The sequence below is a fragment of the Streptomyces justiciae genome (assembly GCF_015163075.1).
Taxonomy (GTDB): Bacteria; Actinomycetota; Actinomycetes; order Streptomycetales; family Streptomycetaceae; genus Streptomyces; species Streptomyces justiciae.
On record NZ_JADDXU010000019.1, the window covers coordinates 1 to 57,010 of the forward strand.

Genomic DNA, 57,010 nt, shown 5'->3' on the forward strand with positions numbered 1-57,010 from the left:
GGGGGGGGGGGGGGGGGGGGGGGGGGGGGGGGGGGGGGGGGGGGGGCGGGGGGGGGGCGGAGTTCGCGGTGGACGGGGGGCATGCGGCGTGAGGTAGGGCTTTTCTCGCCCCCGCCGCCCTTACCCGTTCCCATCCCCAGGGGCTGCCGCCCCTTCGCCCCCGCCCAGGGGGCGCTGCCCCCTGGACCCCCGCTCCTCAAACGCCGGAGGGGCTGACTAACCAGCCCGTCCGGCGTTTGAGGACGAGGCCCCTTCAGGGCCGAAGCGGGGGTCTGGGGGCGGCAGCCCCCAGGGATGGGACGGGTAGGGGCGGCGGGGGCGAGGAAAAGCCGGCTCAGCCCCCGAGCTCCTGGTGGCGGGCCACCAGCGTCGCCGCTCCCGCCTCCGTCAGCGAACCGAACAGCCGCAGCCGCGAGATCCCGCCGTCCGGGAAGATGTCCACGCGCGCGTGGGTGCCCACCGCCGGCGTCGGGAGGACGAAGCGGTGGTTGGTGTCGGGCTGGAGGCGGGTGCGCGGGAGGATCTCCTGCCAGGTGCCCGTCTCGCCGTCCTGCACCGACACCGACGCCCAGCCCGCGCTGTTGCCCTTCAGATACGCCGTGTCGATCTCGATCGCGCGGATCTGGGACTGGGCCACCAGCCGGTACCGGATCCAGTCGTTGCCCTGGTCGCGGCGGCGCCGCGTCTCCCAGCCGTCGTCCATCTTGCGGGAGCGCCCCGGCTGGATGGTGTTGGAGGCCGGCGAGTAGAAGAGGTTGGAGGCGTCCTCGGCCCGGCCGCCGTTCTCCAGGGCGACCACGTCGAAGGTGCCGAGGACAGACAGCCACTCGGGGTCGGGGACGACCTCGCCGTACACGCGCAGGCGCGCGATGCCGCCGTCGGGGTGCTGGTTGACGCGCAGGTGCGTGAAGCGCTGCTCGACCGCGACCTCGAAGCCGTTGGCCGCGTGGCCGCCGACCGGCGTGCGCGGGACCAGCGTCGTCCACTTCACGTCGTCGCCGAGGAGTTCCTCGGGGGACGGGGAGCCCGCGACCGACGTGCCCTCGACCGACACCGCCTGCGGGTAGTTGCCGCGGAAGTGGGCCGTGTCGACGACGATCCCGCGGATCACGCCGGGCGCGCCCAGGCGTACCAGCGCCCAGTCGTGGTCCTCGGCGGTCGGCCACGGGCGCTCGGCGGACGCGCCACGACGGCGCCGCGTCTCCCAGCCGTCCATGATCTTGCCCTTGTGCCCGAAGTGCTCGGGGTCGAACTCGGCGCGCTCGGGCAGGAGCAGGTTCTCGCGCTGGGCGAAGAACTCGTCGTTGGCGGCGATGACTCCGGCGCCGAGCTGCCGGGCGGCGAGGTCGGCGTACTGGGTGAAGGGGAAGTCGGCGGTGCGGTAGTCGGCGTACGGGTCACCGCCGCCGTACGGGTTCGCGTCGCCGGTGAAACGAGCCAAAGGAGATTCAGGCTGCGCCGTCACGGGATATGTGCCTTTCTGGAGTCGGCCGCTGCGGGTGCGGAAGTCTTGATCAGTTGGCGCGGGTGAGGAGTTGGCCCTTCGGGTCCGTGAACTCGCTGTCCGCGACGATGCGTTCGCCGCGCAGCCAGGTCGACTTCACGACGCCGTACAGGGTCTTGCCCGCGTACGCCGTCACGCGGTTGCGGTGCTGGAGTTCCGCCGGGTCGACGGTGAACGTCTCGTCGGGTGCGAGGACCGCGAAGTCGGCGTCGCGGCCGGCCTCGATGGCGCCCTTCTGGTCCAGTCCGACCAACTCCGAGGTGCGCGTGGACATCCAGCGGACTACGTCGTCGAGGGAGTGGCCGCGCCTCCGCGCCTCCGTCCACACCGCCGCCAGGCTGAGCTGGAGGCCCGAGATGCCGCCCCACGCCGTCGCGAAGTCGTCGGTCTTCAGGTCGGCCGTGGACGGGGAGTGGTCGGTGACCACGCAGTCGATGGTGCCGTCGGCCAGCGCCTGCCAGAGCAGGTCCTGGTTGGCGGACTCGCGGATGGGCGGGCAGCACTTGAACTCACTGGCGCCGTCCGGGACTTCCTCGGCGGTGAGGGTCAGGTAGTGGGGGCAGGTCTCGACCGTGATGCGGACGCCTTCGGCCTTGGCTGCGGCGACGATCGGGAGGGCGTCGCTCGACGACAGGTGCAGGACGTGCACGCGCGCGTCCAACCGCTTGGCCTGGGCGATGAGTTGGGCGATCGCCGTGTCCTCGGCGTCGCGCGGGCGGGAGGCCAGGAAGTCGGCGTACTTGGGGCCGCCCTGCTGGGGGGCCGCCTCCAGGTGGTGCGGGTCCTCGGCGTGCACGATCAGCAGGCCGCCGAAGGAGGCGATCTCGGCCAGGGACTGGGCGAGCCGGTCCTGGTCCAGGTGCGGGAACTCGTCCACGCCGGACGGGGACAGGAACGCCTTGAAGCCGAAGACCCCGGCCTCGTGCAGCGGGCGCAGGTCCTTGACGTTGTCGGGCAGGGCGCCGCCCCAGAAGCCGACGTCGATGTGGGCCTTGTCGGCGGCGACGTCCTGCTTCGTACGGAGGTTGTCGACCGTGGTGGTCGGCGGGAGGGAGTTGAGGGGCATGTCGACGAGGGTCGTGATGCCGCCGGCCGCCGCCGCGCGCGTGGCGGTCCAGAAGCCCTCCCACTCGGTGCGGCCGGGGTCGTTGACGTGCACGTGGGTGTCGACCAGGCCGGGCAGCACGACGTGGTCGCCGACGTCCTCCAGGCGGGCGCCGGAGGGGACTTCGGCGTCGTACGGGAGTACGGCCGTGATCTTGCCGGCGGTGACCGCGACCGAGGCGGCGCGCGTCCCTTCCGGAGTGATGACGCGCGTCGAGCGCAGCACCAGTTCAGCGTCGGACACCCGGACCCCTCTCTGTCACCAGTTAACTTCCGCGTAACGGAATTCAACTTTCTGTTGAAGGAGTCTTCACTCCCGTTCTCACGCCGTCAAGGGCACACTTCCCTTCGACGGCTCTCACGCCCACACTCTGGACGTTTCCATAAAGCGGAATTAGAATTCCGACAGGCAGAACGTAGCTACGCACAACAAGGGAGTCAACCGACTGCCGGGTAGGCTTCTGCCCTTCCTGCCAGGTCCCGAAAGGAACGCGCCGTGCCGACGTCCAGCGCCAGCACCACCGACTCCGCCAAGTCCGCCGGTGGCGGGGTCCAGTCCCTCGAGCGCGCCTTCGATCTGCTGGAGCGGATGGCGGACGCGGGCGGCGAGGTCGGCCTCAGCGAGCTCTCCGCGACCAGCGGGCTGCCGCTGCCCACCATCCACCGCCTCATGCGCACGCTCGTGGCCTGCGGATACGTCCGCCAGCAGCCCAACCGCCGCTATGCCCTCGGTCCCCGCCTGATCCGCCTCGGCGAGTCCGCCTCCCGGCTGCTCGGCACGTGGGCCCGCCCCTACCTCGCCCGCCTTGTCGAGGTGACCGGCGAGACGGCGAACATGGCGCTGCTCGACGGCGACGAGATCGTCTACGTCGCCCAGGTGCCGTCCAAGCACTCGATGCGCATGTTCACCGAGGTCGGCCGCCGCGTCCTGCCGCACTCCACCGGCGTCGGCAAGGCCCTCCTCGCCGACGTCCCGGACGCCGAGGTGCGCGCGCTGCTCTCCCGCACCGGCATGCCGGCCGCGACGGAGAAGACGATCACCACGCCGGACGGCTTCCTCGCGGCGCTGGCCGACGTACGGCAGCTCGGGTACGCGGTCGACGACAACGAGCAGGAGATCGGCGTCCGCTGCCTCGCGGTGTCGGTGCCCAACTCCCCGACCGCCGCGGCCATTTCCATCTCCGGCCCGGCAGGCCGCGTCACCGAGTCGGCCACGGACAAGATCGTGCCGGTGCTCCAGCAGGTCGCGACAGAACTCTCGGAGGCACTGGCCAGCCAGAGCCCGGCGTGACATCCGTCGAGGACCGCCTGACGGCACTGATGACGGCGCCGCTGGAGAGCCTCGTCGATCCCGGGCATCAGGTGCGGCCTACGGCGGTACGAGGGTGGCGGCTGCCGGAACCGGACCTGCTCGCGCTCGCCGAGTACGGGCTGCCGGACGACGTCGTCATGACCCCGTCGTTCCAGACCGCCGCCGAACCGACGCTCGTACCGAACCTGGCGGGGCCGCGCGAGCGCGAACTGGCCACCCCGGACGACCGGTTCTACGACCTGGGGCTGTGGGGCAGCCACGACCTGACGCCACGGATGGGTGCGGTACGGGGCGACGGCCGGGTCCTGGCCATCCGGTCGGCGCCGCTCACCGCGGCCGATCTCGCGCCGGCGCTGCGCGAGTACCACGCGGATCTCTATCACCCGGCCGTCGACTTCATCAGCTCGTCGGTCGCGCAGTTCGTCGACCTCAGCTGGCGCTGGCGGGCCGCCGTCCCGCTCTTCGTCGAGCTCACGGAACCGCCCCTGGGCTGCTCTCAGGCGGAGTTCGACGCCTATCTCGACCGCTGCGACGACTGCGAGCGGATCGTGCTCCGGGGCTTCGAGCGCATCGACCCGGCAGCAGTGCGGGCCGACGCCCCGCACACCCTCTGGGGAGAGCTGGTCGCCGACCGGGGCTGCTGAAGGACACCGGGCGAGTCGTCAGCCCCGCCCCGGCTCCCCGAACAGATCCACCGCGTCCCGCACCTCCGACAACCCCCGCGACAGTGCGCTGACCGAGCCGATCGCCCCCGCGATCAGCAGCAGTGAGCGGCGCAGGCGGGGGATCTCCGGTGTTCCGTCGATCGTCATCGCGGCCAGTGCCGCCAGTTCGTCCTCGGCGATCGCGCGGTCGGGGAACTCGGCCGGGTGCGCGGCGAGTTCGCGGCGCAGTCGGGACACCGCGGTCCGCAGTCCCGCCACTCTCGGATCGTCCTCGTCGCTGCCGGTCACTGGCCTCTGTCCCAAGCTCCGCAACACAGCTCTCCCCCCCGGCGCACCCCGTTGTGCGCCCTACCTCGTGATCCCGCCCGAAACAGCCCCGTGGCGCTGGTCGGGCGCCGGGGGACGCGGGTCAGTAAACGCCACCCCGGGCGCGCCGCGCCACCGCACGGACCGAAATTCAGCCCTTCGAAACCAGCCACTCCCCTGGGCGTCAGGTATGCAGGACGCATGACGGAGAACGAGGACCAGGTGGCCGGGCTGCTGCTGGCCGCAGGTGGCGGGCGGCGGCTCGGCGGGCGACCCAAGGCGCTGCTGGATCATCGCGGCAGGCCACTGGTGGAACACGCGGTGGGAGTCCTGCGCGCGGCGGGCTGCACGCGCGTGCACGTGGTGCTGGGGGCCGCCGCCGACGTCGTACGGCAGAAGGCCGATCTGGAGGGGTGCGTGCTCGTCGACAACCCCGACTGGGCCGGCGGCATGGGGTCCTCGCTTCGAGCCGGTCTCGAGTCGCTCTCCGGCACGGGCGCGCGGGCGGCGCTGGTGTCCCTCGTGGACCAGCCCGGCATCGGAGCGGAGGCGTTCGCGCGGGTGCGCGGCGCGTACACCGACGAGACGGCGCTCGTCTCGGCCGCCTACGACGGCGTACGCGGGCATCCCGTGCTGTTCGGGTCCGCGCACTGGGCGGGGATCGCCGCGACTGCCACCGGGGACCGAGGGGCACGCGCGTATCTGAAGGAACACGCCGCCGAGGTCTCGCTCGTGGAGTGCGGTGACGTCGCCCGGCCCTACGACATCGACACCGTCGCGGACCTGCACCACCTTGAGTGAGCGGGGTGGCACTGAGCGCCACCTTTCCTCGACTCAGAGAATCTCGACATCAACAAACCATTGAACTTCCACGATGAGGAAACTAGTATCCACAGATCAGAAGCGCCCTACCGCTCCAAGGGCGTTCCTCGCCGTACCCGGTTCGACTGGCACCCGGTGCCACGCTCGCTGAAGGAAGTGACAGCTCATGTCCGCACCAGCGCCGTCCCCGCTGGCCATCGTCGACGCCGAGCCCCTGCCCCGGCAGGAGGAGGTCCTCACCGACGCGGCCCTCGCCTTCGTGGCCGAGCTGCACCGCCGGTTCACGCCCCGGCGTGATGAACTCCTCGCCCGCCGTGCCGAGCGCCGCGCCGAGATCGCCCGCACCTCCACGCTCGACTTCCTCCCGGAGACGGCCGCCATCCGCGCGGACGACTCCTGGAAGGTCGCCCCCTCCCCCGCGGCCCTGAACGACCGCCGCGTCGAGATCACCGGCCCCACCGACCGCAAGATGACCATCAACGCCCTCAACTCGGGCGCCAAGGTCTGGCTCGCGGACTTCGAGGACGCCTCGGCGCCCACCTGGGAGAACGTGGTCCTCGGCCAGGTCAACCTCGCCGACGCCTACACCCGCAACATCGACTTCACCGACGAGAAGTCCGGCAAGTCGTACGCCCTGCGCCCGAACGAGGAGCTCGCGACGGTCGTCATGCGCCCGCGCGGCTGGCACCTCAACGAGCGCCACCTCGTCGACGCCGACGGTTCTCAAGTCCCCGGCGCCTTCGTCGACTTCGGCCTCTACTTCTTCCACCACGCGCAGCGGCTGCTCGACCTCGGCAAGGGCCCGTACTTCTACCTCCCGAAGACCGAGTCCCACCTCGAAGCCCGGCTTTGGAACGACGTGTTCGTCTTCGCACAGGACTACGTCGGCATCCCGCAGGGCACCATCCGTGCCACCGTCCTGATCGAGACGATCACGGCGGCGTACGAGATGGAGGAGATCCTCTACGAACTCCGCGACCACGCCTCCGGGTTGAACGCCGGCCGCTGGGACTACCTGTTCTCCATCGTCAAGAACTTCCGTGACGGCGGCGCCAAGTTCGTCCTCCCGGACCGCAACCTGGTCACGATGACGGCCCCGTTCATGCGCGCGTACACCGAGCTCCTCGTCCGCACCTGCCACAAGCGCGGCGCGCACGCGATCGGCGGCATGGCGGCGTTCATCCCGTCCCGCCGGGACGCCGAGGTCAACAAGGTGGCCTTCGAGAAGGTCCGCGCCGACAAGGACCGCGAGGCCGGCGACGGCTTCGACGGCTCCTGGGTCGCCCACCCCGACCTGGTCCCGATCGCCATGGAGTCCTTCGACAAGGTCCTCGGCGACAAGCCGAACCAGAAGGACCGCCTGCGCGAGGACGTCCACGTCGAGGCCGCCGACCTGATCGCGATCGACTCGCTGGACGCCAAGCCGTCGTACAACGGACTGGTCAACGCCGTTCAGGTGGGCATCCGTTACATCGAGGCCTGGCTGCGCGGGCTCGGCGCGGTCGCCATCTTCAACCTCATGGAGGACGCGGCCACCGCCGAGATCTCCCGCTCCCAGATCTGGCAGTGGATCAACGCGGGTGTCGAGTTCGAGAACGGCGAGAGGGCCACCCCGGAGCTGGCCCGCAAGGTCGCCGCCGAGGAACTCGCCAACATCCGCGGCGACTTGGGCGAGGAGGCCTTCGCGGCCGGCCACTGGCAGCAGGCCCACGACCTGCTGCTCGAAGTGTCGCTGGACGACGACTACGCGGACTTCCTCACCCTGCCCGCGTACGAGCAGCTCAAGGGCTGACCTACTCCCGCACCGCCTTGTCCGAGTGGCCCAGGGACTTTCCCGGGGCCACTCGGTCGCGTACGGCCTGCTTCACGGCCGTCGGCTCCGGGAAACCCTGTTCGCGCCGGTCCCAGACCACCTCGCCGTCGACCCGGACGACGAAGACGCCGCCGGTGCCGGGCTTGAGGGACAGCTCGCCCAGCTCCTGCTCGAAGGTGGTGAGCAGCTCCTGCGCCAGCCAGGCCGCGCGGGGCAGCCAACGGCACTGGGTGCAGTACTCGATCTGTACGACGGGTGCGTGCGGGCTCATCCGAGGTGCACCGACCAATCCTGTTCCGCCGCGGGCTTGCCGTGCAGGTCGGGGACCTGCTTGAGCCACGCGGGACGTCCTCGCTGGTTCTTCGCCGCCCGGAGGGCCTCCTCGGCGGCGAGTTCCTCCCGGGTGGGGAAGTCGGTGGGCAGCCAGGCCTCGGAGGCCCGCACGCGCGCGTGGAGATAGCCGACGTACGCCTCGCGGGCCTCGTCGGGTGTCGCGAAGTCGGTCAGCCAGGCGTCGGGAACCTCGGCGACGATCCCGTGCAGCAACTCCCGTGTGATCTTGGGCGCCAGTTCGGCGTCGGCGGCCCGGACGTCGGGGGCGGAGTGGCCGAGGGCGTGGTGGCGGAAGTCGTAGCGCTTGGCGGGGTCGGAGCCGTCCCAGCGGTGGTGGAAGACGAGTGCGGCGCCGTGGTCGATCAGCCACAGGCGCGGCGGCGCGACGCCGAGCGTGGGCCACACCATGAGGTTCGAGCTGTGCACCGTACGGTCCACGTTGACGGTGAGCGCGTCGAGCCAGACGATCCGGCCCGCCTCCAGCGAGTCGACCGGGAAGTGCTGGGCGACCTCGGGGGTGAAGTCCCGCGCGCCCGGCAGATAGTCCATGCCGAGGTTGAGGCCCGCGCTGGCGCTGTGCAGTTCGCGCACCTCCTGGTGGGGCTCGCTGTCCGCGATCGCCGGGTCGAAGTGGACCAGGACCAGTTCGGGGAAGCGCAGTCCGAGCGCGCGGGCCAGCTCGCCGACGATCACCTCGGCGACCAGCGCCTTGCGGCCCTGCGCGGAGGCGGTGAACTTCACGACGTACGTCCCCAGGTCGTCGGCCTCGACGACTCCGGGCACAGAGCCGCCGGACCGCAGCGGGGTCACGTATCGAACAGCAGTCACTTCGCGCAGCACACCCGCCAGGGTATGTCAGCGCTCACGGTGCCAGGGGGTTGGGCAGCGGCAGGTAGCGGGCGTCCGCGCCGTCCGCCTCCGTCCAGCGCAGCAGCAGGTTGGTCTTGCCGGGGAGGGTGGGCGAGGCGAGGAGCGCGGTGATCTCCGGGAGGCCGTGGCGGGCCAGTTCACGGCGCAGGGCGGGCCAGGGGTCGAGGCCCGGATGCCGCTCGGCGAGGACGGCCGCGACCTCGCACAGGTGGTTCACGACGAGCGTGTACACCAGCCGCTCCCACCCGGCCGCCCGGTCCACGTCCGCCAGCAGCTTCACGCCCTCCGCGTCCCGGAACAGCGCCTGCACGGGCGTTCCGTCGGCGTCCACGGCGACCAGTGTGTTCTGGAGGTGTGCTTCGAGTACGACGCCGTGGTCGGCGAAGGCCGCGAGGGCGGGCGGTACGACGGCTCGCAGATACGCCTCCCACCAGGCCGTACCGCCGGACGGGGCGCCCTCGAAGCCTTCCACCAGCCCGGCGGCGAGCAGCGGGGTCGCGCCGGGGCGGAGGTGCCCCTGGAAGCCGTCGCGGACCAGGACCGCCAGTTCCTCGAAGGCGAAGTCGGCGGTGCGGTAGCCGCGGTCGGAGAGCCAGGCGGCGGGGCCGTCGGCGAAGGCTTTCCCGGCCGCCTGGTCGGTCCGCCGGAGTTTCACCAGGTCGTGGCGCCACAGGCGGCGGATGTCGTTGGTGATGCGCACGTCCAGGCTGAACTTCAGGAAGAGGTCGCGCTCAGGGGCGTACAGGGTGCGGATCGCGGCCGTGGGCCAGGCGTCGAATCCGGTCGTGCCGAGCCGGATCAGCCGGCCGTCCGCGAAGGCGTCGGTGAGGTTCACCAGGTCGAGCTGCCAGGGGTGGGCGGGCAGCAGACGGTAGCCGGGCGGGGCCTCGCCGAGGGCGTCCAGGGCGGCGGTGTCGCCCTCCTCGACGACCGTGTCCTCGCGCACGCCGAGCAGCGTCAGCGGGAAGCGGGCGTGCGCCTCGGGCGCGTAGGGCAGCCAGCCGGCGGCCGGACCGCCGCCGCGGGCCTTCGGGGCGGGGTGGTAGGGGTGGCCGGTGAGCAGGGACTGCTCGGAGCGCAGATACGGGTCGGTGGGCGGCGTCGCACGCGCGCGTGCCGTGAGCAGGGCGGCCACCGCGTCCCGGCTGTCGATCATCTCGGCCGGCAGCTCGTGGTTGGACAGACCGGTGTGGCGGGTCAGCTCCTCGGCGACGAGCTTGACGAGTTCGGTGTGGCCGATGCGGCGCCAGTGGCCGCCGATGTGCACCTCGGGTTCCGCGGGCCGCCGCTCGCCCCGCACCCGCAGCAGCCGGCCGCTGGGCAGCCGGTGCGTGCGCGGCTCGCCGGTGCCCGGGAGCGCCTCGGCGACCTCCCGCAGCAGGCAGTTGAGCAGCGGCGCGGCAGCATAGGCGTCGGCGGCGGCCGGGGGGATGAGGTCCACGCGTTTCACTCGTTCTCTACGTGCGGGCGGAGACGATCAGTATCTCTGTCGCCGGCCGCCCGCCGTGCCACCTATGTGTACCCGAGGAGCCCACCCGTGCACCGTTCCCCCACCGCCGAGGCCGAGGTCGCCCAGGAGCTGGCCGAGGCGCGCCCCGACCTGGTGTCGCGGTACGCGGCCGAGCTGCCGGGCGCCCGGGCCGCCGTACTGACCCGGCTGTGGCGGGCGCTGGCGTACGAGCCGCTGCCCTGGATCACCGGCCGGGACGGTCTCACTCTGCGCCTGCGGGACGGACGCCGGCTCGAGGGCCCGCCGGCCGACCCGTACGCGACCGCCGCGTACGTCTCCGTCGTACGGCTCGACGGCACGGCGTACGACGATCCCGCGCGGCTCATGACCGATCTCGGCGTGCCGCACGGCACCGGTCTGGCGGCCGAACTCGGTCACAGCGTGGCGTCGTTGGCGCTGTCGCGGGCGGGGCAGCCGGCGAACCCCCCGAACGAGTGGCCCGTTGCCGACTGGGAGTGGGAGCAGCGGGTCGTGGACGGGCATCCGTTCCATCCCAACTGCCGTTCCCGGCCCGGCTTCTCGGTGCCGGAGCAACTGGCGTACGGGCCCGAGCACCGGCCGCTGGTCGGCTTGCGGCTGATGCCGGTGCGGGCGGACGAGTGCCTGGTGACCGGGGACTGGCCGGCCGGGATGCGGGACGGGGCACGGCTGTTGATCCCGGTGCATCCGTGGCAGGCGGCCCATGTGCTGAAGCGGGCGGGCGACGAGGGTCCGGCCGCGCATCCGCTGATGTCCCTGCGCACGCTGGCCCTGACCGGCGAAGGCCCGCATGTGAAGACCGCGTTGAGCGCCCGGCTGACGTCGTCGGTGCGGGACATCTCGGTGTACTCGATCGGCATGTCGGCGACCCTGTCCGCCTTCGCGGAGTCGCTGGCGGCCCGCACGGACGGCCTGCTGCACGTCACCCGCACCCTGGGCGCGGCCACCGCCGACTCCCCCGACCTGGCCGCCGTACTGCGCGAGTCGCCGCAGGTGTACGCCGGGAGTGGCGAGCGCGTCGTGCCGGTGGCCGCGCTCGCCGGCACCGGCCTGCCCGCGCGGCCTTCGTGGCTCGCGGAGTTCACACGGCTGGCGCTCACGGTCGGGCTGCGGCTGCTGGACCTCGGGGTGGCCCTGGAGGCGCACGGCCAGAACCTCCTGGTCGTGCTGTCGGCGACGGGCACCCCCCTGCGGCTCGTCTACCGCGACCTGGCCGACATCCGGGTCAGCCCGGCACGGCTGGCTCGACACGGTGTCCCCGTACCGCAGTTGAGCGGCCGGGTCGTCACCGATGACGAAACGGCCCTGCGGCGCAAGCTGTTCGGGGCGCTGGTGGCGGGTGCGCTGGCGGGGACGGCTGGCTCGGGCGCGGCGTTGGGCCGGGCGCTGGAGACGGTCGTACGAGATCTTCCGGACACCCCCGCCCTCGTGGCGCTCCGTGAGAACCCGCTGCCCACCAAGGCATTGACGCTGATGCGGCTGTCGCCGGGGACGCCCGGGGACCAGTGGGCGGAGCTGCCGAACCCGGCTCGTTTTGGAGGCTGACACCTCCGGTCAATAGGATCCGCCGATGATCACAAGACAACGGCTGGCGGCAGGAGTGTGCGTCCTGTTCGCCGCCCTGACGGCCGGGATCGCCGTCCCGGTCGCGGCGGTCGCCGGTGAGCCCACGGGCGGGACCGCGCCCCAGGTCGACCTCGTCCTCGACGTGAGCGGCTCCATGCGGACGGCGGACATCGACGGCGGCACCCGCATGGCGGCGGCGAAGCAGGCCTTCAACGAGGTGCTGGACGCGACCCCGGAGGAGGTCCAGCTCGGCATCCGGACCCTGGGTGCCAACTACCCCGGCGACAACCAGAAGACGGGCTGCAAGGACACCGCGCAGCTCTATCCGGTGAGCACGCTGGACCGCACCGAGGCCAAGACGCAGGTGGCGACCCTCTCGCCCACCGGCTGGACGCCGATCGGCCCGGCGCTGCTGAAGGCCGCCGACGACTTCACCGACAGCGCCTCATCCAAGCGGATCGTGCTGATCAGCGACGGCGAGGACACCTGCGCCCCGCTCGACCCGTGCGAGGTGGCCCGGGAGATCGCGGCCAAGGGCATCGGCCTGACCATCGACACCCTCGGTCTGGTCCCGAACACCAAGATGCGGCAGCAGCTGAGCTGCATCGCCGAGGCGACCGGCGGTACCTACACCTCGGTCGAGCACAGCGAGGAACTCACCGACAAGGTCAACCAGTTGGTGGACCGCGCGGCCGACCCGGTGGTGACGCCGGTGGCGACCGAAGGTGCCGCGCAGTGTGCGAAGGCGCCCACGCTGAAGTCCGGACTCTTCACCGACCGCGAGGAGTTCGGGCAGCAGCGCTGGTACCGGGTGGACGTCGAGCCCGGCCAGGAGCTGCGGGCCTCGGTGAGCGTGGCGGCCGACCGGTCCGTCAACCCCTCCTACGGGGTGCTGCTGCGGGCGGTGACCGTGCACGGCCGGGAGATCGTGCGCGGCGAGGCGTCGGGCAACGGCCGTACGGACGTGATCTCGACGGGTCTGCGCTACCCGAAGGCGGACAGCGACGAGGACGATCCGGCCGCCGAGACCGTGTGTCTCCAGGTCACCCACTCCTTCTCGGCGGCGTCCGGGGTGAAGACCACGCCGGGGATGCCGCTGGAGCTGACCGTGGACGTCGTGGACGCGCCGTCGTCGTCGAGCGACGTGGCCTCGTTCGGTCTCGGGCGCGGCTGGTGGCTGCTGGGCGCGCTGATCCTCACCGGCTTCCTCGCCGGTCTCGTCTGGGGCTGGCTGTCGCGCTGGCGGCTCGCGGTCTGGAGGACCAACTGATGCGGATCACACGAGTGTTGGGTGCGGCGCTGCTGACGCTGGGGATCGCCGCCGGCCCCGCCGCGGCCGACTCCTCGCCGTCCCCGTCGGCCTCGGCGGACGGTGACGCTCCCACGTCGGCCGGTACGTCCTTCCGTACGGCGACCGAGTTCGAGCAGGGCCAGCAGGCCACGGCGAGCGGCTCCACCGGCGACTACCTGTACTGGTCGTTCCCGGCGGACGCCGGTCAGCGCCCCACCGTCGAGGCGACGGTGAAGCTGCCGGAGACGCATGCGGCGCAGACCTGGCAGGTCGACGTGTATGACGGGCTGCGGCGCCGCCAGGCCTGCCAGTACGGGGCGCAGAGCCGCACCGCGGCGGCCGGGGCGACCTCCGTGGAGCTGGCCTGCGTCCTGCGCACGGTGCGCGCCTGGTCGGAGCCGTGGGCGAACGACCCGCTGCCGGGCACGTACTACGTCCGGCTGACGGCCGTCGGCCTCACGACGGCCGACCTCGGCCAGCCGGTCGACGCCACGGTCGAGGTGAACTCCAAGGACATCGGCGGTGCGGCGGCGGTGGACGGTTCGCTGGCGAAGCCGCTGGTGCCGGGGATCGCGATGAAGTCGGAGGCCTCCTCGGAGGACGACTCGTCCACCTCGGCCGTACTGTCCAGCATCGAGCCGGAGGACGGCTGGGCCGGCGGCTGGTGGTCCGACCGCTGGGTGTGGACGGCGGTGGGCGGCGTGCTGGCCGCGCTCGCGGGCGTCGGCGGGTACTCGCTGACGCGCGGGGCGGGACGGCCGTCGCGGGTGCCGCCCGGCGCCTGACACCTCGTCAAAGGGCCCGCCGCGTAAGGTGGCGGGCCCTTTTCTCATGCGTTCCTGAGCCCCTTGGCGAGCGTTCCCTCCCCCGCCACCTCGATACGGCCGTCCCGCACCGCGTCGGCCACGCTCAACTCCCCGCGCGCGATGGCCGTACAGGTGTCGACGTCCATGGAAAGCCGGGCGTCGGGCTCGCCGGGTGCGCGTCCGTGGCCGTAGACCGGCCCGTCCTCGGCGCCGACGTACAGATGGAAGTCCCCTTCCTCCAGCCGGACTTCGACGACGCCCTCCCCGTCTCCCTTCTCCCGCAGGGCCCGCAGCATCGGCAGCGCGAACCAGTGCGCCCGCACGGCGTCGGTGGGCCGCCGCTCCCCGAGCTCCGCCTCGCCCCACGCGCCCAGCGCCTGGATGACGGGCAGCAACTCCCTGCCACGGCCGGTGAGTTCGTAGACGTACGCCGCACCGGGCGGCGGCAGCCTGCGCCGGGTGGCGAGGCCGTCCCGCTCCATGTCCTTCAGCCGGGAGGCGAGTACGTCCGTGCTGACGCCCGGCAGGTCCGCGTGCAGGTCCGTGTAGCGGCGCGGGCCGGTGAGCAGCTCACGGACGATCAGCAGGGTCCAGCGGTCACCCACGGCGTCCAGCGCGCGGGCGGCGGAGCAGTACTGGTCGTAGCTTCGGCGAGGTGACATGCGACGCAGTCTAGACAAGTCGTTGGACTTTCCAAGCTGCTACTTGGTAAAACCAAGCAACACACGAAACCGGAGAGGCAGCAGAGCATGGAGTTCCGGCAGTCCAGCAAGCTCAGCGACGTCTGTTACGAGATCCGCGGCCCGGTGATCGAGCACGCCAACGCGCTGGAGGAGGCGGGGCACAGCGTGCTGCGCCTGAACACGGGCAACCCGGCACTCTTCGGTTTCGAGGCGCCCGAGGAGATCGTCCAGGACATGATCCGGATGCTCCCGCAGGCCCACGGCTACACGGACTCCAAGGGCATCCTCTCCGCCCGCCGCGCCGTCGCCCAGCGCTACCAGACGCTCGGCCTGGAGGTCGACGTCGACGACGTCTTCCTCGGCAACGGTGTCTCCGAGCTGATCTCGATGGCCGTGCAGGCGCTGATCGAGGACGGCGACGAGGTCCTCATCCCCGCCCCCGACTTCCCGCTGTGGACGGCGGTGACAACGCTCGCGGGCGGCAAGGCCGTTCACTACATCTGCGACGAACAGGCCGACTGGAACCCGGACCTGGCCGACATGGAGTCGAGGATCACGGACCGGACGAAGGCCGTCGTGATCATCAACCCCAACAACCCGACCGGCGCCGTCTACCCGAAGGAGATCGTCGAGGGCATCCTCGACCTCGCCCGCCGGCACGGCCTGATGGTCTTCGCCGACGAGATCTACGACCAGATCCTGTACGACGACGCCGTGCACCACTCGGCCGCCGCGCTCGCCCCGGACCTGGTCGTCCTGACGTTCTGCGGGCTGTCGAAGACGTACCGCGTGGCCGGCTTCCGCTCGGGCTGGCTGGTGGTGACGGGACCGAAGCAGCACGCCAAGGACTACCTGGAGGGCCTGACCATGCTGGCCTCCATGCGGCTGTGCGCCAACGCCCCCGCCCAGTACGCCATCCAGGCCGCGCTCGGCGGCCGCCAGTCCATCCGCGAGCTGACCCTGCCGGGCGGCAGGCTGCACGAACAGCGCAACGTGGCCTGGGAGAAGCTCAACGAGATCCCCGGGGTGTCGTGCGTGAAGCCCAAGGGCTCGCTGTACGCCTTCCCGCGCCTGGACCCCAAGGTCTACAAGATCCACGACGACGAGAAGTTCGTCCTGGACCTCCTCCTTCGCGAGAAGATCCAGGTCGTTCAGGGCACCGGCTTCAACTGGCCGACCCCCGACCACTTCCGCATCCTGACCCTCCCCTACGCGGACGACCTGGAGGCGGCGATCGGCCGGATCGGCCGGTTCCTGAGCGGGTACCGGCAGTAGCCACACCGGCGGCGCGGTACGGCCCGCTCTCCTAGCCTGGAGCCATGGGTGATCTCTTTCTCGTCCGGCACGGTGAGACCGCGTGGTCGCGGTCCGGGCGGCACACCGGGTGGACGGACGTTCCGCTGACCGAGCACGGGCGGGAGGAGGCGCGGCGGCTGGTGCCGCTGATCCGGTCCCATCGGATCGGCGCCGCGTTCGTCAGCCCGTTGCAGCGCGCGCGGGAGACGGCCGAGCTGATCGGGGTGCCGGACGCGCAGGTGGACGTCGATCTGCGGGAGTGGGACTACGGCGGCTACGAGGGCATCACCACCGTCGAGATCCAGCGCACCCGGCCCGGCTGGTTCCTGTTCACGGACGGGGTCGCGCCCGGTCCGCCGGACCATCCCGGGGAGACGCCTGAGCAGGTGGGAGAGCGGGCCGACCGGGTCCTGGCCAAGGTCGACGCGGCCCTCGCCAACACCGAGGGGGTGGTGCTGCTGGTCGCGCACGGGCACTTCCTGCGGGTGCTGACGGCCCGGCGGCTGGGGCTGCCCGCCGCGCAGGGGGCGCTGTTCCAGCTGGCGACGGGGACGGTGTGCCGGCTGGGGACGGAGCACGGGCGGCCGGTGATCGCCGGGTGGAATGTCAGACCTCCGGCTTAGTCTCGTAAGAGCCCAGACTCGAAAGAGCCCAAGCTCGAAAGAGTCCGAGGGGGGCTTCGGGAGCCGAAGGGGGAACGTCGTGACTCGTCCGCCCACCGCCGCGCAGCGCCGCGTCATCGACGCCGCCGATCCCGTCACCGGGCGGCTGAAGGGTACGGAGGCGCAGCTCGCGGCGCTGGTCAGGCACGGGCTGGCGTTCCGGCACGCGCGCCCGCCGCACGATCACTTCCTCACGCCGGCCGGGCATCGTCTGCGGGAGGCCGAGCCCGTGGCGCCCGCGCCGGAGACGCCCTCGGCGTCGGGGGTGTTCGCCGCCCGCATCGGCGGTGAGGAGGATCCGCCGGCCGCGGGTCCCGCCCGGGTGCGGGAGGTGCACAGTGCCTGGCAGGGGCTGCTGGAGCTGCGCCGGATGACGAATCCGGACGGGTCGACGGACCGTCCGTGCGGCTGGGAGCGGGCGCATCTGGTGCAGGCCGCAGCGCTCGCCCTGGAGGCGGCGGGGCACGTTCCCGCAGAGGCCGACGGCGAGCAGGGCTACCGGGTGCGGGCGACCCCGCAGCCCGAGGCCGTCGCCGTGCGCGAGCCCGACGCCGCCGCGCTGAAGGCCTGCTCGGTCACGCTGGAGGCGGCGGGCTGGCAGGTCGGCGAGTACACCGAGCCGCGGACCAGAGACCGCTATCTGCTGGCCTCGCCGAGACGCGTGTAAGGCGCACGTGTCAGGATCGGGCCATCAACTGCCGTGGCACGAGAGGTGATTGACGTGACCGAGCCGTTCGCCGTTCCGGTGACCGTCCGCGGGTACGAGACGGATGTGCAGGGCCATCTGAACCAGAGCGTCTACATCAACTACGCGGAGCACGCCCGCTGGTCGCTGCTGCGGGCGGCCGGGATCACCCAGGCCGGCCTCATCGGCAGCGGTGTGGGACCGGTGGCCCTGGAGACCACGATCCGTTATCGGCGGGAGCTGCTGGCGGGTGACGAGGTGGAGGTGAGCTGCGGCTTCGAGTGGGGCGAGGGGAAGACCTTCCGCATACAGCAGACCATCCGCAAGAAGGACGGCACCGTGGCGGCCGAGATCACGGCCGTCGGCGGGCTGATGGACCTCAAGGAGCGCAGGCTGGTCACGGACCCGCGGAAGTACTTCAAGGAACTGGCGGCGGATCCGGCCCTGTTCGGACTGTGAGCCGCCCTCGGCCCGCGGGTCACACGTCGACCAGCTCCGGCTGGTGCTCGGTGTCGTAGGCCGCGCGCGACTCGGCGATGTAGACCCTGTTGCGCTCGGCCCAGTCGGTCAGGCGTTGCAGGGTCTCGTGCAGCTCCGTGGCGACCGGCGTGAGGGCGTACTCGACCTTCGGCGGGACCGTCGGGTGGACCGTGCGCGTGACAAGGCCGTCGCGTTCCAGGTTGCGCAGGGTCAGGGTGAGCATGCGGCGGCTGATGCCCTCGATGCTGCGCTCCAACTCGGTGAACCGGATGGGCCCCTGGGCGGCGGCGACCAGGATCTGGACGCTCCATTTCCCGGCGACCCTGTCAAGAACTTCCCGGACCGGGCACGCGTGCGCGTTCACTGCCTCGACGGTTACACCGGTGTTCCTCTGGGACATCGAACTGCCTCCTTACACCTCTCCTCATGGTCACTCAGGATGCACTCAGTTACAAGTCGTGCACCTAAGGAGAGCGAAGGTCATGTCGACCACGATCGAGTCACCGACGAAGGCGGGGCTGCCGCCCCGAACGTACTCCCGCTGGGCGTCCCTCGTCGTCCTGTGCGCGGGCACGCTGATGACGATCCTGGACGGCAACAACGTCACGGTCGCCATGCCGGCCATCCAGAGCGACCTGGGCTTCTCGGCGCCGGGTCTGGCCTGGGTCGTGAACGCCTATCTGATCGCCTTCGGCGGGCTGTTGCTGCTCGCCGGGCGGCTCGGTGACCTGGTCGGCCGCAAGCGGATGTTCACGGCGGGGCTGGTCGTGTTCACCGCGGCCTCGGTGCTGTGCGGGCTGGCGACCGGGCAGGGCGTGCTGATCGCGGCGCGTGCGGTGCAGGGCGTGGGCGGGGCGATGACCTCGGCCGTGGTGCTGGGCATGCTGGTCGCGTTGTTCCCCGAACCGCGTGAACAGGCCCGTGCCATCGCGGTGTTCAGCGCGGTCGGCGCGGCGGGCGGGGCGCTCGGCACGTTCCTCGGCGGGGCGCTGACCGAGGCGCTGAACTGGCACTGGATCTTCCTGATCAACCTGCCGATCGGGATCGTGGCGTGGCTCGCGGCCGTGCGGGTGCTGGCGGCGGACGCCGGGGAAGGGCTCGGCAAGGGCGCCGACTACCCGGGCGCGGCGCTCGTCACCGGGGCCCTCATGCTCACGGTCTACGTCATCGTCGGCGCCGGCGACCGGGAGCTGACCGCCACCTTGCTCCTGGCGGCCCTCGCCCTCGCGCTCTTCACGGCGTTCACTCTCCGCCAGGCCCGGGCCGCCCGCCCCCTGCTGCGGCTGCGCCTGTTCCGCTCCCGGCTGCTGAGCGGCGCGAACGCCGTGCAGATCCTGATGATCGCGACGATGTACGGCTTCCAGTTCATCGGCGCGCTCTATCTCCAACGCGTCCTTGGCTACGGCGAGTTGCTCACCGGCACCGCGTTCCTGCCGGCGCCGATCGCGATCGGCCTGCTGATGCTCGGCCTCTCGGCCCGGACGATCGGCCGCTTCGGCGCCTACCGAGTGCTGCTCGCCGGGCTCGCCCTCATCGTCACCGGCATGGCCCTGCTGGGCCGCGCCCCGGCCGACGGCTCCTATGTCACCGACGTACTCCCGCCCCTGCTCCTGCTCTCCACCGGGTTCGCCGCCGCGATGCCCGCGTTGACCGGGCTGGCCATGTCGGGGGCACGGGAGGAGGACGCGGGGCTGGCGTCGGGCCTCTTCAACACCACGCAGGTGGTGGGAGGTTCACTCGGCCTGGCGGTGCTGTCGGTACTGGCGGCGAGCCGAACGGAGGGACTGCTCGACGCCGGCCGTACGACGCTGGTGACGGCGACCGCGGAGGGATACCAGCTGGCGTTCCGGGTGGGCACGGGGGTCGCGGTGGCGGCGCTGGCCCTGACGGCGATCGCCTTGCGGCCGCGGGGTGAGTGAGGGGCGGCGGGACACAGTGAAGGCTTGGCACGCCGGCAGGTGAAAGCGCGACGCGGGGCGGGGTGAAAGTGCGGCGCGGAGACAGGCGAAGGTGCGGCGCGGAGACAGGCGAAGGTGCGGCGCGGAGACAGGTGAAGGCGCGGCGCGACGACAGGTGAAGGCGCGGCGCGAAGACAGGCGAAGGTGCGGCGCGGCGGATGCTCAGAAGACCCGCCCCGCCACACCCCCAGCCCCCCGCCCCACCACGGCCGCCGCCTCCTCCTGGGGCCTCGGAGTCCGCCCGCAGGACAGCAACACACCGCCCAGCGCCTCCACGGCCCGTACGACGTCCGCCCCCACCCCGCCACGCGCCCCCGATGCTCACCCACGTCGCCACGCCCCCCCACGCGCCCCCGACCCACGCGGCGCCTCACCCCCCGGCGAACACCCCCTTGTGATCCTCGGCCCACTCCCGATACGACCGCGCCGGCCGCCCCAGCGCCTCCCGTACGTCGTCCGTGACGGTCGTGTTGCCGCCCCCGCGGGCGAATTCCAGGCCGCCGAGGACTCCCTCCACCGCCTGTTCGCTCAGGCCGGACGCCGACAGTTGGTCCCTCAGCTGGTCCCGCGACGGGGTGATCGTCTCCACCGGGCGGCCGAGCACCTCGGCGAGCGCCGCGGCCTGGTCGTCGACGGTGATCGCCGCCGGGCCGGTCAAGGTGTACGTCCGTCCCGCGTGCCGGGCGTCGGTCAGGGCCGCCACCGCCACCTCGGCCACGTCACGCGGGTCGACGACCCCCTGTCGCCCCTCCCCCGTCATGTTCGGCACGGGTTGGCCCGCCGCGAGGGCCTGCGCCCAGCCCAAGGTGTTCGAGGCGAAGGACGAAGGGCGGAGGATCGTCCACTCCACGTCGGAGGAGGACCGCAGGGCCTGTTCGCCGGGCAGGTGCCATGTGCCGAAGCGGCCGAACTCGGGCTCGCCGGTGCCGATGGCGGAGAGTTTCACGATCCGCCGCACCCCCGCCGCCCGCGTCAGCTCGATCAGCCGCACGTCCCGCCCGCCGTCCTCAGGCCCGAGCACCCCCACCAGGAACACGGCGTCGACCCCCGCCAACGCCGCCTCCAGGGAGGGTTGGTCGAGGAAGTCCCCGCGCACCACCTCCACGCCGTCGGGCATCACCGCCCGCCCGGGGTCGCGGGTCAGGGCGCGGACCTTCTCGCCGCGTGCCACGAGCTGTCGTACGACTTCACTGCCGATGGTGCCGGTCGCACCCGTCACTAGGATCATGGCCTCCACGCTGGCGGACGGCCCCACGGCAACTCTTGGAAATTCCGGCACGGTTGGCCGACCCGCTCGGCCGTCTCGCCCGCTTACGGTGGAGCAGTGATGACGACCGCCCCGGCAGCACCCGCCCCGCCCCTCTCCGTGCCCGACGCCCTGCGCCCCTGGGTCGCCGAGATCGCCACGGTGACCGGCGGCGAGTCGGTCGCGCATGCCCCCGACACCGCCACGAAGCTGGTCGTGCGGGTCGGCGAGGACGGTCGGCGCGACGCCCTGGTCGTCGGACCGCGGACGCGCGCCTCGTACCACCGGGCCGGGGCCGAGCGCCTCGCGTCCTGCGTGCAGCTGCATCTCGCGCCGGGGACGGCACGTCCGCTGCTCGGGGTGGCGGCGGCCGACCTCGTCGGCCGGGTGATGCCGCTGCGGGAGCTGCCCACGCGTACGGCGCGGCAACTGTCGTACGACACCGCCGACTTGGAGACGGACGAGCTGATCGACCGGCTGACGCACACCCTCGGCCGGCTCCCGCTCCCGGACTCGCGGGGCAAGCTGCTGCGGGCGGCCGTCGACGCCCTGTCGATGCGCGGCGGCCGGCCGCCGGCGCAGGTGCAGGACGTGGCGCGGGAACTCGCCGTCAGTGAGCGGCAGTTGCGGAACCTCTTCGCGGAGGGCGTCGGCCTCTCCCCCAAGCACTACGCACGCATCGACCGCGTCCGCGCGGTGCTGGCGCAGGCGCCGACCGCGAAGTGGGCCGACCTCGCCGCCACCACCGGCTACTACGACCAGGCGCACATGACATCCGACTTCCGCACCCTGATGGGCGTGCCACCCCGCTCCTTCTTCACCGGCCGCCTCCCCGAGGCCCGCCCCTGCCAGGCCCCCGACCGGCTCTGAGCGCGGTCCGCGGACTCACAGTGACCTGCTAATGACATCTCACGGCTTTCCCAAGTCGGCGCGCGACTCTCGACTGCCCTTCCCCGCGCCTGCCTTGGAGCCGACACCGTGCCCCTGCTGTCCCGAAAAGCCGCCCGTCGCACCCTGCTCGCCGCCTTCGGGACGGCCGTGCTGAGCACCCGGTGGCCGTCCGCCGAGGCCGCGGCCACCACCGGGCTCGACGACCCGGAGAAGAAGGACATCGCCATGCGGCTGGTGTCGAGCGCGGAGAACTCCTCGCTCGACTGGCAGGCGCAGTACAAGTACGTCGAGGACATCGGGGACGGCCGCGGCTACACGGGCGGGATCATCGGCTTCTGCTCGGGTACGAGCGACATGCTGGCGCTGGTCGAGCTGTACACCGAGCGGGACCCGGACAATCCGCTGGCCGGCTATCTGGCCGCCCTGCGCGCGGTGAACGGCACCGACTCCCACGAGGGGCTCGACCCGGGTTTCCCGGCCGCTTGGCGCACGGCGGCCAGGACCAGGGCCTTCCGCAAGGCGCAGCGGGACGAGCGGGACCGGGTCTACTTCGACCCGGCGGTCGCGCGCGCCAAGAAGGACGGGCTCGGCACGCTCGGCCAGTTCGTCTACTACGACGCGATGGTCATGCACGGCCCCGGCACGGACGCCGTCAGCTTCGGCGGCATCCGCAAGCGGGCCCTGCGGAACGCCGAGCCCCCGGCCGACGGCGGCGACGAGACGACGTATCTGCACGCCTTCCTCGACGCGCGGGTGTGGGCGATGAAGCAGGAGGCCGCCCACAGCGACGTGAGCCGGGTCGAGACCGCCCAGCGGGTCTTCCTGAAGAAGGGCAATCTCGACCTGGACACGCCGCTCAAGTGGAAGGTGTACGGGGACAGTTACACCATCGCCTAGGTAACGCTTTCAGTGCGCTGCGGCGATCTCCTCGCCCGCTTCCATCGGGTGCGTCACGTCCTGCGCGTCGCGCTGCCGGCCCAGGTGGTTGAAGACCAGGTTGAGCGCCACGGCCGCCACGCAGCCCGTCGAGATCCCCGAGTCGAGCACGATCTTCGCCGTCTCGGGGAACGCGTGGTAGAACTCCGGCGCCGTGATGGGGATGATCCCGACGGCCAGCGAGACGGCGACGATCAGGACGTTGTTGTCCTTGTCCAGGCCGGCCCGCACCAGGGTCTGGATGCCGCTCGCCGCGACCGATCCGAAGAGGACCACCCCGGCGCCGCCGAGCACCGGGCGCGGTACGACGGCGATGAGTGAGGCGGCCATCGGGCACAGGCCCATCAGGACCAGGAAGGCGCCGCCGGTGGCGACGACGTACCGGCTGCGGATCCTCGTCATCGCGACCAGGCCGATGTTCTGGGCGAAGGCGCTGCACATGAAGCCGTTGAAGAGGGGGCTGATCGCGGAGCCGAGGGTGTCGGCGCGCAGGCCCGCCGCGATGGTCCGCTCGTCCGCCGGGCGTTCCACGATCTCGCCCAACGCCAGCATGTCCGCGGTCGATTCGGTCATGGAGACCACCATCACCACGATCATCGACACGATCGCGGCGACCTGGAACTGCGGGGCGCCGAAGTGGAACGGCGTCGGGAAGCCGACCACGTCCGCGTCCGCGACCGGCCCGAAGTCGGTGACGCCGAAGGGGATCGCGACCAGCGTGCCGATGACCAGGCCGAGGAGCACGGCGATCTGCTTGACGAAGCCGCGGGTGAACCGGCGCAGCAGCAGCACGATCACGAGTGTCGTGGCCGCGAGGCCGAGGTAGGTCCTCGAACCGTAGTCGTCCGCCGCGGGGTTGGGCCCTTGCGCCCAGCCGAAGGCGACCGGCAGCAGGGAGACACCGATGAGCGTGATCACGGTGCCGGTGACGACCGGCGGGAAGAAGCGCACCGCCTTGCTGAAGAAGGGGGCGGCGAGGAAGCCGAGCAGGCCGGCGACGATGACCGCGCCGAAGATGATCGGCAGCGCGTCGGACTTGTCGTCGGTGGAGGCGACGATCGCCGTCATCGGGGCCACGCCCGCGAAGGTGACGCCGTTGACGAAGGGCAGCCGGGCGCCGATCTTCCAGACGCCGAGCGTCTGGAGGAAGGTGGCGAGGCCCGCGGTGAAGAGGCAGGCGCCGGTCAGGAAGGTCAGTTCGGTGCCGGAGAGGCCGACGGCCGCCCCGACTATCAGGGGCGGGGCCACGACTCCCGCGTACATGGCGGCCACGTGTTGCAGGCCCGTGGTGGCCATTTTCAGCGCGGGGAGTTTTTCGTCGACGGGGTGGGTCTCGTCGGCTCGTTGGGCGGTCACGGCGGTTCCTCCGGGTCAGCTAACACGTCGGCTCTGACGTGGGTTTCGTGGAGGTGGTGCGCGGTCGTGCGGGACCGGAGGACGGGGGTGCATGGGGGGACATGCACGGTGACCGTTCCGGGGCGCACACGTGTGGCATGCGCCCCGGAGACGGCCGCCATGAACCCCGCTCGGGTTCACGGCTACCGGCCGGGAGCCGTCCCTCCCGGCCGGAGATCAAGTGCCGTACAGAAATACGGAGTTACCGCGCGGCGATCTGCGCCAGCCGTTGCGCCTGCTCCCGCGTGGAGCGGGCGATCGCGTCCTCGTCGACGTGCAACAGGCGGCCCTCCTCGACGATCTGACGGCCGTTCACGAAGGAGGCCGTGACCGGGGCGGCGGCGCCGAAGACCAGCGCGGTGACCGGGTCGGCGATGGAGGCGTGGGCGAGCGTGTCCAGCTTCCACAGCACCAGGTCCGCGAGCTTGCCGGCCTCCAGGGAGCCGATCTCGGCGGCACGGCCCAGCACTTGGGCGCCGCCGTACGTTCCCAGGCGCAGCGCCTGACGGGCGTTGAGGGCCGCTTCCCGGTGGGCGCCGAGGCGGTTGATGAGGAGCGCGTTGCGCAGCTCGGTGTGCAGCTCGCCCGACTCGTTGGAGGCGGTGCCGTCGACACCGAGGCCGACCGGGACGCCGGCGGCGAGCATGTCGGGGACGCGGGCGATACCGGCGGCGAGGCGGGCGTTGGACGACGGGCAGTGGGCGACACCGGTCTTCGTACGGGCGAAGGCGGCGATGTCGGAGTCGTTCATGTGGACGCAGTGCGCCATCCACACGTCCTCGCCGAGCCAGCCGGTGGACTCGAAGTAGTCGGTCGGGCCCATCCCGAACAGTTCCTTGCAGAACTGCTCCTCCTCGACGGTCTCCGAGCCGTGGGTGTGCAGGCGCACGCCGAGACGGCGGGCCAACTCGGCGCCCTCCCGCAGGAGTTCGGTGGAGACGGAGAAGGGCGAGCAGGGCGCGACGGCGACCTGGGTCATCGCGTCGAAGGAGGAGTCGTGGTGCTCCTTGACGGTGGCCTCGGTCGCGGCGAGGGCGCCTTCGAGGGTCTCGACGGCGAAGTCCGGGGGCAGGCCGCCGTCCTTCTCGCTGCGGTCCATGGAGCCGCGGGCGAGGGTGAAGCGGACGCCCATCTCGCGGGCGGCGCGGATGATCGAGCCGGACAGGTCGCCGGAGTTCTGCGGGAAGACGTAGTGGTGGTCCATGGCGGTGGTGACACCGCCGCGGGCCATCATGCCCAGCGAGCCCTGCGCGGCCGAGTAGGTCATCTGCTCGTCGATGCGCGCCCAGGTCGGGTACAGCGCGACGAGCCAGTTGAAGAGGTTGTGGTCGGTGGCCAGGCCCCGGGTGATCCACTGGTAGAAGTGGTGGTGGGTGTTGACCAGGCCGGGGGTCACGAGATGCCCGGTGGCGTCGATGCGGCGTACGACGTTCTCCAGGCCCTCGGGGGCCTTGCCCGCGCCGAGCGACTCGATGCGGTTGCCGGCGATGACGACGTGTCCGCTCGCGTACTCGGTGTCGTGGGCGTCGACCGTCGCGATCGAACAGTTCTCGATGACGATGCGCTCGGCTGCTGCCATGATTCGTCCTTTGCGCTGTGTGGAGTGGGCACGGCAGGACCCCGGGATTTGAGTGCCGCGGCCCGCACAGGCGGGCCGCGGGTGCCGCAAATGGAGTTGATCAGAGGTTGGTGAGGTCCACCGGGATCTTCGGCTCGCAGCCGTCCCGCAGGATCGTCGCCTCGATCAGGCCGTAGGGCCGGTCCGCGGCGAAGTACACCTCGTTGTCGTTCTTCAGCCCGAACGGCTCCAGGTCCACCAGGAAGTGGTGCTTGTTCGGGAGGGAGAAGCGGACCTCGTCGATCTCGCTGCGGTTGTTGATGATCCGCGAACCCATCTGGTAGAGGGTCTGCTGGAGCGAGAGCGAGTAGGTCTCGGCGAAGGCCTGGAGCATGTGCTTCTTCGTCTGCTCGTAGGACTTCTCCCAGTTGGGCATCCGCTGCTCGTCGTCGGTCCAGTTGAACCGCCAGCGGGCCGAGACCTGGGTGGCCAGGATGCGGTCGTACGCCTCCTGGAGCGTCGTGTACTTGTCCTTGACGTAGCCCCAGAACTCGGAGTTGGTCGAGTTCATCACGACCAGGTCCTTCAGACCCGAGACGACCTCCCATGACGAGCCGTCATAGGTGATCTGCGTGACCCGGGTCTCCTGGCCTTTGCGCACGAACGAGTGCTTGACCTCGTCCGCGCCGATGAACTGGGAGTTCGCGTCGGAGGCGGCGATGCGCTCCCACGCGTACTCCTCGATCCGGATCCGGGCGACCTTGATCGGCTCCTGCGAGGTCACGAAGTGCCGCGCCAGGTGGATGCCGAACTGCTCGGCCGACTCGATGCCGTGCTCCTTGGCGAACGCGTACACCGTGTTCTTGGTGGTGTCGGTCGGCAGCACGTTGGCGTTGGAGCCGGAGTAGTGGACCTCGTCCATGTCGCCGGAGAGGGCGACGGACACGTTCAGGTCCTTGATGTGGTGGGTGGCGCCGTCCCGCGTGATCTTTACGACTCGGTTCTCGGCCTTGCCGTACTGGTTCTGTCCCAGGATCGTGGGCATGTGTCTGCTAGCTCCCTCGGTAAACGGAGTAGCCGAACGGGTTGAGCAGCAGCGGTACGTGGTAGTGCTCGCCCGGCACGACGGCGAACGTGATCGCCACCTCCGGGAAGAACACTGCCCCGGCACCGCTGTCCCGATTCGCGGGGGCGTCCTGCTGCGCATCGGCTTGCTTCTTCTCGAAGTACGGCTCCACGGCGAAGTCGAGCCGTACGTGTGTGGTGCCCTCCGGCAGGGCCGGCAGGTCCTTGCACCGCCCGTCCGCGTCGGTCGCGCTGCCGCCGAGCGCCTGCCAGTCCGCGTCCGAACCCGAACGGGCGGACAGCTGGACGGCGACTGCCTCGGCGGGGCGGCCGATGCTGGTGTCCAGGATGTGGGTGGACACTGAATTTCTCGGCAGGGCCGCGGTGCTGTTGCTCATGCTGCGTCAGTCCTCTTCGACGAGTCGGGCGAGCCGGATGCGGTTGATCTTGCCCAGCTCGGTGCGGACGATCTCCCGCTCCTGCTCCGGCGCGTTCCCGATCCGTTCCTTGACCGCGTCCCGCATCTGCTCGCCGGTCCTGCCGGTGGCGCAGATGAGGAAGACATGGCCGAACTTCTCCTGGTAGGCGAGGTTCAGCTCCAGCATCTCCGCCTTGAGCTCCTCCGTCGCGCCGGCCATGCCGCGCTGTTCACGGGCGGAGGTCGGGTCGCCCTCCTTGGGGCGGCCGATGGGCGGGTGCCCGGCCATGGCCTCGGCGAGGTCCTCGGCGGTCAGCTCGGCCATGGCGGCGTCGCTCTCGGCGTAGAGGGCCTCGGTGTCGGCGTAGGGCCGGGCGGCGAGCAGTCGTGTCGCCCAGGCCGTGGAGGCGCACGCCTCGTGGAGCGCGGCGAAGGCCGCGTGCTCCTCCAGGGCGTTGAACCGGGCCAGGCCCGGGGACGTGGATGTCGAAGTCACGGGAGCCTCCGTGGCCGCGAACGGCCGTCGTGCGTGAGCGGGCTGCCGCTAGCTAACGCCCTTCGAAACACGACGTCAACACTTTGTTGAAAATTCGGGGTTACAACCGCGCCCCTCAGGCCTTGTCACGGTTCAGGTAGTTGTAGACCGTGAACCGGCTGACCCCGAGCGCGCTCGCCACGGTCTCCACGCCGTGCCGTACGGAGAAGGCGCCACGCGCCTCCAGTATGCGCACCACCTCCTGCTTGGCCTTGCGGTCCAGGTCGGCCAGCGGCTTGCCCTGCTTGCGCTCCATGGCGGCGAGGATGTGATCGAGGGAGTCCGCGAGCTGCGGCAGGCGTACGGCGACCACGTCGGCGCCCTCCCAGGCGAGCACGACGTCGTCGGGGCCGGCTTCGTCCGGCGGGACCATCTCCCCGCCCATGGCGTCGACCAGCGGCTTCACGGCCGTGATGAAGGGTTCGTCCCCGGTGCCGGTCACTTGTCGCCCTCCCCGATCACGTTGACCTGCAGCGAGATACGGGTGGCCCCGGCCTTGAGCGACTCGCGCAGCAGCGCGTCCACGGCGCTGAGCACGGCGTCGGCGTCCCCTTCGGCGGTGTTGCCGAACGGGCCGACGTCCACCGCGTCCAGCGCCGCGGCCTCGACCACCTCACGGGCCGCGACCGCGTGCGCGGGCGCCTCGTCCAGGTCGAAGGGTTCGGTGGTGAACTCCACTCTCAAACGCATCGCGCCCCATGCCTCCCTGACCTGCGCGTTCCTGGGATGCTCCCGGCATACGAGAGCTCGTCCGGGGCGCGTCGTACCGCGCGGACGGACCCGGACCCCGACCTTAACGGACCGTACGCGGTTTCAGCGGGGCTCCGGCACACCGCTCTCAGCCGGCAGCAGCAGCTCGGGCGGCGGCTCCTGCCCGTGGGAGAGGTACGCCGTCAGCGCCCTCCCGTGCGCCTTCGTCAGCGGCCCCCGACGGCCGATCCCGAGCCGCGCGGCGAGTTCCTGCGCGTGCAGGCGCACGGCGGACTCGACGAGCAGGGCGTAGGCGTCGGTGGCGGCCCGGTAGCGGTGCCAGGCGGCCAGGAGGACCGCGCCGGCGATCAGGGCGCCGGGCCACCAGACGACGGCGACGGCGACGTAGAGCAGCCCCCAGCCCGCGAGGCCGGCCGCGCGGAGCATCGCCTCCCGCGCGGCGGTGATCTCGGTGCGGGTGGGTTCGGGGGCGTGCAGCCACAAGTGGGGCCAGACGACGGCGATCTCGACGCCGAGCGCGTCCTCGAGCCGGCCGGCCACCGCGTGCAACCGGTCGCCGGTCCAGGTGGGCCTGGCGGGCGGCGCGTCGGCGAGCCGGTGGAGCCGGGCGGTGGCGACGGCGGCCCGGTGGGCGTCGTCCGGTGTGGCGGTCAGCAGTTCCGCGCGGGCCTCGGCCACCCCCGCGGCCTCCTGGCGGTCGGCGAAGCGCCGCCCCCGCCGCGCGACGAGGCGCCGTACGCCCCCGTGGGTCACCCGCGGCCACCCCTGCCAGCCGTCGGCCAGCCACAGCCGCTCCACGAGGGAACCCAGTGCCTGGGCGGCGAGGCCGCACGCGGCCGCGGCGAGCAGGAAGGCGCACAGGAACAGCAGCAGGCCCGCGGTGGACCCGGCGAGGGCGTCGCCGTGCCGGTTGAGGCGGGCGGGCAGCTCACCGACCGCGTACCAGCGGGCGTGCCCCAACTCCCGCCCTGCGGCCAGGGTGCCGAGGAAGAGGGCGCCGGGCAGGACGAGCAGGGACAGCCACCGTTCGGCGAGCTTCCTTCCGAGTTCGGCCAGGAGTCCGGTCACCGGTCACAGCCGTTTCAGCCGCAGCGGAGCGCCGTCCTGGTCACAGGTGGGCGGGGCGTCGGCGGTGTCGTCGGCCCAGTGGTGGCGCAGGCAGCGCCTGTGCGGGCACAGGTAGACGGCCGGTCCGCGTCCGGTGCCGCCGATGCCGGCGAGCTGTGCGCCGGTGGCGCGGGTACGGCCGTACAGGCCGAGGGCGTCGCGTTCGGCCCGCATCCGTGCATTCAGCCGGCGGACGGCCGCGTCGACGTCGCCGTCGTCCCGTACGGCGAGGAGCAGGGCGTCCACGGCGGCCCGCGACTCCTCCTCGGCCAGTTGCCGGCGGATGTCCTCGACGTGGTCGAAGAAGTAGGCCAGCGCCTCGGACAGGCGCCGGGCCCGCCCCTCGGGACGGTCGGTCATGGGCTCTCCGGTGGGGCCTGGCGATGTGACGATGTTGCATACGGTAGGCCAACTCGGCCTGCCCGGAAGGCGCTTGCTCTACTCTCCGCTGGCATGAGCAGGGAACGGGAGGCGGAGCGGGACCGGCTGCTCGCCGCCGCACGGGTTCGATTACACCGGGTCAGGGCCACCGGGGACGCCGCACCACTGGGGGAGCCCGAGGCGCAGGCCGATCTCGGGGCGCTGCTCGGTCTCCTGGCCGAGGACCCCAGGGACGTCGAGGTCGGCTACCGGGTCGCCTGGCTGCTGTTGTGCGCGGGGCCGCGGCACCTCGAGGACTCCCTCGTGGAGGTCATGGCGGACGGCTTCGCCCGGGCCCTGCTGGCGGGCGTGGACGATCTGCCCGGCGAGTTCCTCCCCGGCATCGCCTCGGCGGCCGAGCCCATGGCCGTCGCCCTGCTGAGACAGGCGCACTCGTCGCCCGATCCGCAGCTGCTGGACACGGTCGTGGAGCAGCACCGGCGGCTCGTGGCCGCCACGCCCGCCGGCCATCCCGCCCGGCCGCAGCGGCTCGCCAATCTGGGGGTCGCCCTCCACACCCGGTTCGAGCGCCGGGCCTCGCCGGAGGACCTGACCGCCGCGCTGGCCGCGCATCGCGAGGCAGTGGCGACCACGCCGGCCGAGGACCCCGATCTGTCGATGCGCCTGAGCGGCCTGGCGGGCGTGCTGTGGTCGCGGCACCGGCTGACCGGGGACGCCGCCGATCTGGACGGCGCCGTCGACACCATCCGCGCGGCGGCGGACGCCGCACCCGCCGAGTCCCCGCGCCGGGCGATGTGCCTGGCCAATCTGGCGCTGACGCTGCGGGACCGGTTCGCGCGCCGCGGGGACCCGGCGGACCTGGACTCGGCGGTCGAGATCGGCCGACAGGCGTGGCAGATGACCGCGCCGGACGATCCCAACCGGGCGATCCGGATGCACAACCTGGCCGGCACGCTCGCGATCCGCTGGCGGGTCGAGGGCGCGACCTCGCTGGAGGAGACGGCCGCCCGACTGGGGGCCGGGGGCGACGCCCCGCTGGACGTGTACGCGGTCGCCTTTCTGGCCGGCCTGGACGACATCCCGCCCGAGGTGGCGTCCGATGTCGCCGAGCTGGCGGCCAACCTCGTCATCGCGCGGCAGCTGCGCCTGGCCGGCGCCTACGACGCGGCCGAGTGGGAGCGGCTCGTGGCGATGTGGGGCCGCATCCTCGGCATCCTCCCGGCCGGTGATCCGCTCCGGCACCTGTGGCTCGCCAACCTCAGCCAGGCCCATCTCCTCCGCTACCAGCACACCGGCGCGGCGACGGACCTGGAGGCCGCGCTGTCCACCGCGCGCCGGTCCGTCAGAGCGGCCACGGTGACCGACCCGGACCGGGGCATGGGGCTCGTCAACCTGGCGGGCGCGCTCGCCGAGCGGTACCGGTCCGAGGGCACGACCGAGGACCTGGACCTGGCCGTCGATCTGATGCGGGAGGCGGTGACGGGGCTCCCGCCCGACCACGTCCTTCGGGCCCGGTACCTGTGCGACCTGGGCGGGCTGCTCGGCATGCGGTTCACCCGGCACGAGGACCCGGCCGACCTCGACGGTTCCGTCACCGCCCTGCGCGAGTCCACCCGGGCCGTGCCGGCCGACCCCATGGGCCCGGGGCTCGCCCTGAGCAACCTGGGCGAGTCGCTGCTGCTGCGCCACACCCTCGCCGGGGACCCGGCCGACCTTGACGAGGCGGTCGACGCGCTGTGGCGGGCGGTCGACACCACGCCCGAGGAGCATGTGGGCCGCGCCCGGTACCGATCCTCTCTGGGCGCCGCGCTGTGCGCCCGGTTCGAGCTGCGGGGCGACGGAGCCGACCTGGACGAGGCGGTGGCCGTGCTGCGTGCGGCCGTCGCCGGGGCCCCGCCGGGCTCCCTGGCCCGCAACGGGGCGCTGGTGAACCTGTCCGTCGCCCGGTACTTCGCCCTCCACCGGCCGGGGCTGTGCCCCGCGGACCTGGACGAGGCGGTGAACGCGGCCCGGGAGGCCCTCGCCGCCCTGCCTCCCGGGCACACCGGGCATGCCAAGTGCCGTGCCCTGCTGGCGCACGCACTGCGCGTCCGGTACGAACACAGCGCGAACCCCGCCGACCTGGCCGAGGCCGTCGACCTCGGCGAGGGGCTGGCCGTGCCCGCGGCGGACATCGCCCCGACGGAGGCGGCCGAGCGGCTCAACGCCGGGGCCGCGGCCGCACTCACCGACTACCTGCGGACCACGTCGCCGTCCGACCTCGACGCCGGTATCGCCTCGCTCCGGGCGGCCCTGCGGACGCTGCCCCCGGGGCACGCCTCCCGGCCGGTCCTCCTGGCCAATCTGGCCCTCGCCCTCGTGGGCCGCTTCGCGCGCAGCGCCGACGCCGCCGACCTGGACGCGGCCATCGACGCGCAGCGGTCGGCGCTGGCGGCGGCCGGGCACGCCCACCACCACCGCCCCCAGCTGCTGAACGGTCTCGGCTCGTTCCTGGTGGCCCGGTACGTGCACCAGGAGGCGCGCCGGGACCTGGAGGAGGCGATCGACCTGTTCGCGGCGGCCGCCGAGACGGCCCCGCCGGGCCATCCGCTGCGTCATCTGGTCCTGTCCGCCTGGAGCGACGCCGTGCGCCTGCGGGCCGAGGCCGAGGAGAACCCGGCCGACGCGGAGTTGTCCGTGGCCCTCGCCCGGGACGCCGTCGACCTCGCTCCGGCCCACGACATCCGCCGCCCCCTGCTGCTGTGCCGACTCGGCCACGCGCTGCTGCAACGCCATCGGCTCGGCGGCACGGGCACGGAGCTGGACGAGGCGGTCGACGTGCTGCGGGAGGCCGCCGCCGGTCCCGGCGACTTGGCACGTCCGCTGGTCAACTCCCTGCTCGGGGATGTCCTGTCCGCCCGCTTCGAGCGCGACGGCGACCCAGCCGACCGTGACGAGGCCGCGCGACTGATGGCCGACGGCGCGGGCGATCCGTCGCTGGCCCCCATGCTCCGCATCATGGCGGCGCTGCGGGCGGGGCAGTTGGCCGGCGCGACCGACCCGGCCGGGGCAGCCGCCCTCCTCGAGTCCACGGTCGCCCTGCTCCCCCAGGTCGCCCCGCGCCGGCTGCGCCGTGCCGACCGGCAGCAGGCCCTCGGCAGGTTCGCCGGTCTCGCGTCCAACGTCGCCGCCCTGGCGCTCGCCGACACCACCCGGCCGGACAGCGAACGCGCCCTGCGTGCCCTGCGGTTCCTGGAGACGGGCCGGGGTGTGCTGATGGGCCAGGCACTGGACGCCTGGGGCGACCTGGCGGCGCTGCGCGAGCGGCATCCGCGACTGGCCGACCGGTTCGAGGAGTTGCGGGAGCTGCTGGACCGGCCCGAGGAGAGCTGGGACGCGCTGCTGGGCGGTGTCGCGGGCGCGGGTCCCGGGGGGTCCCTCTTCGAGGGCGACCGGCACCGGCTCGACGCCGACTTCACCGCCGTACTCGAAGAGATCCGGGCGCAGGAGGGGTTCGGCTCCTTCGGGCTGCCGCCCACGGCCGACGAGCTCCTCGGCGAGGCCGGGGAGGGGACCGTCGTCGTGCTCAACGCCGCCCCCGCGCGGTGCGACGCGCTGCTCGTCAGGCCGTCCGGTGTCACCGCCGTGCCGCTGCCGGGGCTCACGCTCGTGGGCGTGATGGAGCTGGCCGCGGAGTGCCAGGCCGCCGCGCACGAGGCGGCGGACCCCGACCGCGAGGTGCGGACGGCGGCCCAGGACACGCTGTCCGACATCCTGGCCCGGCTGTGGGACCTGGTGGCCGAGCCCGTTCTGACCGCTCTGGGGCACGACCGGGCGCCCGCGGACGGCACGTACCCGCGGGTGTGGTGGGTGCCGGGCGGGCCGTTCGGCTGGCTGCCGGTCCATGCGGCGGGCCGGCACGACGGCTCGGGCCGGACGGTCCTGGACCGGGTCGTCTCGTCGTACACGCCGACCGTCCGTGCCCTGCGCCACGCCCGCCGCCCGCTGCCGGACCGCCCCGCCGGACGGGAGCCGCTGGTCGTCGCCATGCCCCAGACGCCCGGAGCACCCCCGCTGGACTTCGCGGAGGACGAGGTCAAGGCGTTCCGGGAGCATTTCACCGACCCCGTGGTCCTGCTCGCTCCGGACCGTCCGCCGACCCGGGACGAGGTGCTGGAGCGGCTGCCCGGCTGTCCCGTCGCCCACTTCGCCTGTCACGCCGACAGCATGGGCGAGGACCCGGCCGGCCACCTGCTGCTCCTGCACGACCACGCCGAGACCCCGCTGACCGTGGGCGCGCTGGCCGCGGTGCGGCTCGACCACGCACGGCTCGCGTTTCTGTCGGCCTGCGGGACGGCCGTCTCGTACGACGGACTGCTCGCCGACGAGGCCATCCATCTGACGTCGGCGTTCCAACTGTCCGGGTTCCGGCATGTGGTGGGCACCCTGTGGCCGGTCGTCGACGACACCGCCGTCGACTTCGCGGAGGCCTTCTACGCCGCGCTCCGGCCCGCCGCCGCCGAGCCGCCCGACCCGACCCTCGCGCCGTACGCCCTGCACGCGGCGGTCCGCCGACTGCGCTCTGACTTTCCCCACACCCCGTCCCTGTGGGCGTCGCACGTCCATACCGGCGCCTGACCCGTCCCCCACGAGAAGGTCCCTGTGAACCGAACCCCCTACCGCGAGTCCGTGCTGATGCGCGAGCCGCTCAAGAGCATTCTCGTCGCCCTGTCCCTGGTGTCGTTCTTCGCCGTCGGCGGTCTGTTCGGCGCCACCGCGCTGGGGGTGTTCTTCGCCCTGTGGTGCGTCTCCCTCCTGTACGCGGGCTTCCGGTTCGCGCGCAAACTGCTGCGCGAGGCCGAGGAGGACCGCGCCCGGTCCGTGAAGGCGCACGCCGCCGTGATGGCGGACCGGATGATGGCCGCGCAGCGCCAGGGGTTCGCGTACGAGGCCTCGTCCGCGGAGCTCGCGGAGGGCTTCGGCCGGATCCCGCAGGACGTTCCCGACCGCCTGATCGAGGAGGAACGGGTCATCGCCCGGCACGCGGCCGGCCTGGTGGCGGAGGGTGTGCTCCGGATGGAGGTCGACGGCTTTCCGGTCACCGTGTTCGACCTGGAAGTGATCAATTACGACGATGTGGCGGACCTGAAACGCCGCGGCAGCTACAGCAGGGCGGCCGAGGCGGCCAAGGACTATCTGACCGTGTGTGTGGTCACCCTGCCGGTGCCGCTGCCCTATCTGGCATCCGCATGGCTGTTCGACAGGGAGGCGGCGCACACCGCGGACGCCGACTTCGCGGAGGTCGTGATGTCGGTCCCCCTCGTGCGGCAGGCCGTGCTGGACGTGGAACCGCCGTGGCCCTGGTCCGTGCAGCAGGACCGGCTCATCTCCTGCGAGCTGTCGGGCGCCGGTCTCGACGTGCCCGCCGCCCTCGCCCTCGCCACCCGGCTCACCCAGGTCGCCGGCGCGTTCCCCTGGACGGACCTCGAACGCTTCCGGCTCAGCGCGCCGGAGCCGCGGCCGCAGTACACCCTGTGGGCGTCCCTGGGGCAGTACACCCCCGTCATTCACAACCCCTGGGTGCGGCGCTGGGACGCCCAGGAGATCGGCCGCAGCGGTCTGCGTGCCTACCGGTCACACAGTGAGGTGCTGAAGATCGAGGCGGTGTCCGTGCACCCCTCCACCTGAGGCATCACCCCCGCCCCCAGCCCGGCGACACCGGCTCCCACCAGCGTGTCGCCGGGCTTTCGCGTTCCTGGCCCCTTGACAAGCGTCGCCCACCAACGGCAATCTTCCATTAAGCAGAAACGAACTTCCGCAATACGGAATCACTCGACACGGAAGGGAGCGCAGCGGCCCATGGGATTCGCAGACCAGCGCTTCAACGTCAACCTGTCGATCCTCTTCACGGAACTCCCGCTCCTGGAGCGCCCCGCGGCCGCCGCCGCGGCGGGCTTCACCGCGGTCGAGCTGTGGTGGCCCTGGGTCGACTCCCCCACCCCCGAGCAGTCCGAGCTCGACGCCCTCAAGCAGGCGATCGAGGACGCGGGCGTCCAGCTCACGGGCCTGAACTTCTACGCCGGTCAGCTGCCCGGTCCCGACCGCGGCGCCCTGTCGATCCCGGGCGAGGAGTCGGAGAAGTTCCGCGCCAACATCGAGGTGGCCGCGAGCTTCGCCCAGTCCCTGGGCTGCAAGGCGCTCAACGCCCTGTACGGCAACCGCGTCGACGGCGTCGACCCGGCCGCGCAGGACGCGCTCGCGCTGGAGAACCTGGTCCTCGCGGCCCGCGCGGCCGACCGTATCGGCGCGATCCTGCTGATCGAGACGCTCAACAAGCCCGAGTCGCCGCTGTACCCGCTGGTGTCGGCGCCCGCCGGGATCGGGATCGTCGACAAGGTCAACGAGGCGACGGGCCTCGGCAACGCCAAGTTCCTCATGGACCTCTACCACCTGTCCATGAACGGCGAGGACCTGCCGGCGGTGATCGAGGAGTACGCCGCGAAGACCGGCCACGTCCAGATCGCCGACAACCCGGGCCGCGGCGCACCGGGCACCGGCTCGCTCCCCCTCGAAGACCTCCTCGACCAGCTGAAGAAGGCGGGTTACGACGGCTGGGTCGGCCTCGAGTACAAGCCGGGCGACCGCCCGAGCGCCGAGGCCTTCGACTGGCTGTCCCGCTGACCCCGTTCACGTGAAAGGCACCCTCACCATGAGCAACCTCCCCAAGATCGCCTGGATCGGCCTCGGCATCATGGGCTCCCCCATGTCCGAGAACCTGATCAAGGCGGGTTACGACGTCACCGGCTTCACGCTGGAGCAGGACAAGCTGGACCGCCTGGCCGCCGCGGGCGGCAAGGCCGCCGCCTCCATCGCCGAGGCCGTCAAGGACGCCGACGTGGTCATCACGATGGTGCCCGCCTCCCCGCAGGTCGAGGCCATCTCGTACGGCCCCGACGGCATCCTCGAGAATGCCAAGTCCGGCGCCCTGCTGATCGACATGTCCTCGATCACCCCGCAGACCTCGGTCGACCTCGCGAAGGCGGCCAAGGACAAGGGCATCCGCGTCCTGGACGCCCCGGTGTCCGGCGGCGAGGCCGGTGCCATCGAGGCCGTGCTGTCGATCATGGTCGGCGGTGAGCAGGCCGACTTCGACGCCGCGAAGCCCATCCTGGAGGCGCTCGGCAAGACCATCGTGCTGTGCGGTCCGCACGGCTCGGGGCAGACCGTGAAGGCCGCCAACCAGCTGATTGTCGCCGTGAACATCCAGGCGTGCGCCGAGGCCGTGGTCTTCCTGGAGAAGTCCGGCGTGGACCTGAAGGCCGCGCTCGACGTCCTCAACGGCGGCCTCGCCGGCTCGACCGTGCTGACGCGCAAGAAGGACAACTTCCTCCAGCGCGACTTCAAGCCGGGCTTCCGCATCGACCTCCACCACAAGGACATGGGCATCGTCACCGACGCTGCCCGCAACGTCGGCGCGGCGCTGCCCGTCGGCGCCGTGGTCGCCCAGCTCGTCGCGTCCCTGCGCGCCCAGGGCGACGGGGGCCTGGACCACTCCGCGCTGCTGCGCGCGGTCGAGCGCCTCTCCGGCGCCCAGATCTGACGGACCGCCCCAAGGCCCCGGGCGGCGCCGCTGCTGACACCTGTCCTGTCGCGCCCAAGCGGCGGCGCCGCCCGGAATCAGCTTCAACGAAACGTTGAGCATCTTCAACAAACTGTTGACGTCCAGATCGCCCCAAACCTAGGCTCCACGAAGCGGAAGTCCTTTTCCGAAGCCTCCGCTGACTCTCGTACGGAAGGTCCCCGATGTCGAAGCGCGTGCTGACGACCGAGTCCGGCGCCCCGGTCGCCGACAACCAGAATTCCGCCTCCGCCGGTGTCGGCGGTCCGCTCCTCCTCCAGGACCAGCACCTGCTGGAGAAGCTCGCCCGCTTCAACCGCGAGCGCATCCCGGAGCGCGTGGTGCACGCCCGCGGCAGCGGCGCCTACGGCTACTTCGAGGTGACCGACGACGTCACCGGCTTCACGCACGCCGACTTCCTGAACACCGTCGGCAAGCGCACCGAGGTCTTCCTGCGCTTCTCCACCGTGGCGGACTCGCTCGGCGGCGCGGACGCGGTGCGTGACCCGCGCGGTTTCGCGGTGAAGTTCTACACCGAGGAGGGCAACTACGACCTCGTCGGCAACAACACCCCGGTGTTCTTCATCAAGGACCCGATCAAGTTCCCCGACTTCATCCACTCGCAGAAGCGCGACCCGTTCACGGGCCGTCAGGAGCCGGACAACGTCTGGGACTTCTGGGCGCACGCCCCCGAGGCCACGCACCAGGTGACCTGGCTGATGGGCGACCGCGGCATCCCGGCGTCGTACCGCCACATGAACGGCTACGGCTCGCACACCTACCAGTGGACGAACGCCGAGGGCGAGGCCTTCTTCGTCAAGTACCACTTCAAGACCAACCAGGGCATCCGCTGCCTGTCCGCCGAGCAGGGCGCCGAGCTCGCCGGCAAGGACCCCAACTCGCACCAGACGGACCTGCTCCAGGCGATCGAGCGGGGCGTGAACCCGTCCTGGACGCTGTACGTGCAGCTCATGCTGGCGGCCGAGGCGGCGGACTACCGCTTCAACCCGTTCGACCTCACCAAGGTATGGCCGCACAAGGACTACCCGCTCCAGCGCGTGGGCCGGCTGGTCCTCGACCGCAACCCGGACAACGTGTTCGCCGAGGTCGAGCAGGCCGCGTTCTCCCCGAACAACTTCGTGCCGGGCATCGGTCCGTCGCCGGACAAGATGCTCCAGGGCCGGCTGTTCGCCTACGCGGACGCGCACCGCTACCGCCTCGGCGTCAACCACACCCAGCTCGCGGTGAACGCCCCGAAGGCGACCGTCGCGAACAACTACGGGCGGGACGGCCTCATGGCCACCAACTCCCAGGGCCGCGCGGCGAAGAACTACGAGCCGAACTCCTACGACGGCCCGGCGGAGACCGGCCGCCCGCTCTCCGCCCCGCTGGCGGTCAGCGGCTGGACCGGCACCCACGAGGCCCCGCAGCACACCAAGGACGACGACTTCTTCCAGGCCGGCGAGCTGTACCGGCTGATGTCGGAGGACGAGAAGTCGCGTCTGGTCGCGAACATCGCCGGCGGCCTGTCCCAGGTCTCCCGCGACGACGTGATCGAGAAGAACCTCGCCCACTTCCACGCCGCCGACCCGGAGTACGGCAAGCGCGTGGAGGAGGCGGTCCGCGCCCTGCGCGAGGACTGACCTCCTCAGGAAATGAGCTCCCTGTTCGCGCCCGAACACTGAGCGACCCGGATGAGGGGTGGTCCCTCGGTACGGGGCACGGGCAGGGTGATGGACCGCGGCGGCGTGCGAGCCAGTGCGGTGGTGAAGGACCGGAGATCCTCTTCTCGACCTGAGGGAAGGGCTTCTCGGGCTCCGTCGCTGCCGCCGCGGTCCCAGCAGGACGGCAGGACAGCAGGACAGCAAGACCCGAAGAGCCCCGGATACGGACGGTCCCGTATCCGGGGCTTTTCGCTGTGTCCGGGGTGCGCGCGGCGCTTCCCGGCGGGACGCTGAAGGCATGGCACACGCACCGCACCACCCGCATGTCGTGGTGCACTCGCCGGGCCTGGACGGCTCCCGGCGGGTCACCGCGGACGACCACGCCCTCGGCGTCGCCTCCCACCTGGACGACGTCGTGGAGCTGCTGCGCCTCGCCGACCTCGACCGGATCGAGGTGGAGGACGAGGACATCGTGGAATGGCAGGGCGGCGGGCCGGACGACTGGCCCGGACTGTCCGAGCACCATCAGCACTGAGCCCGCCTACACCCGGCGACGTAGCCGGAGTACGGAACCCTCAAATCAACCTCTGAACCCGCCCCCGGAGGCTTCAACCGCCCCCGGGGGCGGGCACATTGTCGTCACGCGGCGCCCGCCGGCACGGGGGCGGCGGGCGCCGCGCAACGGGGGAACGGGGGAACGGGGGGAACGGAGACCCGGGGGGACAGGGCATGCCGAAGGGGCGGCCCATCCCCCCGGATGGACCGCCCCTCGGTGGTGTCGCTGCGTCAGACCTTCAGCGTCCTGATCGCCGTCGGGGCGTGCCCCGGCTCCGTCGCGAGTTCCTCGAACTCGGTGACGTCACTGATGTCGGCGGTCTTGCTCATCGCGATGTTGGTGACCCGCTCCAGGATCGCCTCGACCACGACCGGCACCCGGTACTCGGCGGCCAGCTTCTTGGCCTCCTCGAAGGCCGGCAGCAGCTGGTCGGGCTCGGTGACGCGGATGGCCTTGCAGCCGAGGCCCTCGACGACCTTGATGTGGTCGACGCCGTAGACGCCCAGCTCCGGGGAGTTGATGTTCTCGAACTCCAGGTTGACCTGGAAGTTGATGTCGAGACCGATCTGCGCCTGCCGGATCAGGCCCAGGTAGGCGTTGTTGACGAGGACATGGACGTACGGGATCTTGTGCTGCGCGCCGACGGCCAGCTCCTCCAGCATGAACTGGAAGTCGTAGTCGCCGGAGAGCGCGACGACCTGGGCCTCCGGGTCGGCCTTGGAGACACCGAGCGCGGCCGGGATGGTCCAGCCGAGCGGGCCGGCCTGGCCGCAGTTGATCCAGTGCCGCGGCTTGTAGACGTGCAGCATCTGGGCGCCCGCGATCTGGGACAGACCGATCGTGGTGACGTACCGCGTCTCGGGGCCGAAGGCCTTGTTCATCTCCTCGTAGACGCGCTGCGGCTTCATGGGGACGTTGTCGAAGTGCGTACGGCGCAGCAGCGTGGACTTGCGCTCCAGGTGGGAGGCGATCCACGCGGAGCGGTCCGGGAGCCTGCCCGCGGCCTTCAGCTCGCGCGCGACCTCGACGAAGAGCTCCAGGGCGGCCTTGGCGTCGGAGGTGATGCCGTAGTCCGGCGGGAAGATCTTGCCGATCTGGGTGGGCTCGATGTCGACGTGGACGAACTTGCGGCCCTGGCGGTAGACGTCGAGCTTGTAGCCGGTGTGCCGGTTGGCCCAGCGGTTGCCGATGCCGAGGACGAAGTCGGACTCCAGGAAGGTCGCGTTGCCGTAGCGGTGCGAGGTCTGGAGGCCGACCATGCCGGCGTTCAGCTCGTGGTCGTCGGGGATGGTGCCCCAGCCCATCAGGGTCGGGATCACCGGGGTGCCGGTGAGCTCGGCGAACTCCACGAGGAGGTCGGAGGCGTCGGCGTTGATGATGCCGCCGCCCGCGACGATCAGCGGGCGCTCGGAGGCGAGCAGGAACTCGATCGCCTTCTCGATCTGGGCGCGGGTCGCGGCCGGCTTGTAGACCGGGAGCGGCTCGTAGGTCTCCGGGTCGAACTCGATCTCGGTGAGCTGGACGTCGATGGGCAGGTCGATGAGGACCGGGCCGGGGCGGCCGGAGCGCATCAGGTGGAAGGCCTGCTGGAAGACGCCGGGGACCTGGGCCGCCTCCAGGACGGTGGTGGCCGCCTTGGTGACGGGCTTGGCGATCGACGCGATGTCGACGGCCTGGAAGTCCTCTTTGTGGATGACGCTGACCGGCGCCTGGCCGGTGATGCAGAGGATGGGGATCGAGTCGCCGATCGCCGAGTACAGGCCGGTGATCATGTCGGTGCCGGCCGGGCCCGAGGTGCCGATGCAGACGCCGATGTTGCCCGGGTCGGCGCGGGTGTAGCCCTCGGCCATGTGGGAGGCGCCCTCGACGTGCCGGGCGAGCGTGTGGTCGATGCCGCCGCCCTCCTTGAGGGCGCGGTAGAAGGGGTTGATCGCCGCGCCGGGCACACCGAACGCGTTGGTGACGCCCTCGCGCTTGAGGATCTCAACTGCCGCGCGGGCAGCGGTCATACGTGCCATCGAGTACTCCCTGCTTCGGCTGCCGGATTCGCACTCCCCTCGCGCCCCGCGGTGAGTACTTCCGTATTGCGGAAACTAACTTCTACTATCTGGAATCAATGTAAGTGGAGGGGTGAAGGCCGTCAAGAGACGGACAAGCGGGGGTCGGCTGGAGGACGATGGGAGCGCTGTCCCGACGTGGGGTCGTTCTGGAGTGGGCCATGTCCGAGAACGTGTCGGTGCGCTGCCCGGTCTGCCGGCGCGAGCACTTCTATGCGGCACCGTCCTATCCGTGCGCCTGCGGGGCGCCGGTGACACCGCCGCTGGACCGGCGCGCGCGGGCGACGGCGGTGACGCACCGGTCCTGGGAGGACGACTGGGTGACGGTGCTGTGCGCGCGCTGCGGGCGCACGGGTGAGTGGCCGCATCCGGAGGTGGGCTGCGCGTGCGGGACGGTACTGAGGGTGCCGGTCGCGGCGGAGGCGGTCGGCATCCCGACGGCCCGCCGTGTCGAGCAGTCCCGGCGGCGCGCGTTCCAGCCGGTGACGATCCGCACGGCGCGCGACGCGGTCACGGCCGCGGCCCTGTATCTGCGCTGGCTCGGCTACGAGGACATCCGCCGCGCCGACCAACGCCCCCCGAACGGCATCGGCCTCGCGGCTCGCGGCCTCCTGGCCCAGGTCGACCCCACGGTCCGCCCGGCATCGCTCCGCGACGTCGAATGCCTCTGGCTGACGGCGATGACGGAGTCCGCGGACTGCGTCTACTTCTCCCTGGCCGGCTACGCCACGGAGGCCCGAGCGGTGGCCGACGCCCTGGCCGTCCCCTTGTTCGTCCTCGACCTCACGGGCACGCCGCAGCCGGTGAACAGCAGAGCGGACGAACTGGACGCGACCGGCACATAGAGCCGACGCTGAGGACAGGGAAAACGGTTGGGAAACGGGGCTCCGCCCCCGCCATACTCGCCCGATGCGCATCCGCCCCGTCACCCCCGCCGAGCTACCCGCCCTCCAGGACATCGAGCGTGCCGCCGGTGCCCCCTTCCGCGCGCTCGGGATGGCCGCGATCGCCGAGGACGAGCCGTTCGGGGTGGATGTTCTGGAGGGGTACCGGAGGCAGGGGCGGGCCTGGGTCGCGGTCGGGGGTGAGGGGCGTCCCGTCGGGTATCTGGTCGGCGAGCCCGTCGACGGTGCCCTGCACATCGTGCAGGTCTCGGTCCACCCGGACTTCGCGCACCGGCGCATCGGTGAGGCCCTCCTCGCGTACGCCGCCGAACGCGCCCGCGAAGAGGGCCTCACCGGTCTCACCCTGACCACCTTCGCCGAGGTGCCCTGGAACGCCCCGTACTACGAGCGCCTCGGCTTCCGCGTCCTCGGCGCGGCCGAACTCACCCCCGGGCTGCGAAAGATCCGCGCCCATGAGGCCGAGCTCGGCCTCGACCGCTGGCCGCGCGTGTGCATGCGCAGGGGCTGACGCATGCCCCCCGCTTACCCCTATCCCTCGCTAGCCCTACCCCCCGCTACTCCTGTCCCGCCGCGTACCTCTCCCGCAGCTCCACCTTCCGCACCTTCCCCGACACCGTCATCGGGAACGACTCCAGCACCTGAAGCCTGCTCGGCACCTTGTAGTGCGCCAGCCGCCCCTCGCAGAAGGCCCGCACCTCCTCCAGCGTCGGCGGGTCCGCCGGGTCACGGGCGATGACGCAGGCCAGCACCTCCTCGCCGTACCGCTCGTGGGGTACGCCGACGACCTGGACGTCCGCGATCTTCGGGTGCGCGTAGAGGAACTCCTCGATCTCGCGCGGGTAGATGTTCTCGCCACCCCGGATGATCATGTCCTTGATGCGGCCGACGATCTCGACGTAGCCGTCCTCGCGCATCACGGCCAGGTCGCCGGTGTGCATCCAGCGCCCCGCGTCGATCGACTCCGCGGTTTTCCCGGGCTCGTTCCAGTAGCCGAGCATCACGCTGTAGCCGCGCGTGCACAACTCCCCTGCCTTGCCCCGGGGTTGAGTCACCCCGGTCGCCGGGTCGACGACCTTCACCTCGATGTGCGGCAGGACCCGGCCGACCGTGCCGGTGCGGTGCTCCAGGTCGTCGTCCCGCCGGGTCTGCAAGGACACCGGGGACGTCTCCGTCATGCCGTAGCAGATGGAGACCTCCGCCATATGCATCTCGGCGACCACCCGTTTCATCACCTCCACCGGACACGGCGAGCCCGCCATGATGCCGGTGCGCAGGGAGGAGAGGTCGTACGTCGCGAAGTCCGGGTCGTTCAACTCCGCGATGAACATGGTCGGTACGCCGTACAACGAGGTGCAGCGCTCCTGCTGGACGGCCTCCAGCGTGGCCTTCGGGTCGAAGGACGGGGCCGGGATCACCATGCAGGCGCCGTGCGAGGTCGCCGCCAGATTGCCCATCACCATGCCGAAGCAGTGGTAGAAGGGGACCGGGATGCAGATCCGGTCCTGCTCGGTGTAGGAGATCAACTCACCCACGAAATAGCCGTTGTTGAGGATGTTGTGGTGGGAGAGGGTGGCCCCCTTGGGGAAGCCCGTCGTGCCCGAGGTGTACTGGATGTTGATCGGGTCGTCGCAGGACAGCTCCGGGTACGGCGCCGGGGTCGCGCGGGTGAGCAGCGCGTCCCAGCTCGGGTCCCCGATGAACACGGTCTCCCGCAACTGCGGGCACTTCCCCCGCACTTCACCGACCATCGCCCGGTAGTCGCTGGTCTTGTGGCTGAGGGACGCGAACAGCAGGGAGATCCCGGCCTGATTGAGGACGTACTCGACCTCGTGGGTGCGGTACGCCGGGTTGATGTTCACCATGATCGCGCCGATGCGGGCCGTGGCGTACTGGACGAGCACCCACTCGGGGCAGTTGATCGCCCAGATGCCCACCCGGTCACCCTTGGCGACCCCGCTCGCCATCAGCGCGTACGCCAACTCCTCGACGTCCGCCGCGAATTCACCGTACGTCCAGCGCCGCCCGGACGGCACGTCGACCAGCGCCTCGCGCTCCGGCCAGCGTGCGACCGCCCGGTCGAGGTTCGCGCCGATCGTGTCCCCGAGCAGTGAGGTCCCGCTCGTCCCGTGGCTGTAGGAGCTCATCGGAAGTCCTCCTCGCGGTACTCGGCGTCCGATCCCTCGGCCGTGGCCTCGCGCAGCTCGATGCGGCGGATCTTGCCGGAGACGGTCTTGGGCAGCGGCGCGAACTCCAGGCGGCGGATGCGCTTGTACGGGGCGAGAACGTCCCGTGAGTGTTCGAAGAGGACCTTCGCCGTGTCCGGCCCGGGCTCCCAGCCCTCCGCCAGCACCACGTACGCCTTCGGCACCGCGAGCCGCAGCTCGTCCGGCGCGGGCACGACGGCCGCCTCGGCGACCGCCTCGTGCTCCAGCAGCGCGCTCTCCAGCTCGAAGGGGCTGATCTTGTAGTCGCTCGCCTTGAAGACGTCGTCGCTGCGGCCGATGTAGGTCAGATAGCCGTCGGCGTCCCGCGACGCCACATCGCCCGTGCGGTAGTAGCCGCCGGCCATCGCCTCCGCCGTACGGTCCGCGTCGCCGTGGTAGCCGGTCATCAGGCCGACCGGCCGGGCGGACAGGTCGAGCGCGATCTCGCCCTCGTCGGCACCCGAAGCGCCGGTCACCGGGTCGAGGAGCTCCACGCGATAGCCAGGGCTCGGGCGTCCCATGGAGCCGGTCTTCAGGGGCTGACCGGGACTGTTGGAGACCTGTACCGCCGTCTCCGTCTGCCCGAAACCGTCCCGGATCGTCACGCCCCACGCCCGCCGCACCTGTTCGATGACCTCGGGGTTCAGCGGCTCGCCCGCCGCCACCACCTCGCGGGGCGGGGTGCGCAGCTGGGTCAGGTCGGCCTGGATGAGCATCCGCCACACAGTGGGAGGGGCGCAGAAGGTGGTCACTCCCGCGCGGTCCATCTCGGCCATCAGACGGGCCGGGTCGAAGCGGGTGTAGTTGTGGATGAAGACGGTGGCTTCCGCGTTCCAGGGCGCGAACAGGTTCGACCAGGCGTGCTTGGCCCAGCCGGGCGAGGAGATGTTCAGATGCACGTCGCCGGGCTTGAGGCCGATCCAGTACATGGTCGCCAGGTGCCCGATCGGGTACGAGGTGTGGGTGTGCTCGACCAGCTTGGGGCGGGCGGTGGTGCCCGAGGTGAAGTAGAGCATCAGCGGGTCGTCGGCACGGGTCGGGCCGTCGGGCGTGAACGAGGCGTCGGCCTCGTACAGGTCGTCAAGGGCCAGCCAGCCCTCAACTGGATCACCCGCCGCGATCCGGGTGTACCGGCCGGGCACCTCCGCGAACTTGCCCGCGTCCTCGGAGCGCACGATCACATGCCGCACCCGTCCGCGCTCGACGCGGTCCCGCAGGTCGGCCGGGCCGAGCAGCGGGGTGGCCGGGATGACGACGGCGCGCAGCTTCATCGCGGCCAGCGCCGTGATCCACAGCTCGGCCTGGTTGCCCAGCATCACCAGGATGCGGTCCTCGGCGGCGACGCCCCGCTCGCGCAGCCAGTTGGCGGCCTGGTCGGAGCGGACCGCCAGCTCCCCGAAGGACAGCTTGGTCTCCCGGCCGTCCTCCTCGACGATGTGCAGCGCGGTCGCGGCGTTCCCGTGGGCGATGACGTCGAACCAGTCGAGCGCCCAGTTGAAGCGCTCGGGACGGGGCCAGGCGAAGCCCTCGTAGGCCGTGGCGTAGTCCTCGCGATGTGCCAGCAGGAAGTCCCGCGCACTGCGGAACAGCTCGGTCGTCATCTGTCCTCCTTGTACCGGACCATTGCCGGGCGGCTCTCTGCCATCGTTTACTCCGTGATGCAGGTCTCACTACCCCCGAACGGGGGTGTGCGCCGCGGCGAAAGGACGAACAGGTGAGCACGGACGCTGCGGAGATCCGGAACGCGCTGGTGCGGCTGCGGCGCACGACCGGGCTCCCGGTCGCCTTCGGCGGGCTGGTGGAGGCGGGCCGCCCGCAGATGCGCATCAGCGAACTGAGCGGCACCTCGACGGCCGCGCTGCGCGCGCTCGCAGTGGTCTCGGGCAGCGGCCTGGGCGGCAAGGCGGTCGCCCTTGCCCGGCCCTGCGCGGTGGCGGACTACTCCGTCTCACGGCAGATCAGCCACGAGTACGACGCCCCGGTCGCCGCCGAGGGCCTGCGCTCGATCGTGGCGGTGCCCGTCGTCGTACGGCGCCGGGTGCGGGGTGTCCTGTACGGCGCGCTGCGCACCGTACAGCCGCTCGGTGACCGGGTGCTGAGCGCGACGATGGAGGCGGCGCGGGACGTGGAGCAGGCGCTGGTCGTGCGGGAGGAGGCGCGGGAGCTGGTGACGGCGGCCGGGCCGGCCGGGCCGGCCGGGGCGGACCCGGTGTCGCGGGAGCAGGTCCGGGAGGCGCACGCGGCGCTGCGCGCGCTGGCGCCGCGGATCAGCGACCCGGAGCTGCGGGCCGAACTCCTCGACGCCTGCGGGCTGCTCACGCCCCGGCAGCCGGAGCGGGCGGCGCTCGCCCCGCGTGAGCTGGACGTCCTCGCCTGTGTGGCCGCGGGGGCGACGAACGCGGCGGCCGCCGAGCGGCTGGGGCTGCGGCCGGAGACGGTCAAGGGATACCTGCGTTCGGCGATGCGCAGGCTCGGCGCGCACACCCGCGGGGAGGCGGTGGCGGCGGCGCGCCGGGCGGGGCTGCTGCCGTAGAACGTTGCGCAGCCATTCATTCAGCTGTGCTTTGAATTTCCCCATGCTGTGAGGTTGTTATTTGCCTCACCACGTCTCCCCTCCGGATTTCAAAGAATCGTTGCCTAGAATTTGGCCCGGACACGACACGAGGGGAGCGGCGACCGTGCAACGGGACTTCCAGGAGCCTGCGAGATGCCGCCCCGACCTGGTCATCGGCCGGGAGGAGGTGTTCGCCCAGGCCCGCGAGCAGCTCGCCCGGGGCGGCAGCGTGCTGCTGCACGGCCCCGCCGGAATAGGAAAGTCCACCGTCCTGCGGGCATTGGCCGCCGATAACGGCGGCTCGGCGCGCACCGTGTTGCGCTGCTCGGCCACCGAGTCCGAATCGCATCTCCCCTTCCTCGCCCTCGCCGACCTGCTCGGTCTGGTCCTCGACGAGGTCTCCGGCAAGCTGCCCGCGGCCCAGCGCACCGCGCTGGAGTCGGCACTCACCGGCCGCGGCGAGTCCACCCTCCAGCGCGACGGCCTCGCCCTGCGCCTCGCGGTGCTGTCGGCGCTGCGCGCGCTCGCCGCCGAGGGCCCGGTGCTGATCGTCGCCGACGACGTGCAGTGGCTGGACTCCGCCAGCGCCGAACTCCTCGGCTTCGCCGCCCGCCGCCTCGGCGACACCCCGGTGCGAATGCTGTGCGCGGTGCGGACCGAGGGCCAGGAGTACGACCGTCATCTACGCGCGTCCCCGCCGGACACCCTCGCCCTGCGCGTCAACCCGCTCTCCCGCACCCAGGTCTCCGAACTGCTCGGCCACCGCGGCTACACCGGCCTGCCCCGCTCCACGGTCCGGGACATCCACCGCACCAGCGGCGGCAACCCCCTCTTCGCCCTGGAACTCGGCCGCGCCCTCAGCGAGAACCCGACCCCGCCCCGCCCCGGCGAGCCGCTCCCGGTGCCCACCTCGCTGCGCACCCTCGTGCTGAACCGTCTGGAGATGCTCTCCGACGAGGCCCGCCGCACCCTCCTCGTCGCCAGCGCCGGCGCCCGCCCCACCCCCGCCCTGCTGCGCGCGGCCGGCCGCGAGAACGCCGAGGCGGAGACCGCCCAGGCCGCCGCCCTGGGTCTGCTGGCCACCGAACCCGAGGGCCCCGCCGTACGGTTCGCGCATCCGCTGATCTCGGCCGCGCTGTACGCGGAGGCGCCCGCGCACGAGCGACGGGCCGCGCACGCCGCGCTGTCGAAGGCCGCCTCCGACCCCATCGAGCGGGCCCGGCATCTCGCCCTGGCCACCACCGGCACCGACCCGGACACCGCCGACAGCCTCGCCGAAGCCGCCTCGCTCGCCCGGGACCGCGGCGCCCCCTCGGTCGCCGCCTCCCTCGGCCTGCTCGCCGCCCGGCACACCCCCGCCGACGGCACCCCGGCCCCGGACACCCGCCGCCTCCAGGCCGCCGAGGACGCCATCACCGCCGGTGAGCTGGACCTCGCCCGGGACATCGCGCGGGACGTGCTGACCCGGGCGACCGTGCCCGCGGACCGGGTGCGGGCCTGGATCATCGTGATCGACACCGCGGGCCACGCCATGACCGAGGTCGACTCGGTCTTCCCGCAGGCCCTGGCCGACGCGGGCGACGACCCCCAGCTGCTCGCCCTGATCCACTACCAGCTGACCTGGCGGGCCGTCCTGGTGGACGGCGACTTCGACCAGGCACGCGAGGAGGCCGCGCACTCGGCGGCGCTCGCCGCGCGGGCCGGCGACCGCTACAACGAGCTGATGGCGCTGGCCTTCCAGGCCCAGATCGAGACCCTCATGGGCCACCCGGACGCCCCCGCGACCATCAAGAAGGCCCTGAAGGAGCCCCAGGACCCGAGGGTGTCGTGCCATCACAACGGCGCCGGCTACTCCCGCTTCCGCTGGCTGATCATGAGCGACCAGCTCGCCGAGGCCCGCGCGACGGTCACCGCGCTGCTGCGCGAGGTCCAGCGCACCGGGGCGGTCGAGAGCGAGGTGCACTTCCTGCGCGGGGTGGCCGAGACCGAACTGCGCTCCGGGCACTGCGGCCGCGCCCTCGACCTCGCCCGGGAGAGCCTGATGATGGCCCGCGACACCGGCATCGGCGAGGTCGCCTCCGCGGTCCTCACCTCGCTCGGCGAGGCCTCCGGCGGCGATGTGGAACGGGCCCTGGAGCTGGCCCGGGAGGCCGTCGCCCACGCCGAGGAGGACGGCGACCAGATGTACGTCTCCCGCGCGCTGACCGCCCTCGGCTACGCCCAGCTGGTCGCCGGGGACGCCGAGGGGACCGTCCGCTCGCTGCGCCGGGTGCGCGAGCTGGAGCACGGGCTCGGCATCACCGACCCGGCCCGCGGCCGCTGGCAGGGCGATCTCGCCGAGGCCCTCGTCAGGACCGGTGAGCTGCGCGAGGCCCAGGACGTCATCGACGTCACCCGGGAGCAGGCGCTGCGGCTCGGCCGGGAGAGCGTGCTCGCGGTGCTGGACCGCGCCGAGGGGCTGCTGCGCGCCGCGCGCGGTGAACACGAGGCCGCGCTCGCCCAGTTGACGTCGGTGCAGGACCGGCTCGCCAAACTCGGGTACGGCCTGGAGGAGGCCCGCACCGCCTTCGCGCTGGCCCAGCTGCGCACCCGACGGCCGGGCCCGACGTCGTACGACGAGGCGGCCCGGCTCTTCCGGCGCTGCCGGGCGCTGCCCTGGCTGCGGCAGGTCGACGCGGCGAGCGTCGTACCGGCGGTCGAACCGGAACCGGCCGCCGCGCCCGCGCCGGCGTCCGACGCCCTGGAGGGGCTCGCGGCGATGGAGCGTCAGGTCGCCGCGCTCGTCATGGAGGGCGCGACCAACCGGGAGATCGCCGCGCGGCTCTTCATCAGCGTCAAGACGGTCGAGGCGACCCTGACCCGGGTCTACCGGAAGCTGGGCATCCGCTCGCGGGTGGACATCGTCCGGCTGGCGGCGGGGCGCCGTACGAAGTGACGGGGCGCGGGCTTTACTGACCCGCGTGGTGTCCGCCTGCTCCGACCGAGGGTTTTCCCTGCCCAACTCCCCTAGGGGGTTCCCTCATTGGGAAGGGGAACTTCCGAGTTCTAGGTTATGAACGTGCCGCTCGCCCGGGCATACGGGGGTCGGTCCCGCGACCCCCGTGCTCAACCCCCCACACCCGCGCGTCCCCCCACCGGCAACCCCCACTGAGGAGACTCATGTTCGGGCTCAACCGCGCAAGAAAGACCGCGGCCGTCGTCGCGGCCACCGCTGCGGCCGCAGCGACCGCGCTGCTCGGCGCCCCCACCGCCGTAGCCGCTCCCCAGCCCATCGTCGGCGGTACGACGACCACGACGACCTCGTACCCGTTCATGATGCAGATCACGGACGCCTCCCAGAACCAGTTCTGCGGCGGCACCCTGGTCTCCTCGACCAAGGTCGTGACGGCGGCCCACTGCATGGTCGGCGAGACCACGAGCAGCGTCCGCGTCGTCGGTGGCCGGACCTACCTCAACGGCACCAACGGCACGGTCAGCCGGGTCAGCAAGATCTGGATCAACCCCAGCTACACGGACGCCACCAACGGCGACGACGTGGCCGTCCTGACCCTCTCGACGGCGATGTCGTACACCCCGGCGTCGTACGTCTCCTCGTCCCAGACCGGTGTGTACGCGGCGGGCACCACCGCGCGCATCCTCGGCTGGGGCACCACCTCGGAGAACGGCAGCTCCTCCAACCAGCTGCGGACCGCGACCGTGCCGATCGTGTCCGACTCCAGCTGTGCGAGCTCCTACGGTTCGGACTTCGTCCAGTCCGACATGGTTTGCGCCGGATACACCTCCGGCGGCGTAGACACCTGCCAGGGCGACAGCGGCGGTCCCCTGCTCATCGGGGGCGTCCTGGCAGGGATCACTTCTTGGGGCGAGGGCTGCGCGGAGGCCGGTTACCCGGGTGTGTACACCCGGCTGACCACCTTCTCCAGCCTGGTGACCGCGCAGGTCAACTCCTAGGTCCCAGAAGTTCTCCTGAGCACCCCTCAGGTGAAGTACCAGGGGGCGTTGCGGGCCTCCACGAGCGGCCCGCAGCGCCCCCTATCCACGTTTTCAGAAAGGGCTAACGGTCGGCGGTGAGCTTCCCTGCCGCGCCCCAGCTGTCGGTGGGCACCTCGTGGATCCAGACCTGGACGGTCTCGGCGGGGATCTTGTACGCGTCCACGAACGCGTCGGTGATCCGCTTGACGAGGTCCCGCTTGAGCTCGGTGTCGCGCGGGCCCTGCTGGACGGTGACGATCGGCATGAATGGACTCCCTTGAACGGTGTGCCTGTTCGGTGGTCGCAGTCCATCGCGTCCGCCGGCCCCGACCAAGAAGCAGCCCGCGACCGCAACGATCAGTTCTCGTGATCGCCGCAGGCCAGGAGCAGTTCCTCCAGATACGGCGGGGGTGTCGACGCCCGCACGGCCAGCCCCGTCGACAGGGCGAGACCCGGCGCGCGGAACGGTACGAAGGCCACCCTCGGGGTGTGCAGCACGCGGGCGTGGGCAGCGTAGACGACCGTCCACAGCGGGCGCGTGCCGATCGTGGCGAGGGTGTCCTGGAGGGAGCCGTTGACCGGTCCGGGCGGCGGCTCGAACCCGGCCTCGTGGCAGGCGCCGACGACGAGGTCGACGAGGGCGGGGTTGGTGCGCCGGTCGGTGAGGGCGAGCGGCAGCCCGGCGAGTTCCTCGACGCCGATCTCGGAGCGGGCGGCGAGCGGATGCGCGGCGGGCAGCGCGGCCACCAGGGGGTCGGACCACAAGGGCAGTACGCGTACGCCGGGGACGGGCTCGACGGCTCGTACGAACGCGGCGTCGAGCTGCCCGCCGGCGACCTGCGCGAGCCGTTCGGCGACGGGCAGGGACACCAGCTCGACCGGGACGTCCGGCGCCCGGCGGGTGAACGCGGCGAGGACGCGGTCCAGGTGCTCGCCGAGCCCGGTGCTGGTGCCGAGCCTGAGGCCGGGCGGCGGGGCGACGGCAGCCCTGGCCCACTCGGCGGCGGCCAGCACGGCCCGCGCCTCGGGCAGCAGCCGCTCCCCGGCCGCCGTCAGCCGCACCCGCCGGGGCGAGCGGTCGAACAGCTCGGCCCCCAACTCCCGCTCCAGCCGCTGGATCTGCTGGCTGACCGCCGACTGCACGATGTGCAAACGCTCGGCGGCCCGCCCGAAGTGCAGTTCCTCGGCGACGGTGACGAAGTAGCTGAGCTGGCGCAGTTCCATGAGGGGGACTCTAGGAGGGTCGTACGGCGGTCCCGAACCGGATGTCGTACGAGGTCCCGGGGTGCATGGTCGCGAGCATCCGCATCCCCTCTTCCGTGACCTCCTGGCGCTGGGCCTTGGTCAGCTTGCCGAACGGCTCGACGACGAGGGTGTCCTCCTCCAGCTTCCACACGCCCGCCAGGAAGCCGTCGACGAGGAAGGTGGCGTACACCATGTTCCCGACCCAGCTGCGGCCCCAGTACTCGGCCGGGATGACGCGGGTGCGGTCGGCGTGGGAGAGGAGGAGGTTGTCGAACTCGGGGAGGAAGCGGGGCGGGGCCGGGGTGTCGGCGGCGGGGCGCGGGGCGTCGGGGAGGTCGAAGAGCTCGACGCCGTGCTCGTCGCGGAAGGTCAGCAGCCGGGGGCGCAGGCGCTCGAACGCTTCCTTGAGGCGGGTCAGTCCGGCCCAGGTCTGCATGTCCTTCACGGAGGCGGGGCCGAAGGCGGCGAGGTAGCGCAGGACGGTGGCGTCCGGGGCGGGGACGGGTTCGGCTGGGCGGCCGAGCCAGTGCTCGGCGGTGGTGAGGGCGACCTGGCCGCTGCGTCCCCACAGTCCGCGCGGGGTGACCTGGACGAGGGGGAGGCGGCAGCGGGCAGCGATCGCGAGGGACTGCGGGTCGGCGTCCGGCCACTCTTCCAGCAGGGCCTCGCGCAGCTGCTTCATGGTGCGCGGCTCGGCCTCGACGAGGTCGCGGGCGAGGGCGGCGAGCCGGTCCAGATCGACGCCGACAAGTCCCTTGCGGAAGTTGGTGAGTTCGCGGTCGCGGGCGGCCTGGACGAGCGGGCGCAGGGTGAGGGCGTCGTCGGCGGTGTGGGTGTGGATGGTCGAGCGCATGGTGACGATCCGGACGACCTCGCGGTCGGCCATCAGCTCGGACAGCGCCTCGGGGCGGAAGCCGTCGAGGCGGGCGGCGAGCGCGTAGTACGGCGGCTTGACGTTCTGCGCCTGGAGCCCGAGCAGATGCTCCACGGCCGCCCGCGCCGTCAGGGGCGAGCGGTTCAGCAGCAACTGCCGGTCGAGGGTCGCGCGGTTGAGGGCGCGGGTGCCGAGCACGGGGTCCGTCTTCGTCATGCTCCGCACGTTAGCCGCCCTTGCGGACACCTTCTGTCCGCAAGGCTCACCGGATCCACGACCACCCGCCCCCGCCGACGTCGTTTGCCCCGTATATCCTGCTCGGTGATCACGCAGCCGTGGACTCGACTTGAGAGGCAGCCGTGATGTCCGAGCGACGTGCCCGACCGAACGGGAAGGGCCGGGGCAGGTCCGCCTGGCTTCGGTCCCTGGCCGCGGCGGCCACTCCGCCGACGCCGGAGCGGCGCCCGGCGCCCGAGGCGGAGCCGGCGCCCCCGGAGGCGGAACCGGCGAGCATCGTCCAGGCGGCCCTGTACCGCGACGGCGTGCGGGTGTCGTCGCCCGCGACGCTCGCCGAGACGTTCCGTGAGTTGCGGCTTCAGCGTTCCGGCATGGCGTGGATCGGTCTGGCCCGGCCCACCGAGGCCGAACTCCTGTCCCTGGCCGCCGAGTTCGACCTGCATCCACTGGCGGTCGAGGACGCGATGGAGGCCCACCAGCGGCCCAAGCTGGAGCGGTACGGCGAGACGCTCTTCGTCGTGCTGCGGGCGGCCCGCTATCTGGACGCCCCCGAGGAGGTCGACTTCGGTGAGCTGCACGTCTTCGTCGGCCCCGACTTCGTGATCACGGTCCGGCACGGCGCCGCCCCCGACCTGTCGGCGGTCCGCGGCCGCATGGAGGCGACGCCTGACCTGCTGAAGCTGGGCCCGGAGGCGGTGCTGTACGCGATCCTGGACGCGGTGGTCGACGGCTACGCGCCGGTCGTGTCGGGCGTCCAGAACGACATCGACGAGATCGAGACGGAGGTCTTCCGCGGCGACCCGGAGGTCTCCCGCCGTATCTACGAACTCTCCCGCGAGATGGTCGAGTTCCAGCGCGCCACCCGCCCCCTGGTCGGCATGCTGCACGGCCTGATGGCCGGCTTCTCCAAGTACGGCACGGACGAGGAACTCCAGCGCTATCTGCGCGACGTCGCCGACCACGTCACCCACACCAGCGAGCGCGTCGACGGCTTCCGCCAGGCCCTCACCGAGATCCTCACGGTCAACGCGACCCTGGTCACCCAGCAGCAGAACGCGGAGATGCGGGCGCTGGCCGAGGCGGGGTTCGAGCAGAACGAGGAGATCAAGAAGATCTCCAGCTGGGCCGCGATCCTCTTCGCGCCCACCCTCGTCGGCACGATCTACGGCATGAACTTCGTCCACATGCCCGAGCTGGACTGGAGCTTCGGGTACCCCTTCGCGATCGGGCTGATGGGCGTGGTCTGTGTCAGCCTGTACGTGATCTTCAAACGGCGGGACTGGCTCTGAGACGAGGCCGGGCCCCTGATTTCCGATGGTTTCCGACGGAAGAGGAACGACCCATGGTCGAGCAGGACGAGCGATTCGATGTTGTCGTACTCGGCGCCGGGCCCGGCGGCTACGTCGCCGCCGTCCGCGCCGCCCAGCTGGGCAAGCGCGTCGCGGTCGTCGAGGAGAAGTACTGGGGCGGCGTCTGTCTGAACGTCGGCTGCATCCCCACCAAGGCCCTGCTGCGCAACGCCGAGCTGGCGCACATATTCACCCATGAGGCGAAGACCTTCGGCATCAAGGTGGACGGCCAGGTCTCCTTCGACTACGGCGAGGCCTACCGCCGCAGCCGCAAGGTCGCCGACGGCCGGGTCAAGGGCGTCCACTACCTGATGAAGAAGAACAAGATCACCGAGGTGAACGGCCGCGGCACCTTCCTCGACCCGCACACCCTCCAGGTCACCGACTACGACGGCAACACCCGCACGATCGGCTTCGACCACTGCATCATCGCCACCGGCGCCACCCCCAAGCTGCTGCCCGGCACCAAGCGCAGCGCCCGCGTGGTCACCTTCGAGGAGCAGATCCTCGCCGAGGACCTCCCCCAGTCGATCGTCGTCGCGGGTGCCGGCGCCATCGGCGTCGAGTTCGCGTACGTGCTCCACAACTACGGCGTGAAGGTCACCATCGTCGAGTTCCTCGACCGCGTGGCGCCCCTGGAGGACGCCGAGGTGTCCGCCGAGCTCGCCCGGCAGTACCGCAAGCTGGGCATCGACGTCCTCACCTCCACCCGCGTCGACGCCATCGACGAGTCCGGCCCCCAGGTGCGCGTCACCGTCACCGCCAAGGACGGCTCGCAGAAGATCCTGGAGGCCGACAAGGTCCTCCAGGCCATCGGCTTCGCCCCGAACGTCACCGGGTACGGCCTGGAGAACACCGGCGTGAAGGTCACCGACCGCGGCGCCATCGACGTCGACGGCCGCTGCCGCACCTCCGTGCCGCACCTGTACGCCATCGGTGACGTGACCGCCAAGCTGATGCTCGCGCACACCGCCGAGGCCATGGGGATCATCGCCGCCGAGACGATCGCGGACGCCGAGACCATGGAGCTCGACTACGCGATGATCCCGCGCGCCACCTTCTGCCAGCCCCAGATCGCCAGCTTCGGCTACACCGAGGCGCAGGCCCGCGAGCTCGGCTACGACGTCAAGGTCGCCAAGTTCCCGTTCACGGCGAACGGCAAGTCCCACGGCCTCGGTGACACCACCGGCTTCGTGAAGCTGATCAGCGACGCCAAGTACGGCGAGCTCATCGGCGGCCACCTCGTCGGCCCGGACGTCACCGAGCTGCTGCCGGAGCTGACGCTGGCCCAGCAGTGGGACCTGACCGTGCACGAGGTCGCCCGGAACGTGCACGCCCACCCGACGCTCAGCGAGGCCGTCAAGGAGGCCGTGCACGGCCTGGCCGGCCACATGATCAACATGTGACCGGCGGCGCCGGCCGCGTCACACGGCGGCCGGCGCCGGTCCCACCAGCTCGGACAGCACGTCCTCCATCGTCACGAAGCCGAGGACGGCACCCGCCTCCCCCGTCACGGCCGCCAGATGGCTGCCGTCGGCGCGCAGGGCGGTGAGGGTGTCGTCCAGCGGGGTGTCGATGCGGACCCGGGTGACCGGGTGCAGCGCGGTGCGCGGGAAGGGCCGGTCGCGGTCGGCGACGCCGAGGGTGTCCTTGATGTGCAGATAGCCGAGGAGCGTGCCCTGCGGGCCGGTGACCGGGAAGCGGGAGTAGCCGGCCTCGGCGGCCATCCGCTCCAGGCGTGCCGGGGTGACCGAGGCGTCGACGGTGCGCATCCGCCGGGCCGGGACGAGGATCTCGCCGACCGGGCGGGTGCCCAGCTCCAGGGCGTCGCGCAGCCGTTCGCCGTCGGCGGGCGAGAGCAGCCCCGCCTCGCTCGCGTCGACGACCATCCGGGCCAGCTGGTCGTCG

Annotated in this window: 52 protein-coding genes (1 of these 52 cut by a window edge); 27 read left to right on the forward strand and 25 right to left on the reverse strand. The window is 71.8% G+C overall.

Annotated elements, in window-relative coordinates; all coding sequences use genetic code 11:
- Nucleotides 1-334: 334 nt before the first annotated feature.
- Together alc and allB are read right to left on the reverse strand one after the other, a co-directional pair.
- On the reverse strand, nt 335-1,465 hold the full coding sequence (gene alc / locus IQ210_RS38025; protein WP_194083817.1) for an allantoicase: 1,131 nt from the start codon (nt 1,463-1,465) through the stop codon (nt 335-337).
- A 49-nt stretch (nt 1,466-1,514) separates the two neighbouring features.
- On the reverse strand, nt 1,515-2,852 hold the full coding sequence (gene allB / locus IQ210_RS38030) for an allantoinase AllB (protein ID WP_194083818.1): 1,338 nt from the start codon (nt 2,850-2,852) through the stop codon (nt 1,515-1,517).
- A 252-nt stretch (nt 2,853-3,104) separates the two neighbouring features.
- On the opposite strand from allB, the gene IQ210_RS38035 reads away from it, so the two are divergent.
- Together IQ210_RS38035 and IQ210_RS38040 are read left to right on the forward strand one after the other, a co-directional pair.
- Nucleotides 3,105-3,899, forward strand: coding sequence for an IclR family transcriptional regulator (locus IQ210_RS38035; RefSeq protein WP_194083819.1), 795 nt, complete (start codon nt 3,105-3,107; stop codon nt 3,897-3,899).
- The gene (locus tag IQ210_RS38040; protein ID WP_194083820.1) at nt 3,896-4,564 is read left to right on the forward strand and encodes an SUKH-4 family immunity protein; all 669 of its coding nucleotides are present in this window, start codon (nt 3,896-3,898) and stop codon (nt 4,562-4,564) included. The genes IQ210_RS38035 and IQ210_RS38040 overlap by 4 nt, the downstream gene beginning before the upstream one ends.
- Before the next feature lie 18 nt (nt 4,565-4,582).
- Here IQ210_RS38040 and IQ210_RS38045 read toward each other — a convergent pair whose 3' ends face one another.
- On the reverse strand, nt 4,583-4,873 hold the full coding sequence (locus IQ210_RS38045; RefSeq protein ID WP_256779926.1) for a DUF5955 family protein: 291 nt from the start codon (nt 4,871-4,873) through the stop codon (nt 4,583-4,585).
- 219 nt (nt 4,874-5,092) lie between these two features.
- Between IQ210_RS38045 and IQ210_RS38050 the strand changes: the two genes are divergently transcribed.
- Together IQ210_RS38050 and aceB are read left to right on the forward strand one after the other, a co-directional pair.
- The gene (locus IQ210_RS38050) at nt 5,093-5,692 is read left to right on the forward strand and encodes a nucleotidyltransferase family protein (protein WP_194083822.1); all 600 of its coding nucleotides are present in this window, start codon (nt 5,093-5,095) and stop codon (nt 5,690-5,692) included.
- Between the two features lie 187 nt (nt 5,693-5,879).
- Complete coding sequence (gene aceB, locus IQ210_RS38055; RefSeq protein WP_194083823.1) at nt 5,880-7,505, forward strand: malate synthase A; 1,626 nt, start codon at nt 5,880-5,882, stop codon at nt 7,503-7,505.
- Between the two features lies 1 nt (nt 7,506).
- Here aceB and IQ210_RS38060 read toward each other — a convergent pair whose 3' ends face one another.
- Genes IQ210_RS38060 through IQ210_RS38070 form a run of 3 tightly spaced genes read right to left on the reverse strand, consistent with a single transcriptional unit; the run spans nt 7,507 to nt 10,179 of the window.
- Nucleotides 7,507-7,797 (reverse strand): SelT/SelW/SelH family protein, encoded by a 291-nt coding sequence (locus tag IQ210_RS38060; protein WP_194083824.1) that lies wholly within the window; start codon nt 7,795-7,797, stop codon nt 7,507-7,509.
- Nucleotides 7,794-8,699, reverse strand: a complete 906-nt coding sequence (locus IQ210_RS38065; RefSeq protein ID WP_194083825.1) for a HipA family kinase — start codon at nt 8,697-8,699, stop codon at nt 7,794-7,796. Before IQ210_RS38065 ends, IQ210_RS38060 begins: the two co-directional genes overlap by 4 nt.
- A gap of 22 nt (nt 8,700-8,721) precedes the next feature.
- Nucleotides 8,722-10,179 (reverse strand): IucA/IucC family protein, encoded by a 1,458-nt coding sequence (locus IQ210_RS38070; RefSeq protein WP_407699736.1) that lies wholly within the window; start codon nt 10,177-10,179, stop codon nt 8,722-8,724.
- 87 nt (nt 10,180-10,266) lie between these two features.
- Between IQ210_RS38070 and IQ210_RS38075 the strand changes: the two genes are divergently transcribed.
- The 3 genes from IQ210_RS38075 to IQ210_RS38085 are packed head-to-tail and all read left to right on the forward strand — an operon-like array spanning nt 10,267 to nt 13,860.
- On the forward strand, nt 10,267-11,763 hold the full coding sequence (locus tag IQ210_RS38075) for an IucA/IucC family protein (RefSeq protein WP_194083827.1): 1,497 nt from the start codon (nt 10,267-10,269) through the stop codon (nt 11,761-11,763).
- A gap of 25 nt (nt 11,764-11,788) precedes the next feature.
- Nucleotides 11,789-13,054, forward strand: coding sequence for a VWA domain-containing protein (locus IQ210_RS38080; protein WP_194083828.1), 1,266 nt, complete (start codon nt 11,789-11,791; stop codon nt 13,052-13,054).
- Nucleotides 13,054-13,860, forward strand: a complete 807-nt coding sequence (locus IQ210_RS38085) for a hypothetical protein (protein ID WP_194083829.1) — start codon at nt 13,054-13,056, stop codon at nt 13,858-13,860. Before IQ210_RS38080 ends, IQ210_RS38085 begins: the two co-directional genes overlap by 1 nt.
- 44 nt (nt 13,861-13,904) lie before the next feature.
- Here the strand turns inward: IQ210_RS38085 and IQ210_RS38090 are convergent, their stop codons facing one another.
- Nucleotides 13,905-14,543: a winged helix-turn-helix transcriptional regulator gene (locus IQ210_RS38090; RefSeq protein WP_194083830.1), complete on the reverse strand. Its 639-nt coding sequence runs from the start codon at nt 14,541-14,543 to the stop codon at nt 13,905-13,907.
- Nucleotides 14,544-14,630: 87 nt separating this feature from the next.
- Between IQ210_RS38090 and IQ210_RS38095 the strand changes: the two genes are divergently transcribed.
- From IQ210_RS38095 to IQ210_RS38110, 4 genes are all read left to right on the forward strand, one after another.
- Nucleotides 14,631-15,839 carry a pyridoxal phosphate-dependent aminotransferase gene (locus IQ210_RS38095; protein ID WP_059195409.1) on the forward strand — a complete coding sequence of 403 codons (1,209 nt, stop codon included), beginning with the start codon at nt 14,631-14,633 and terminating at the stop codon, nt 15,837-15,839.
- A gap of 44 nt (nt 15,840-15,883) precedes the next feature.
- Complete coding sequence (locus tag IQ210_RS38100) at nt 15,884-16,483, forward strand: histidine phosphatase family protein (protein WP_194083831.1); 600 nt, start codon at nt 15,884-15,886, stop codon at nt 16,481-16,483.
- Nucleotides 16,484-16,562: 79 nt separating this feature from the next.
- Entirely contained in the window at nt 16,563-17,189 is a 627-nt protein-coding gene (locus IQ210_RS38105; RefSeq protein WP_194083832.1) for a hypothetical protein, read from the forward strand.
- 54 nt (nt 17,190-17,243) lie between these two features.
- Complete coding sequence (locus IQ210_RS38110; RefSeq protein ID WP_126275104.1) at nt 17,244-17,666, forward strand: acyl-CoA thioesterase; 423 nt, start codon at nt 17,244-17,246, stop codon at nt 17,664-17,666.
- Between the two features lie 19 nt (nt 17,667-17,685).
- Here the strand turns inward: IQ210_RS38110 and IQ210_RS38115 are convergent, their stop codons facing one another.
- Entirely contained in the window at nt 17,686-18,087 is a 402-nt protein-coding gene (locus IQ210_RS38115; RefSeq protein ID WP_194083833.1) for a winged helix-turn-helix transcriptional regulator, read from the reverse strand.
- A gap of 82 nt (nt 18,088-18,169) precedes the next feature.
- Between IQ210_RS38115 and IQ210_RS38120 the strand changes: the two genes are divergently transcribed.
- Nucleotides 18,170-19,606 (forward strand): MFS transporter, encoded by a 1,437-nt coding sequence (locus tag IQ210_RS38120; protein ID WP_194083834.1) that lies wholly within the window; start codon nt 18,170-18,172, stop codon nt 19,604-19,606.
- A gap of 409 nt (nt 19,607-20,015) precedes the next feature.
- Here the strand turns inward: IQ210_RS38120 and IQ210_RS38125 are convergent, their stop codons facing one another.
- The gene (locus IQ210_RS38125) at nt 20,016-20,873 is read right to left on the reverse strand and encodes an SDR family oxidoreductase (RefSeq protein ID WP_228049262.1); all 858 of its coding nucleotides are present in this window, start codon (nt 20,871-20,873) and stop codon (nt 20,016-20,018) included.
- 99 nt (nt 20,874-20,972) lie between these two features.
- On the opposite strand from IQ210_RS38125, the gene IQ210_RS38130 reads away from it, so the two are divergent.
- The gene (locus tag IQ210_RS38130; RefSeq protein WP_194083835.1) at nt 20,973-21,761 is read left to right on the forward strand and encodes an AraC family transcriptional regulator; all 789 of its coding nucleotides are present in this window, start codon (nt 20,973-20,975) and stop codon (nt 21,759-21,761) included.
- Nucleotides 21,762-21,869: 108 nt separating this feature from the next.
- Nucleotides 21,870-22,679, forward strand: a complete 810-nt coding sequence (locus IQ210_RS38135; protein ID WP_407699737.1) for a chitosanase — start codon at nt 21,870-21,872, stop codon at nt 22,677-22,679.
- Between the two features lie 9 nt (nt 22,680-22,688).
- Here the strand turns inward: IQ210_RS38135 and IQ210_RS38140 are convergent, their stop codons facing one another.
- From IQ210_RS38140 to IQ210_RS38180, 9 genes are all read right to left on the reverse strand, one after another.
- Entirely contained in the window at nt 22,689-24,074 is a 1,386-nt protein-coding gene (locus IQ210_RS38140) for a nucleobase:cation symporter-2 family protein (RefSeq protein ID WP_322657696.1), read from the reverse strand.
- Between the two features lie 241 nt (nt 24,075-24,315).
- Nucleotides 24,316-25,692, reverse strand: coding sequence for an 8-oxoguanine deaminase (locus tag IQ210_RS38145; RefSeq protein WP_194083836.1), 1,377 nt, complete (start codon nt 25,690-25,692; stop codon nt 24,316-24,318).
- Nucleotides 25,693-25,792: 100 nt separating this feature from the next.
- Nucleotides 25,793-26,716: a factor-independent urate hydroxylase gene (pucL, locus tag IQ210_RS38150; RefSeq protein ID WP_194083837.1), complete on the reverse strand. Its 924-nt coding sequence runs from the start codon at nt 26,714-26,716 to the stop codon at nt 25,793-25,795.
- A gap of 7 nt (nt 26,717-26,723) precedes the next feature.
- On the reverse strand, nt 26,724-27,134 hold the full coding sequence (uraH, locus tag IQ210_RS38155; RefSeq protein ID WP_194083838.1) for a hydroxyisourate hydrolase: 411 nt from the start codon (nt 27,132-27,134) through the stop codon (nt 26,724-26,726).
- Nucleotides 27,135-27,140: 6 nt separating this feature from the next.
- Nucleotides 27,141-27,650: a 2-oxo-4-hydroxy-4-carboxy-5-ureidoimidazoline decarboxylase gene (gene uraD / locus IQ210_RS38160; RefSeq protein WP_194083839.1), complete on the reverse strand. Its 510-nt coding sequence runs from the start codon at nt 27,648-27,650 to the stop codon at nt 27,141-27,143.
- 115 nt (nt 27,651-27,765) lie between these two features.
- Nucleotides 27,766-28,131 carry a helix-turn-helix domain-containing protein gene (locus tag IQ210_RS38165; RefSeq protein ID WP_194083840.1) on the reverse strand — a complete coding sequence of 122 codons (366 nt, stop codon included), beginning with the start codon at nt 28,129-28,131 and terminating at the stop codon, nt 27,766-27,768.
- Nucleotides 28,128-28,379, reverse strand: coding sequence for a hypothetical protein (locus IQ210_RS38170; protein ID WP_194083841.1), 252 nt, complete (start codon nt 28,377-28,379; stop codon nt 28,128-28,130). The genes IQ210_RS38165 and IQ210_RS38170 overlap by 4 nt, the downstream gene beginning before the upstream one ends.
- Before the next feature lie 123 nt (nt 28,380-28,502).
- Complete coding sequence (locus IQ210_RS38175; RefSeq protein WP_194083842.1) at nt 28,503-29,468, reverse strand: hypothetical protein; 966 nt, start codon at nt 29,466-29,468, stop codon at nt 28,503-28,505.
- 3 nt (nt 29,469-29,471) lie between these two features.
- Nucleotides 29,472-29,867, reverse strand: a complete 396-nt coding sequence (locus IQ210_RS38180) for a hypothetical protein (RefSeq protein WP_194083843.1) — start codon at nt 29,865-29,867, stop codon at nt 29,472-29,474.
- A 93-nt stretch (nt 29,868-29,960) separates the two neighbouring features.
- Here IQ210_RS38180 and IQ210_RS38185 point away from each other — a divergent pair, with 93 nt between their 5' ends.
- From IQ210_RS38185 to IQ210_RS38210, 6 genes are all read left to right on the forward strand, one after another.
- Entirely contained in the window at nt 29,961-34,505 is a 4,545-nt protein-coding gene (locus tag IQ210_RS38185) for a CHAT domain-containing protein (RefSeq protein ID WP_194083844.1), read from the forward strand.
- 24 nt (nt 34,506-34,529) lie between these two features.
- Entirely contained in the window at nt 34,530-35,555 is a 1,026-nt protein-coding gene (locus tag IQ210_RS38190; RefSeq protein WP_194083845.1) for a hypothetical protein, read from the forward strand.
- A 171-nt stretch (nt 35,556-35,726) separates the two neighbouring features.
- The gene (locus tag IQ210_RS38195; protein WP_194083846.1) at nt 35,727-36,548 is read left to right on the forward strand and encodes a TIM barrel protein; all 822 of its coding nucleotides are present in this window, start codon (nt 35,727-35,729) and stop codon (nt 36,546-36,548) included.
- A gap of 28 nt (nt 36,549-36,576) precedes the next feature.
- Nucleotides 36,577-37,467 (forward strand): 2-hydroxy-3-oxopropionate reductase, encoded by an 891-nt coding sequence (locus IQ210_RS38200; protein WP_194083847.1) that lies wholly within the window; start codon nt 36,577-36,579, stop codon nt 37,465-37,467.
- Nucleotides 37,468-37,670: 203 nt separating this feature from the next.
- The gene (locus IQ210_RS38205; protein ID WP_194083848.1) at nt 37,671-39,128 is read left to right on the forward strand and encodes a catalase; all 1,458 of its coding nucleotides are present in this window, start codon (nt 37,671-37,673) and stop codon (nt 39,126-39,128) included.
- A 319-nt stretch (nt 39,129-39,447) separates the two neighbouring features.
- Nucleotides 39,448-39,684: a hypothetical protein gene (locus tag IQ210_RS38210; RefSeq protein ID WP_194083849.1), complete on the forward strand. Its 237-nt coding sequence runs from the start codon at nt 39,448-39,450 to the stop codon at nt 39,682-39,684.
- 251 nt (nt 39,685-39,935) lie between these two features.
- On the opposite strand, the gene gcl is transcribed toward IQ210_RS38210, so the two are convergent.
- A complete protein-coding gene (gene gcl / locus IQ210_RS38215) occupies nt 39,936-41,723 on the reverse strand; it encodes a glyoxylate carboligase (protein ID WP_194083850.1) in 1,788 nt (595 codons plus the stop codon).
- 200 nt (nt 41,724-41,923) lie between these two features.
- On the opposite strand from gcl, the gene IQ210_RS38220 reads away from it, so the two are divergent.
- Nucleotides 41,924-42,607 (forward strand): hypothetical protein, encoded by a 684-nt coding sequence (locus tag IQ210_RS38220; RefSeq protein ID WP_194083851.1) that lies wholly within the window; start codon nt 41,924-41,926, stop codon nt 42,605-42,607.
- 64 nt (nt 42,608-42,671) lie between these two features.
- A complete protein-coding gene (locus tag IQ210_RS38225) occupies nt 42,672-43,175 on the forward strand; it encodes a GNAT family N-acetyltransferase (protein ID WP_194083852.1) in 504 nt (167 codons plus the stop codon).
- Nucleotides 43,176-43,221: 46 nt separating this feature from the next.
- Here IQ210_RS38225 and IQ210_RS38230 read toward each other — a convergent pair whose 3' ends face one another.
- The gene (locus IQ210_RS38230; RefSeq protein ID WP_194083853.1) at nt 43,222-44,811 is read right to left on the reverse strand and encodes an AMP-binding protein; all 1,590 of its coding nucleotides are present in this window, start codon (nt 44,809-44,811) and stop codon (nt 43,222-43,224) included.
- Nucleotides 44,808-46,472, reverse strand: coding sequence for an AMP-binding protein (locus IQ210_RS38235; protein ID WP_194083854.1), 1,665 nt, complete (start codon nt 46,470-46,472; stop codon nt 44,808-44,810). Before IQ210_RS38235 ends, IQ210_RS38230 begins: the two co-directional genes overlap by 4 nt.
- A gap of 113 nt (nt 46,473-46,585) precedes the next feature.
- Here IQ210_RS38235 and IQ210_RS38240 point away from each other — a divergent pair, with 113 nt between their 5' ends.
- The 3 genes from IQ210_RS38240 (at nt 46,586) to IQ210_RS38250 (ending at nt 51,376) form a co-directional block, all read left to right on the forward strand.
- Nucleotides 46,586-47,404 carry a helix-turn-helix transcriptional regulator gene (locus IQ210_RS38240; protein WP_194083855.1) on the forward strand — a complete coding sequence of 273 codons (819 nt, stop codon included), beginning with the start codon at nt 46,586-46,588 and terminating at the stop codon, nt 47,402-47,404.
- A 145-nt stretch (nt 47,405-47,549) separates the two neighbouring features.
- A complete protein-coding gene (locus tag IQ210_RS38245; protein WP_194083856.1) occupies nt 47,550-50,360 on the forward strand; it encodes an ATP-binding protein in 2,811 nt (936 codons plus the stop codon).
- Between the two features lie 224 nt (nt 50,361-50,584).
- Nucleotides 50,585-51,376: a S1 family peptidase gene (locus tag IQ210_RS38250; protein WP_194083857.1), complete on the forward strand. Its 792-nt coding sequence runs from the start codon at nt 50,585-50,587 to the stop codon at nt 51,374-51,376.
- A 103-nt stretch (nt 51,377-51,479) separates the two neighbouring features.
- On the opposite strand, the gene dmpI is transcribed toward IQ210_RS38250, so the two are convergent.
- The 3 genes from dmpI to IQ210_RS38265 all read right to left on the reverse strand — a co-directional run bounded on the left by dmpI (nt 51,480) and on the right by IQ210_RS38265 (nt 53,732).
- Nucleotides 51,480-51,662 (reverse strand): 4-oxalocrotonate tautomerase DmpI, encoded by a 183-nt coding sequence (gene dmpI / locus IQ210_RS38255; protein ID WP_194083858.1) that lies wholly within the window; start codon nt 51,660-51,662, stop codon nt 51,480-51,482.
- Nucleotides 51,663-51,754: 92 nt separating this feature from the next.
- Entirely contained in the window at nt 51,755-52,621 is an 867-nt protein-coding gene (locus tag IQ210_RS38260) for a LysR family transcriptional regulator (protein ID WP_194083859.1), read from the reverse strand.
- 10 nt (nt 52,622-52,631) lie between these two features.
- Nucleotides 52,632-53,732 carry a winged helix DNA-binding domain-containing protein gene (locus IQ210_RS38265; RefSeq protein WP_194083860.1) on the reverse strand — a complete coding sequence of 367 codons (1,101 nt, stop codon included), beginning with the start codon at nt 53,730-53,732 and terminating at the stop codon, nt 52,632-52,634.
- Nucleotides 53,733-53,878: 146 nt separating this feature from the next.
- On the opposite strand from IQ210_RS38265, the gene IQ210_RS38270 reads away from it, so the two are divergent.
- Both IQ210_RS38270 and lpdA read left to right on the forward strand, forming a co-directional pair.
- Complete coding sequence (locus tag IQ210_RS38270; protein ID WP_228049264.1) at nt 53,879-55,042, forward strand: magnesium and cobalt transport protein CorA; 1,164 nt, start codon at nt 53,879-53,881, stop codon at nt 55,040-55,042.
- 53 nt (nt 55,043-55,095) lie between these two features.
- Entirely contained in the window at nt 55,096-56,508 is a 1,413-nt protein-coding gene (gene lpdA / locus IQ210_RS38275; RefSeq protein ID WP_194083861.1) for a dihydrolipoyl dehydrogenase, read from the forward strand.
- An 18-nt stretch (nt 56,509-56,526) separates the two neighbouring features.
- On the opposite strand, the gene IQ210_RS38280 is transcribed toward lpdA, so the two are convergent.
- A protein-coding gene (locus IQ210_RS38280; RefSeq protein WP_194083862.1) for a hemolysin family protein crosses the window boundary here: on the reverse strand, nt 56,527-57,010 show its end. 539 nt of this gene lie beyond the right edge of the window; the window shows 484 of its 1,023 coding nt (coding positions 540-1,023); the start codon falls outside the window, past its right edge; its stop codon occupies nt 56,527-56,529.

Coding starts and splice junctions, on each gene's coding strand:
- IQ210_RS38205 (WP_194083848.1), top strand. CDS start 37,671: ATGTCGAAGCGCGTGCTGACGACCGAGTCCGGCGCCCCGGTCGCCGAC.
- IQ210_RS38095 (WP_059195409.1), top strand. CDS start 14,631: ATGGAGTTCCGGCAGTCCAGCAAGCTCAGCGACGTCTGTTACGAGATC.
- IQ210_RS38195 (WP_194083846.1), top strand. CDS start 35,727: ATGGGATTCGCAGACCAGCGCTTCAACGTCAACCTGTCGATCCTCTTC.
- IQ210_RS38090 (WP_194083830.1), bottom strand. CDS start 14,543: ATGTCACCTCGCCGAAGCTACGACCAGTACTGCTCCGCCGCCCGCGCG.
- IQ210_RS38180 (WP_194083843.1), bottom strand. CDS start 29,867: ATGACCGACCGTCCCGAGGGGCGGGCCCGGCGCCTGTCCGAGGCGCTG.
- IQ210_RS38145 (WP_194083836.1), bottom strand. CDS start 25,692: ATGGCAGCAGCCGAGCGCATCGTCATCGAGAACTGTTCGATCGCGACG.
- IQ210_RS38210 (WP_194083849.1), top strand. CDS start 39,448: ATGGCACACGCACCGCACCACCCGCATGTCGTGGTGCACTCGCCGGGC.
- IQ210_RS38260 (WP_194083859.1), bottom strand. CDS start 52,621: ATGGAACTGCGCCAGCTCAGCTACTTCGTCACCGTCGCCGAGGAACTG.
- dmpI (WP_194083858.1), bottom strand. CDS start 51,662: ATGCCGATCGTCACCGTCCAGCAGGGCCCGCGCGACACCGAGCTCAAG.
- IQ210_RS38170 (WP_194083841.1), bottom strand. CDS start 28,379: ATGCGTTTGAGAGTGGAGTTCACCACCGAACCCTTCGACCTGGACGAG.
- gcl (WP_194083850.1), bottom strand. CDS start 41,723: ATGGCACGTATGACCGCTGCCCGCGCGGCAGTTGAGATCCTCAAGCGC.
- IQ210_RS38235 (WP_194083854.1), bottom strand. CDS start 46,472: ATGACGACCGAGCTGTTCCGCAGTGCGCGGGACTTCCTGCTGGCACAT.
- uraH (WP_194083838.1), bottom strand. CDS start 27,134: ATGAGCAACAGCACCGCGGCCCTGCCGAGAAATTCAGTGTCCACCCAC.
- IQ210_RS38125 (WP_228049262.1), bottom strand. CDS start 20,873: ATGATCCTAGTGACGGGTGCGACCGGCACCATCGGCAGTGAAGTCGTA.
- IQ210_RS38115 (WP_194083833.1), bottom strand. CDS start 18,087: ATGTCCCAGAGGAACACCGGTGTAACCGTCGAGGCAGTGAACGCGCAC.
- lpdA (WP_194083861.1), top strand. CDS start 55,096: ATGGTCGAGCAGGACGAGCGATTCGATGTTGTCGTACTCGGCGCCGGG.
- IQ210_RS38270 (WP_228049264.1), top strand. CDS start 53,879: ATGTCCGAGCGACGTGCCCGACCGAACGGGAAGGGCCGGGGCAGGTCC.
- IQ210_RS38225 (WP_194083852.1), top strand. CDS start 42,672: ATGCGCATCCGCCCCGTCACCCCCGCCGAGCTACCCGCCCTCCAGGAC.
- IQ210_RS38185 (WP_194083844.1), top strand. CDS start 29,961: ATGAGCAGGGAACGGGAGGCGGAGCGGGACCGGCTGCTCGCCGCCGCA.
- IQ210_RS38230 (WP_194083853.1), bottom strand. CDS start 44,811: ATGAGCTCCTACAGCCACGGGACGAGCGGGACCTCACTGCTCGGGGAC.
- IQ210_RS38220 (WP_194083851.1), top strand. CDS start 41,924: ATGTCCGAGAACGTGTCGGTGCGCTGCCCGGTCTGCCGGCGCGAGCAC.
- IQ210_RS38060 (WP_194083824.1), bottom strand. CDS start 7,797: ATGAGCCCGCACGCACCCGTCGTACAGATCGAGTACTGCACCCAGTGC.
- aceB (WP_194083823.1), top strand. CDS start 5,880: ATGTCCGCACCAGCGCCGTCCCCGCTGGCCATCGTCGACGCCGAGCCC.
- IQ210_RS38100 (WP_194083831.1), top strand. CDS start 15,884: ATGGGTGATCTCTTTCTCGTCCGGCACGGTGAGACCGCGTGGTCGCGG.
- IQ210_RS38080 (WP_194083828.1), top strand. CDS start 11,789: ATGATCACAAGACAACGGCTGGCGGCAGGAGTGTGCGTCCTGTTCGCC.
- pucL (WP_194083837.1), bottom strand. CDS start 26,716: ATGCCCACGATCCTGGGACAGAACCAGTACGGCAAGGCCGAGAACCGA.
- IQ210_RS38050 (WP_194083822.1), top strand. CDS start 5,093: ATGACGGAGAACGAGGACCAGGTGGCCGGGCTGCTGCTGGCCGCAGGT.
- IQ210_RS38085 (WP_194083829.1), top strand. CDS start 13,054: ATGCGGATCACACGAGTGTTGGGTGCGGCGCTGCTGACGCTGGGGATC.
- IQ210_RS38265 (WP_194083860.1), bottom strand. CDS start 53,732: ATGACGAAGACGGACCCCGTGCTCGGCACCCGCGCCCTCAACCGCGCG.
- IQ210_RS38130 (WP_194083835.1), top strand. CDS start 20,973: ATGACGACCGCCCCGGCAGCACCCGCCCCGCCCCTCTCCGTGCCCGAC.
- IQ210_RS38120 (WP_194083834.1), top strand. CDS start 18,170: ATGTCGACCACGATCGAGTCACCGACGAAGGCGGGGCTGCCGCCCCGA.
- IQ210_RS38200 (WP_194083847.1), top strand. CDS start 36,577: ATGAGCAACCTCCCCAAGATCGCCTGGATCGGCCTCGGCATCATGGGC.
- IQ210_RS38250 (WP_194083857.1), top strand. CDS start 50,585: ATGTTCGGGCTCAACCGCGCAAGAAAGACCGCGGCCGTCGTCGCGGCC.